40 protein-coding genes (1 of these 40 running past the window's edge) are annotated in these 57,671 nt (G+C 62.1%); 30 read left to right on the top strand and 10 right to left on the bottom strand.

Annotation, left to right across the window (positions count from 1 at the left end; all coding sequences use genetic code 11):
• Nucleotides 1-1,077: the 3' portion of a S9 family peptidase gene (locus tag VJ464_17875; protein HKQ07004.1), read on the top strand. The gene continues 921 nt to the left of window position 1, outside the view; only the last 1,077 of its 1,998 coding nucleotides appear in the window; its start codon lies beyond the left edge, outside the window; the stop codon is at nucleotides 1,075-1,077.
• A 6-nt stretch (nucleotides 1,078-1,083) separates the two neighbouring features.
• Here VJ464_17875 and queC read toward each other — a convergent pair whose 3' ends face one another.
• The gene (gene queC / locus VJ464_17870) at nucleotides 1,084-1,779 is read right to left on the bottom strand and encodes a 7-cyano-7-deazaguanine synthase QueC (protein ID HKQ07003.1); all 696 of its coding nucleotides are present in this window, start codon (nucleotides 1,777-1,779) and stop codon (nucleotides 1,084-1,086) included.
• A 101-nt stretch (nucleotides 1,780-1,880) separates the two neighbouring features.
• Between queC and VJ464_17865 the strand changes: the two genes are divergently transcribed.
• Nucleotides 1,881-2,966 carry an aldose 1-epimerase gene (locus VJ464_17865; protein HKQ07002.1) on the top strand — a complete coding sequence of 362 codons (1,086 nt, stop codon included), beginning with the start codon at nucleotides 1,881-1,883 and terminating at the stop codon, nucleotides 2,964-2,966.
• 100 nt (nucleotides 2,967-3,066) lie between these two features.
• Here the strand turns inward: VJ464_17865 and VJ464_17860 are convergent, their stop codons facing one another.
• Entirely contained in the window at nucleotides 3,067-4,158 is a 1,092-nt protein-coding gene (locus VJ464_17860; GenBank protein ID HKQ07001.1) for a tetratricopeptide repeat protein, read from the bottom strand.
• Nucleotides 4,159-4,414: 256 nt separating this feature from the next.
• On the opposite strand from VJ464_17860, the gene VJ464_17855 reads away from it, so the two are divergent.
• The 3 genes from VJ464_17855 (at nucleotide 4,415) to VJ464_17845 (ending at nucleotide 7,753) form a co-directional block, all read left to right on the top strand.
• Nucleotides 4,415-5,422, top strand: coding sequence for a hypothetical protein (locus tag VJ464_17855; GenBank protein ID HKQ07000.1), 1,008 nt, complete (start codon nucleotides 4,415-4,417; stop codon nucleotides 5,420-5,422).
• A 94-nt stretch (nucleotides 5,423-5,516) separates the two neighbouring features.
• Nucleotides 5,517-5,990 carry a flavin reductase family protein gene (locus VJ464_17850; GenBank protein HKQ06999.1) on the top strand — a complete coding sequence of 158 codons (474 nt, stop codon included), beginning with the start codon at nucleotides 5,517-5,519 and terminating at the stop codon, nucleotides 5,988-5,990.
• 137 nt (nucleotides 5,991-6,127) lie between these two features.
• A complete protein-coding gene (locus VJ464_17845) occupies nucleotides 6,128-7,753 on the top strand; it encodes a D-aminoacylase (protein HKQ06998.1) in 1,626 nt (541 codons plus the stop codon).
• A gap of 11 nt (nucleotides 7,754-7,764) precedes the next feature.
• On the opposite strand, the gene VJ464_17840 is transcribed toward VJ464_17845, so the two are convergent.
• The 5 genes from VJ464_17840 to VJ464_17820 are packed head-to-tail and all read right to left on the bottom strand — an operon-like array spanning nucleotide 7,765 to nucleotide 17,092.
• Nucleotides 7,765-8,562 (bottom strand): alpha/beta fold hydrolase, encoded by a 798-nt coding sequence (locus VJ464_17840; GenBank protein HKQ06997.1) that lies wholly within the window; start codon nucleotides 8,560-8,562, stop codon nucleotides 7,765-7,767.
• A 39-nt stretch (nucleotides 8,563-8,601) separates the two neighbouring features.
• The gene (locus tag VJ464_17835) at nucleotides 8,602-11,292 is read right to left on the bottom strand and encodes an ABC transporter permease (protein HKQ06996.1); all 2,691 of its coding nucleotides are present in this window, start codon (nucleotides 11,290-11,292) and stop codon (nucleotides 8,602-8,604) included.
• Nucleotides 11,293-11,313: 21 nt separating this feature from the next.
• Nucleotides 11,314-14,031, bottom strand: coding sequence for an ABC transporter permease (locus VJ464_17830; protein HKQ06995.1), 2,718 nt, complete (start codon nucleotides 14,029-14,031; stop codon nucleotides 11,314-11,316).
• A 21-nt stretch (nucleotides 14,032-14,052) separates the two neighbouring features.
• Complete coding sequence (locus tag VJ464_17825) at nucleotides 14,053-16,767, bottom strand: ABC transporter permease (protein HKQ06994.1); 2,715 nt, start codon at nucleotides 16,765-16,767, stop codon at nucleotides 14,053-14,055.
• Nucleotides 16,760-17,092 (bottom strand): PadR family transcriptional regulator, encoded by a 333-nt coding sequence (locus VJ464_17820; protein ID HKQ06993.1) that lies wholly within the window; start codon nucleotides 17,090-17,092, stop codon nucleotides 16,760-16,762. The genes VJ464_17825 and VJ464_17820 overlap by 8 nt, the downstream gene beginning before the upstream one ends.
• A gap of 204 nt (nucleotides 17,093-17,296) precedes the next feature.
• Between VJ464_17820 and VJ464_17815 the strand changes: the two genes are divergently transcribed.
• The 5 genes from VJ464_17815 (at nucleotide 17,297) to VJ464_17795 (ending at nucleotide 23,899) form a co-directional block, all read left to right on the top strand.
• Nucleotides 17,297-18,067: an enoyl-CoA hydratase/isomerase family protein gene (locus VJ464_17815; GenBank protein ID HKQ06992.1), complete on the top strand. Its 771-nt coding sequence runs from the start codon at nucleotides 17,297-17,299 to the stop codon at nucleotides 18,065-18,067.
• A gap of 118 nt (nucleotides 18,068-18,185) precedes the next feature.
• The gene (locus VJ464_17810) at nucleotides 18,186-19,895 is read left to right on the top strand and encodes a sigma 54-interacting transcriptional regulator (protein ID HKQ06991.1); all 1,710 of its coding nucleotides are present in this window, start codon (nucleotides 18,186-18,188) and stop codon (nucleotides 19,893-19,895) included.
• Nucleotides 19,896-20,089: 194 nt separating this feature from the next.
• Nucleotides 20,090-20,371 (top strand): hypothetical protein, encoded by a 282-nt coding sequence (locus VJ464_17805; GenBank protein ID HKQ06990.1) that lies wholly within the window; start codon nucleotides 20,090-20,092, stop codon nucleotides 20,369-20,371.
• Between the two features lie 286 nt (nucleotides 20,372-20,657).
• A complete protein-coding gene (locus tag VJ464_17800; protein ID HKQ06989.1) occupies nucleotides 20,658-22,112 on the top strand; it encodes an HlyD family secretion protein in 1,455 nt (484 codons plus the stop codon).
• Nucleotides 22,113-22,294: 182 nt separating this feature from the next.
• Nucleotides 22,295-23,899, top strand: coding sequence for a DHA2 family efflux MFS transporter permease subunit (locus VJ464_17795; GenBank protein ID HKQ06988.1), 1,605 nt, complete (start codon nucleotides 22,295-22,297; stop codon nucleotides 23,897-23,899).
• Here VJ464_17795 and VJ464_17790 read toward each other — a convergent pair.
• The gene (locus tag VJ464_17790) at nucleotides 23,896-27,729 is read right to left on the bottom strand and encodes a BACON domain-containing carbohydrate-binding protein (protein ID HKQ06987.1); all 3,834 of its coding nucleotides are present in this window, start codon (nucleotides 27,727-27,729) and stop codon (nucleotides 23,896-23,898) included. The genes VJ464_17795 and VJ464_17790 overlap by 4 nt on opposite strands.
• A gap of 244 nt (nucleotides 27,730-27,973) precedes the next feature.
• Here VJ464_17790 and VJ464_17785 point away from each other — a divergent pair, with 244 nt between their 5' ends.
• Complete coding sequence (locus tag VJ464_17785; protein ID HKQ06986.1) at nucleotides 27,974-28,558, top strand: hypothetical protein; 585 nt, start codon at nucleotides 27,974-27,976, stop codon at nucleotides 28,556-28,558.
• A 110-nt stretch (nucleotides 28,559-28,668) separates the two neighbouring features.
• Here VJ464_17785 and VJ464_17780 read toward each other — a convergent pair whose 3' ends face one another.
• Nucleotides 28,669-32,142 carry a glycosyltransferase gene (locus VJ464_17780; GenBank protein HKQ06985.1) on the bottom strand — a complete coding sequence of 1,158 codons (3,474 nt, stop codon included), beginning with the start codon at nucleotides 32,140-32,142 and terminating at the stop codon, nucleotides 28,669-28,671.
• 102 nt (nucleotides 32,143-32,244) lie between these two features.
• Here VJ464_17780 and VJ464_17775 point away from each other — a divergent pair, with 102 nt between their 5' ends.
• The 8 genes from VJ464_17775 (at nucleotide 32,245) to VJ464_17740 (ending at nucleotide 41,511) form a co-directional block, all read left to right on the top strand.
• Nucleotides 32,245-33,948: a glycosyltransferase family 39 protein gene (locus tag VJ464_17775; GenBank protein ID HKQ06984.1), complete on the top strand. Its 1,704-nt coding sequence runs from the start codon at nucleotides 32,245-32,247 to the stop codon at nucleotides 33,946-33,948.
• A gap of 107 nt (nucleotides 33,949-34,055) precedes the next feature.
• A complete protein-coding gene (locus VJ464_17770; protein HKQ06983.1) occupies nucleotides 34,056-36,248 on the top strand; it encodes a serine/threonine-protein kinase in 2,193 nt (730 codons plus the stop codon).
• A gap of 11 nt (nucleotides 36,249-36,259) precedes the next feature.
• Nucleotides 36,260-36,880, top strand: a complete 621-nt coding sequence (locus VJ464_17765; protein HKQ06982.1) for a hypothetical protein — start codon at nucleotides 36,260-36,262, stop codon at nucleotides 36,878-36,880.
• A gap of 46 nt (nucleotides 36,881-36,926) precedes the next feature.
• Nucleotides 36,927-37,901, top strand: coding sequence for a formylglycine-generating enzyme family protein (locus VJ464_17760; protein HKQ06981.1), 975 nt, complete (start codon nucleotides 36,927-36,929; stop codon nucleotides 37,899-37,901).
• 206 nt (nucleotides 37,902-38,107) lie between these two features.
• Nucleotides 38,108-38,503 (top strand): hypothetical protein, encoded by a 396-nt coding sequence (locus VJ464_17755; GenBank protein HKQ06980.1) that lies wholly within the window; start codon nucleotides 38,108-38,110, stop codon nucleotides 38,501-38,503.
• Nucleotides 38,500-39,171 (top strand): CDP-alcohol phosphatidyltransferase family protein, encoded by a 672-nt coding sequence (locus VJ464_17750; protein ID HKQ06979.1) that lies wholly within the window; start codon nucleotides 38,500-38,502, stop codon nucleotides 39,169-39,171. Before VJ464_17755 ends, VJ464_17750 begins: the two co-directional genes overlap by 4 nt.
• Nucleotides 39,172-39,188: 17 nt before the next feature.
• On the top strand, nucleotides 39,189-39,584 hold the full coding sequence (locus VJ464_17745) for a GtrA family protein (GenBank protein ID HKQ06978.1): 396 nt from the start codon (nucleotides 39,189-39,191) through the stop codon (nucleotides 39,582-39,584).
• A gap of 70 nt (nucleotides 39,585-39,654) precedes the next feature.
• Complete coding sequence (locus VJ464_17740; protein ID HKQ06977.1) at nucleotides 39,655-41,511, top strand: glycosyltransferase family 39 protein; 1,857 nt, start codon at nucleotides 39,655-39,657, stop codon at nucleotides 41,509-41,511.
• Here the strand turns inward: VJ464_17740 and VJ464_17735 are convergent.
• On the bottom strand, nucleotides 41,486-42,802 hold the full coding sequence (locus VJ464_17735; protein HKQ06976.1) for an acetylxylan esterase: 1,317 nt from the start codon (nucleotides 42,800-42,802) through the stop codon (nucleotides 41,486-41,488). The genes VJ464_17740 and VJ464_17735 overlap by 26 nt on opposite strands.
• Before the next feature lie 265 nt (nucleotides 42,803-43,067).
• On the opposite strand from VJ464_17735, the gene VJ464_17730 reads away from it, so the two are divergent.
• The 11 genes from VJ464_17730 to VJ464_17680 form a co-directional block, all read left to right on the top strand.
• Nucleotides 43,068-43,970, top strand: a complete 903-nt coding sequence (locus VJ464_17730; protein ID HKQ06975.1) for a GDSL-type esterase/lipase family protein — start codon at nucleotides 43,068-43,070, stop codon at nucleotides 43,968-43,970.
• Nucleotides 43,971-43,988: 18 nt separating this feature from the next.
• A complete protein-coding gene (locus tag VJ464_17725; GenBank protein ID HKQ06974.1) occupies nucleotides 43,989-44,720 on the top strand; it encodes a TRAP transporter TatT component family protein in 732 nt (243 codons plus the stop codon).
• A 61-nt stretch (nucleotides 44,721-44,781) separates the two neighbouring features.
• Entirely contained in the window at nucleotides 44,782-45,042 is a 261-nt protein-coding gene (locus VJ464_17720; protein HKQ06973.1) for a hypothetical protein, read from the top strand.
• Nucleotides 45,023-45,442 (top strand): PIN domain-containing protein, encoded by a 420-nt coding sequence (locus VJ464_17715; protein ID HKQ06972.1) that lies wholly within the window; start codon nucleotides 45,023-45,025, stop codon nucleotides 45,440-45,442. The genes VJ464_17720 and VJ464_17715 overlap by 20 nt, the downstream gene beginning before the upstream one ends.
• Before the next feature lie 122 nt (nucleotides 45,443-45,564).
• The gene (hpnJ, locus tag VJ464_17710) at nucleotides 45,565-47,001 is read left to right on the top strand and encodes a hopanoid biosynthesis associated radical SAM protein HpnJ (protein HKQ06971.1); all 1,437 of its coding nucleotides are present in this window, start codon (nucleotides 45,565-45,567) and stop codon (nucleotides 46,999-47,001) included.
• Between the two features lie 128 nt (nucleotides 47,002-47,129).
• Nucleotides 47,130-47,981 (top strand): hopanoid biosynthesis-associated protein HpnK, encoded by an 852-nt coding sequence (hpnK, locus tag VJ464_17705; protein ID HKQ06970.1) that lies wholly within the window; start codon nucleotides 47,130-47,132, stop codon nucleotides 47,979-47,981.
• Nucleotides 47,978-48,421, top strand: a complete 444-nt coding sequence (locus VJ464_17700; protein ID HKQ06969.1) for an EamA family transporter — start codon at nucleotides 47,978-47,980, stop codon at nucleotides 48,419-48,421. Before hpnK ends, VJ464_17700 begins: the two co-directional genes overlap by 4 nt.
• Nucleotides 48,418-48,786, top strand: coding sequence for an EamA family transporter (locus VJ464_17695; protein ID HKQ06968.1), 369 nt, complete (start codon nucleotides 48,418-48,420; stop codon nucleotides 48,784-48,786). The genes VJ464_17700 and VJ464_17695 overlap by 4 nt, the downstream gene beginning before the upstream one ends.
• Entirely contained in the window at nucleotides 48,786-50,000 is a 1,215-nt protein-coding gene (hpnI, locus tag VJ464_17690) for a bacteriohopanetetrol glucosamine biosynthesis glycosyltransferase HpnI (GenBank protein ID HKQ06967.1), read from the top strand. The genes VJ464_17695 and hpnI overlap by 1 nt, the downstream gene beginning before the upstream one ends.
• Before the next feature lie 226 nt (nucleotides 50,001-50,226).
• On the top strand, nucleotides 50,227-54,264 hold the full coding sequence (locus VJ464_17685) for a C25 family cysteine peptidase (protein HKQ06966.1): 4,038 nt from the start codon (nucleotides 50,227-50,229) through the stop codon (nucleotides 54,262-54,264).
• A 290-nt stretch (nucleotides 54,265-54,554) separates the two neighbouring features.
• Nucleotides 54,555-57,671 (top strand): proprotein convertase P-domain-containing protein (locus VJ464_17680; protein HKQ06965.1); only part of this gene is annotated, 3,117 nt, incomplete at its 3' end.

Here is a 57,671-nt window from a genome sequence, read left to right as displayed (position 1 = left end):
GCATGGTCACCCGAAGGCATCTACTTCACCAGCCAGCAGAAAACTTCTTCGCACCTCTTCCGCCTGAACCCCGCGACCAAAGCCATCGAACAGATGAGCCGCCCGGCGAGCTTTGCCTCGTCACAGTATTCGTTCACGCGGGATTACAGCCAGGCGGCCTTTGCCGCCGCCGCGCCGAACGAAGCGGTCGAAGTGTATGTTTCGCCACTCTCCGCTTTTGCGCCGCGCAAGCTCACGGCGATGGGCGAGCAGTACAAAGATTTTCAACTGGCGAAGCGCGAAGTGATCGAGTGGAAGTCAACCGACGGCACGCCCATCGAAGGCGTGCTGATCAAGCCCGCCGACTTCGACCCGGCGAAGAAGTACCCGCTGCTGGTGGTCATTCACGGCGGGCCGACGGGCGTTGACAACCCGTTGCTGCGCGCCGACCGTTATTACCCGCTGGAGATGTTCGCCGCCAAGGGCGCGGTGATCCTGCGCCCGAATTATCGCGGCTCAGCCGGCTACGGCGAGAGGTTCCGCTCGCTGAACGTGCGCAACCTCGGCGTCGGCGATTACTGGGATGTGATTTCGGGAGTTGACCACCTGATCGCGCAGGGCTTTGTCGACAAGGATCGCGTCGGCGCGATGGGCTGGAGCCAGGGCGGCTACATCTCTGCGTTCATCACCGCGAGCAGCGACCGCTTCAAAGCGGTGTCGGTGGGCGCGGGCATCTCCGACTGGATGACCTATTACGCCAACACCGACATCACGCCGTTCACGCGGCAGTATTTGAAAGCGACGCCGTGGGACGACGCCGAAGTTTACCGCAAGACCTCGCCCATCGCTTACATCAAGAACGCGCGCACGCCGACCTTGATTCAGCACGGCGAGCTGGACAGGCGCGTGCCGATCCCGAACGCCTACGAGTTGCGGCAGGCGCTCGAAGACCGCGGCGTGCCGGTGAAGATGATCGTCTACAAAGGCTTCGGTCACGGCATCGATAAGCCTAAACAGCAGCGCGCCGTGATGGAGCATAACTTCGAGTGGTTCAGCCAGTGGATATGGGACGAGAAGCCTGCACAAGAAGGCCGCTAGGTCGCGCTAGTCGCCGGCATAAACCAGCGGGTCGCGCGCGCCGGCTTCGGCGAAGCCTTTTTGTCTGAGCAGACAGCTATCGCATCTGCCGCAGGCCAGCCCGCCCGCCGTCGGGTCATAGCAACTGTGCGTCAGCGCGTAATCGACGCCAAGCTCAAGGCCGCGGCGAATGATTTCGGCTTTGCTCATCGCAATCAGCGGCGTGTGAATCTTCAATCGCAGGCGGCCTTCAACGCCGGCTTTGGTTGCGAGATTCGCCATGCGCTCGAAGGCTTCAATGTATTCCGGGCGACAGTCGGGATAACCGGAATAGTCGAGAGCGTTGACGCCGATGAAGATTTCCGCCGCGCCCAGCACTTCGGCCCAGCCCAATGCAAAAGAGAGAAAGATCGTGTTGCGCGCCGGCACATAAGTCACCGGAATCCCCGCGGACATCTCTGCGCTAGAGCGCGCTTTCGGGACTTCGATTTCATCCGTGAGCGCCGAGCCGCCGATGGCGCGCAGGTCTATGTCAACGACGAGATGGCGCGCCACGCCCATCGCCGCGGCGACGCGCCGGGCGCTCTCAAGCTCTACCGCGTGGCGCTGCCCGTAGCGAAACGACATCGCGTAAGCGGCATACCCTTCAGCGATGGCCACAGCGAGCGCCGTCGCCGAATCGAGCCCGCCGCTCAACAGCACCACTGCTTTTCGCTTTTCCATGCACGTCCGCTCCTCAAGCTGTTATCGCACAGCGCCTGTGGGGATTCAACCTGACAATCATAAATCAACGTGCTAATCTCGCGGTTGATGAGGGAGGGCGAATGAGCTATCAAACTTTCCAGCACACGCGCAACTATGGCTGCCGCATCACTGAGCTCATTCTGGCGGGCCACCGCGCGGTGGCGCTCGAAAACGAAAAGTTGCGCGTCACCTTGCTTGCCGACAAAGGCACGGACGTTTACGAGTTTCTCTACAAGCCGCGCGACGTGGATTTCATGTGGCGGACGTGGGCCGGCTTGCGCGACCGCTCGCTCTACTGGCCGTCGAGCCCGCGCCCGGCGGGTCCGCACAATGATTTCTATGAGGGCGGCTGGCAGGAGATGTTCCCGAATTGCGGCGCGCCGTCCGAGCATCAGGGCGCAGAGGTCGGCCAGCATGGCGAAGTCTTGCTGCTGCCGTGGCGCTACGCTATCACCAAAGACGATGTGGAAGAGATCGAAGTGCGCTTCGACGTGCGCACCGTGCGGACGCCGTTTCATCTGGTCAAGACCGTCAGCTTGCGACGCAATGAGGCGGTGCTGCGCATCCACGAGCGCGTCACCAATGAAGGCGGGCAGCCGGTTGATTTCACCTGGGGACATCACCCGGCATTCGGCTGGCCGTTTATTGACGAGAGCTGCCGCGTAGACGTGCCGCCCTGCCGCATTCGCACCATCGAAGACTACACGCCGACCTCATCGCGCTTGAAACCCCGGCAGCTCAAGGATTGGCCGCAGGCCGACGCTGCCGGCGGTGGTCAGGTGGACCTGTCGCGCATTCCCGGCCCCACGGTCGCCGCCGCCGATATGGTTTTTCTCGAAGGCATCACCGACGGCTGGTACGCCATCACTAATACGGCAAAGCGCGTCGGCTTTGCGCTGCGTTACCCGGCAGAGGTCTTCAAGGTGCTGTGGTACTGGCAGGTCTATCGCGGCGGGCGCGATTACCCGTGGTGGAGCGCGACGTATAACATCGCCCTGGAGCCGTGCGCCAGCTACCCGATGTTGATGCACGCGGCGGCGCGCGGCGAAGCGCTCTCGTTGAAGCCGGGCGAGAGCCGCGAGATCGAATTGCTGGCCATCGCTTATGAAGGACTAGAGCGCGTCGGGCAGGTCAGCGCGGACGGGGAAGTCAGCAGTAGGCAGTAGGCAGGAAGCAGGAGGCAGTCAGAAAAAGGCAGCAAGCGTGAGTCATCGCTCAACGCTTGCTGCCTTTGAATGTTGGCAACCGGTTTTTACTGCATCCTGCCTACTGCTTCCGGCTTCCTGCTTCCTGCCCCTGCGGTTTGGTTTGCTTGACGCGGTCAATGCCGGTGCGCGCGGTCTCGTCTTTGCCGCCCGAAGCGTCATAGGCGCGCTGGTAAGCCGCGAGCGCCTTGTCGTATTGCTTGTCGCTTTCGTAAACGTAGGCCAGCTCAAGGTTCGCCGCCAGATTCGTCGGTTGCAGCTTGACCGCCTGCTCCAGCGCCTGGGCGGCGGGCTTCCATTGTTCCGAGCGCGAATAGGCGACGCCGAGGTTGTACCACGCCGGCACCGAATCCAGGTGCAGGCGGGCGTACTTGTCGAGCAGCGGCGCGGCCTTGGCGTACTGCTTATCGAATAGATAAGCCTGACCGAGCAGCGCCCACGAGCGCTCGTCGTTGCGCACCAGCATCAAACGCTCGCCGGTGGCAATCGCCTGGCGCACCGCCGTCGGGCTCTGCTTCATCTGCGCGAAGTAAATCTCAGTCAACAGGGCGAGCGCGTCCGGCTCTTTCGGGTCAATGGTGAGCGCTTGATTCAACGCCGTCGTCGCCGGCTCGATGTGGTTCAGCTTGTAATGCGCAAAGCCGAGCAGGTAATAGTTCGACGCATTAGTCTTCATCTCCGCGGCAGCGGCGGCAAGCGGCTCGACCGCTTCGGCATACTTTTGCGTGAAGATGTAAGCGCGGCCCAGCGCGCCGCGCGCGGTCACGTCTATCTTCTCATTGCCCTTCGTGGCCAGCGCGACGTACTGCGTGAATTCGGGGATCGCTTTGTCGTAGCGTTGCAGTTGATAGTCGGCCCAGCCGAGGAAGTAATGGCCGGTGATCTGCGCCTTGTCGTCTTTGGCGCTGGCCTTTACATAGTTGCCAAAGGCGTCGAGCGTGTCCTCGTACTCTTGCAGTTGATAATGGCCGAAGCCGATGTAATACCACGACTGCCAGGCGTCAGGGTTGGCTTTCAAGAGAGTGTGAAATTCGCGGATGGCGGCGCGCGTCTGCTTCTGATTGAACAGCGAAACGGCGTGGTCCCAGTCCTGCGCCAGCGCCGGCGCAGCGACGCACGCCAGGAAGGCGGCGATTGCGAGAAACTTCTTCATGATGGCCTCCATTCTTTCGGCGGGCTGATTGGCCCGGACTCCTGTCGATATTTTAGCGACCGGCGTGCCGGCGGCACAAGATAGCCGGATGTCCAGAAGCTGAGACTGCCGAGCCCGCCCCGGCGTTGCCTGCCGATTCCGAGAAACCCACAACCCTGTGCTTGCAATGGTGACGGCGATACCGCAGAATATCCTTTGCCGTTCGAGCCGCCGGCTCGCAACCGTGTGCTGAAATCCATACTCAACGAGGTTATTCATGAAACCGAAATCATTCGCCGTCGCACGCGCATTGGCGGTGTGCGCGCTGACCGCCGCGCTGGCTGCTTTCGCTTTGGCGCAGGACAAGAACAAAGCGCCGCAGGTTTCGAAAGGCGAGCAGGAAGCCATGATGAAAGTGCAGTCCACCGCCGATCCCGCGGCCAAGATCAAAGCTGCCGAAGAGTTCATCAAGAAATATCCCAAGAGCACCAACCGCGCCGGCGTCGTCACTCACGTCATCGGCGAAATCAACAACGTCCCCGACGCGGCGCAGAAGACCACCCTGCTCGAAAGCGCGATGACGGTCTTCAAAGAGCCGGCGGATGCCGACATCATCGCCCCGGCTTTGCTGAATGCTTACATCGCCGCTAACCGCTTTGACGATGTCTTCAGCTTTGCCGACAAGGCGCTGGCGAGAAACCCGAATGACGTGGCGACGCTCACCCAGGTGACGATCATCGGCGCCAACCAGGCGAAGCAGCGCAATGGCAAGTTTGTGCCGCAGAGCCAGCAGTACGGCGCGAAAGCGATTCAGATCATCGAGTCGGGCAACAAGCCCGCCGGCATGACCGACGAGAGCTGGAAAGAGTATCAAATGCGCTGGCTGCCGCAGCTTTATCAGGTGACCGGTCTGCTTTCGATGATGACCGGCAGCAACCCCGAGGCCAAGACAAGGCTTGAGAAAGCGGCGTCGCTGGATGCCAACGACCCTGTGACTTTTTATTTGCTCGGCTCGCTGCTCAACGACGACTACCAGAAGATGGCCGAAGGCTACCAGAAACAGGCGGCGGGGCCGATGAAAGATCAGATGTTGAAAGACGCGCAGGCGAAGATGGACGAGATCATCGAGATGTGGGCGCACGCCATCGCCCTGGCGCAGGGCAACGCGCAGTACCAATCATTCGCCGACCAGTTGCGCCCCGAGCTCGAAGGGTATTACAAGTACCGTCACGCCGGCTCGACCAAGGGCCTCGACGAACTGATCGCCAAATACAAAAAACCATAGAGATCAGAGGTCGGGAGTCAGAGATCAGAGATCAGAGCCGGAAGTTATGCTGACCTCTGACTCCTGACCTCTGACCTCTGGCCCGCGAGGATCAATGCCCGTCAGCAAGGACGAATTCCGCAGCGCCATGAGCCGCTTTGCCAGTGGCGTAACCGTGGTAACTATCCGAGACGACGCTAACCAGCCGGGCGGCATCACCGTCAGCGCCTTCGCGTCGCTGTCGCTTGAGCCGCCGCTCGTGCTGGTCTGTATAGACAAACGGGCGTCACTTCATGACCTGCTCGTCGAGGGGCGCCATTTTGCGGTCAACGTCCTTGCCGAAGAACAGGAGATTCTCTCGCGTCGCTTTGCTTCGCGCGACGCCGACCGCTTCAGTGGCACGGGCTACATGGACGGGATGACCGGCGTGCCGATCCTCAGCGACGTGCTGATGGCGATTGAATGTCGCGTCGTCCACACCTATCCGGGCGGCGATCACACCATCGTCGTCGGCGAAGTCGAACACTCCGTCGTTCGTGATGGCAAGCCGCTGGCCTACTTTCGCGGCGGCTACAGTGAACTGGCCTGATCTAAAAGTAAAAAGTAAAAAGTAAAAAGGCAAAAGGTCGGCAGGGGATTGAAAGGTAGCTTGAGGCTAATTATTATTCCGGCTCCGCACTTTTTACTTTTGCCTTTTTACTTTTTACTTCCCCGCAGAGGAACGCCATGCTGAAAAAAATCGCTGTCGCGTTGCTGCTGATTGCCCTCGTCCCGCTATTGCCGCTCCTGTCCGTGTCGCGCGCCGTCGAGCCTGAATTCGACATTGCCATCATCAATGGCCGCATCGTCGACGGCACGGGCAACCCATGGTTCTACGGCTCTGTGGCCATCAAAGGCGACCGCATCGTCAAGGTCGGCGCGGTAGACGCCCGGCGCGCCGCGCGCGTCATCGATGCGAAGGGCATGGTTGTCGCCCCAGGCTTCATTGACGTTCACACCCACGTCGAAGGCAACCTCGCGGAGGTGCCGACGGCGGATAATTTTATCTACATGGGGGTGACCTCGCTGGTCACCGGCAACTGTGGCGCGTCTTCGTTGCAGGTCGGCGATTTTCTGTCGAAGTTAGAAGCCAAAGGCATCTCGGTCAACATCGCCACGCTGATCGGGCATGGCTCGCTGCGCCGCGAGGTGATGAAGGAAGAGGCGCGCGACCCGAGCGCCGACGAATTAGACCGCATGCGCGCCATCGTTGATCGCGCCATGCGTGACGGCGCGGTCGGCATGTCGACCGGCCTGATCTACGTGCCGGGCACCTATGCAAAGACGGCTGAAGTGGCCGACCTGGCCAGGGTCGTGGCGCGTTACGGCGGCGTCTATGCCACGCACATGCGCGACGAAGGCAATCAGGTTACCGATTCAATCAAAGAGGCCCTGACCATCGGCGAGCAGGCCGGCTTGCCCGTCGAAATCTCGCATTTCAAAGTTTCATCTAAGAAGCGTTGGGGTGACAGCCGCGTGACCTGTCAGATGGTCGCCGACGCCCGCGCTCGCGGCCAGCAGGTGACGGTTGACCAGTACGTTTACACGGCGTCGTCGACGTCGCTGAACACATTGCTGCCGACCTGGGCGCTTGAGGGCGGACGCGACAAAGCGAAGGCGCGGCTCGACGACCCGGCGACGCGGGCGAAGATCAAGGCCGAGATGATTCAATCGCTCGGCAAGAACGGCTTCAAGGATTTCTCCTACGCGGTGGTTGCGGGCTATCAACCGGAGCCGGCTTATGAAGGCAAGAACATCAGCGAAATCACCAGGCTGGCGCGCGGCAAGAGCGGCGCCGAAGAAGAGGCCGAGCAGATCATCGCGATGTATCTGGCGGGCTCTGCCGGGATGATCTTTCACAAGATGAGCGAGCCGGATGTCGAGCGCATCGTCGCGCAGCCTTACACGATGATCGCCTCCGACAGCGGTGTGATTCGCATGAACAGCGGCGTGCCGCACCCGCGCGGCTACGGCAACAACGCCAGGGTGATTGCCACCTACGTTCGCGAAAAGAAGCTCATCGGCCTCGAAGACGCCGTGCGCAAGATGACCTCGCTGCCGGCGGCAACGTTCCGTTTGTGGGATCGCGGCTTGCTCCGCCCCGGCATGGCGGCAGACCTTGTCATCTTTGACGAGAGCAAGGTGACTGACCGCGCGAGCTTTGACAAGCCGCACCAGTATGCCGAAGGCTTCGCGGTGGTGCTGGTCAATGGCCGCGTGGTGATTGACGGCGGCAAGCACACAGGGGCGACGCCGGGCCGCGCCCTCTACGGGCCGGGCCGAGAGCCCGCCACGGACGCGGCGACGCGGTAATGCCGACCCGCTCACTCGGCGGCGAGCGAATCAATGAATTCAATCAGCGCCGCATTGAATTCCTGCGGGCGCTCAAGGTTCGACAGGTGACCCGCGCCGTCGATGATCTGCAAGCGCGCGCCGCGGATGCCGTCTCGCAATGCTTCGGCTTCGGCGACCGGCGTCAATCCATCCTCCGCGCCGACGACGATCAGCGTCGGGAAATCTATCGCCGCCAGAATGTAGGTCGAATCACGCCGCGCCGCCATGCCGCGCTGCGCCGCGGCGATGCCTTCGGGCGAGTTGCCTTCGATCATGGCGCGCACGCGAGCCGCAATGTCGGGCCGCGTCTGCTGCGACGTATGGCCGAGCAGTAGCGGCACCATGTCATCAGCGATGGCCGCCGCGCCCTGGCGCTCGGCTCTCTCGGCGGAATGCAGCCGGCGTTCGCGCGCCGCATGAGTGTCCGCGCTGGCGCGCGTGTCGGCCAACACCAGCGCCCGCAAGGCGTCGGGGTATTCGCGATAAAACGCCAGCGACACATAGCCGCCCATCGAAAGCCCGACGAGTGTTGCCCGCTCAATTTTAAGCGCTGACATCAAGCCGCGCACGTCTGCGGCCATCTGCTCCATCGTCGAAGGGCCATCCGCAACGTCCGAGCCGCCAAAGCCGCGCAGGTCGAGCGTGATGGCGCGGCAACGATGACTTAACGCCGCCACCTGCTCGTCCCACATCGTCTGGTTGAGCGGGAAGGCGTGGATGAAGATGACCGGCTCGCCGCTCCCCTGATCCCTGTACTCCAGGTTGAGGTGATTGATCGTCGCTCGCATTCGCTTTGCCTCGCCCGTCGGTGATGAATAATTGTCAGTTTATTCATACCGCAATGCGACCAGCGGATCAACGCGGGCGCTGCGACGGGCCGGGACGTAGCACGCCGCCAGTGCCACTGTCACCAGCAGCGCCGGCAGGCTAACGAAAATCAACGGGTCGGTGGCGCTCACCTCGAACAACAGGCTCTTGATCGTCTGGGTTAACGCCAGCGCGCCGGCAAGGCCAACGACGACGCCTGCGCCGGTGAGCATCAAGCCTTGCCGCAAGACTGAGCGTAGCAGAGCGCCGGGTTGCGCTCCGAGCGCCAGGCGAATGCCGAACTCCTTGGTGCGACTGCCGACATAGCCGGACATCGTGCCGTAGATGCCGACGGCGGCGAGCAACAGGGCCAGCACCGCAAACGCCGTGAGCAGCCCGTTGGTCAGCCGCTGTGTGCTCAGCGTTTGTCCAACGATCTCGGTCATCGAGCGGACCAGATAAATGGGCAGCTCGGGTTCGACCTCTTTCACTGCGGTCCTGACAGTCGAAGTCGCCGCTGCCATCGAGCCGTCGGTGCGGACGATCAGAAACGCCCGCGAGTCCGTGTTTTGCGACATCGCCGTATAAATGTGCGGCTGCCGCTCTTCGGCCAGGCTGAAGTGATTGACGCCGCCGACGATGCCGACGATGGTCATCCATTGCTTGTCGCCTGTGGTCTCGATGCGCTTGCCGAGGGCATCGCCGTTCGGCCAGTAATGTCGGGCTAACGGCTCATCAATGATGGCGACCATTGGTGAATTGGCGTTGTCGGTTTCTTGGAAGTCACGGCCACTGAGCAGCGGCAGGCCCAGCGCTTGAAAGACGCCGGGCGTGAAGGCTTGCAGGACGGCCTGCTCCGTGTGTGTGACATTGCCATCGGGCGGCTCCTGCCCTTCGATAATGAAGCCGTCCTCGTTCGAATTGCCGGCGAACGGCAGGTCCGTGGCGAAGCCGACGGACTGAATGCCCGGCGCATTGCGCAGCCGCTCAATCGCGTTGTCGTAAAACCGCATGGCCAGTTCCGGCTTATTGTACTTGGCGCGCGGCAAGGCGGCGGACATCGTCAGCGTCTGTTCGGGATTGAAGCCGGGGTTGACCGACTCCAGCCGCTGAAAGCTTTTCAGCAATAGCCCTGTGCCGATCAAGAGGATGAGTGAGAGGGCGAATTGCACGGCCACCAGCGCGCTGCCCATGCGCCGGTTTGCCGAGCCGCCGCGCCCGCCTTCGTTCATGCCTGCCGCCAGTCCCATGCCATAAGCGCGCAGCGCCGGCACCAGCCCGAATAGCAAGCCGGTCAGCAACGCCAGCCCCGCCGTAAAGGCCAGCACCGCGCCGCTCAAATTCACTTCTTCTATGCGCGCCACGCCGGTGATCGGCAGCTTGCCGAGCATGCGGATGCCTAACCCGGCCAGCGCCGTGCCGATGACCGCGCCGATGCATGACAGCAGCACGCTTTCGGTCAGCAGTTGACGGGCGATGCGCGATGGCGTCGCGCCGAGCGCCACGCGCACAGCGATTTCTCGCGTGCGCGCCGTCGCACGCGCCAACAAGAGGTTGGCGACGTTGGCGCAGGCGATCAACAGCACGAAAGCGACGGCGGAGAGTAAAACCAGCAGCGGCTTTTGGGTCTTGCCGACGAGGGTTTCCTTTAATGGCGTGACGATGGTTCGCGGGCCGTTGCCTTCGCTGAGTCCGGCAGCCTCACTTTTGTCGGGGTGCTGGCGGCCGAAGTTTTGCACGATGTTGGTGGTGTCGGCTTGCGCTTGCGCGACCTGCACGCCGGCTTGCAATCGGCCAATGCCCTGAAACGCGTAAGGCGCGGTGCGCGTCGGATTGAGCGCCAGCGGAATCCACAACTCGGTTTCCAGCCGGGGATGCTTGAACTCAGCCGGCATCACGCCGACGATTTCCGTGGCGGCGTTATTCAAGACGAGTGTTTTGCCGACGACCTGCGGGTCGCCGCCGAAGTGCCGCTGCCAGAATCCATGACTCAGCACACAAATGCCGTTCTTGCCGGGCGCGTCTTCGCCTTCCTGGAACGTGCGCCCAAGCACCGGGTTGACGCCGAAGACATTGAAATAATCGGCGCTCACATTGGCCACCGACAGATGCTCCGGCTCGCCGTCGCCGGTCAGGTTGACGCCGCCGTTGGTAAACAAGGCTAGCGTCTCAAACGTGTGGTTCTGATCCCTGTAGGCGACGAAGCCGGCTTGCGACAGCCCCCACGTCGGCAAGCCCAAAGCCGGGCTGGACTGAATCAGCCGCGCCAGGCGGTCCGGCTCGTGGTACGGCAGCGGGCGCAGGAGAATGCTGTTGACCAGGCTGAAGATCGCCGTATTTGCGCCAATGCCGAGCGCCAGCGTCATCACCGCAATCAGCGTGAAACCGGGATTCTGTCGCAGCACGCGCAGCCCATAACGTATGTCTTGCCCTAAATCATTCATCAGAGTCGCTCCTTTCGGTTCTCCGAATACGGGCACAATCGCCATTGTCCGCTCTAGCCGCCGCAGTTCTTCGGCCAGCAATTGACCATCTTGCAATTCGACCAGCACGGCGTGGCGCGCCTCTTCCGCCCCCAGGCTGTCGGCGCGCAACTCGGCGTAGCGGTCGTCGAGGTGCTGTGACAGCTCCTCGATGATTTCCGCCTCGCGCAGCGGCTCAAGCCGCAAGCCCGCCAGTCGCCTGCCGATTTCTACTTTCCACTCAGGCATAGAGACTCCGTCTTGGCGGCGCTATTCGTAGCGTAGCGCCGACAGCGGATCGATCTTCGTCGCGCGGCGTGCCGGCAGATAACAGGCCGCCAGCGCCACGAGCGTGATTAACAACGTGACCAGCGCAAACGTCGCCGCGTCGGTGACGCTGACTTGATAGAGGAAGCTTTCAAGCACGCGGGTCAGGGCGTATGCTCCGGCAAGGCCAAGGATCAAGCTTGCCAGCACCAGCTTCATTCCTTGAACGACGACCAGCCGCGCGACATCACGCATCTGCGCGCCCAGCGCCATGCGGACGCCGATTTCATGCGTGCGCTGGCTGACCGTGTAAGAGATGACGCCGTAGATTCCCGCCGCCGCCAGCAGCAGCGCCAGCGTCGAGAAGCTGCCGAGCAGCAGCGTGTAGAATCGCGGGTCAGCGACTTTCTGCGCGATCACCTGAGGCATCGCGGCAACGTCGTAGAGCGGCAGGTCAGCGTCAACCGCTTGCAGCTCGCTGCGTAGCGTCGCACTAAAGCTCGGCGCCTCGCCAACCGTGCGCGCCACGAATGTCATGTCGCCGAGCTGCCAGCGGCGCGAGTCGGCGACTTGTAGAAAGGGCTGATAGATTGCCTGCGCCGGCGGTGCGCCGACTTCGTCCTGGCGCACGTCACCGGCGACGCCGATCACTTCGCGCCAGGTCTCGCCGCGAAAGCCGATGTTGAGGCGCTTGCCAATCGCGTCGGCGTCGGGCCACAGGCTGCGCGCCAATGATTCGCTGACGATCAACACACCGGGCGAGTCTTCGGTGTCGCGCTCGTCGAACCATCGGCCTTTCAGCAACGGAATGCCCATCGCCTGAAAGTAATCGCCGCCCACGGCTAGCTTGCTGGCGCTGATGTCTGAGCGCTCGGCGGCTTCGCCTTCGACAGTCAAGTCGCCTTGAATGCGCACGCCGTGTTTGCCGAGCGGCAGCGCATTGACCATGCCGACGGCAAGCGCTTCCTTGCGGGTAGTGAGACGAGCGAGCGCCTGCCGGTAATAGGCTTTCACTTGCGTCATTGTCGGATAGGTCGCTTCGGGCAAGGTGATGCTGGCGGTCAGCACAGAATCGGGATTGAAGCCGAGGCTGGTGTCGCGCAGCCGCATGAAACTTTTCACCAGCAACCCCGCGCCGATCAACAGCACCAGCGCCATCGAAACTTCGGCAACCACCAGCATGTTGCGTAAGCGATGGCCGAGCGCGCCGCCCGTGGTTCGCCCGCCATCTTTGAGCGCCGTGCTCAGATCGGGCTTTGATGATTGCAGCGCCGGCGCAAGCCCAAAGACGATTCCAGTCAGCGTTGACACCAGCAGCGTAAAGCCGAGCACTTGAGCATCAATAGCAATCGCATTGAGACGCGGGATTTCTTGCGGTGCCGCCGCGACCAGCAGGTTTAATCCCCAGGTGGCGAGCAGCAAGCCGAGCCCGCCGCCCGCGAGCGCCAGCACCAGGCTCTCTGTAAGCAACTGCCGCACGATGCGCCAGCGGCGCGCGCCCAGCGCTGCGCGTATCGCCATCTCTTTTTGGCGCGTCGCGGCGCGAGCGAGCAACAAATTGGCGACGTTGGCGCAGGCGATCAACAAGACGAAGCCGACCGCGCCGAGAAAGACCAGCAGCGCCGCGCGCACGTCACCGACGATGTGGGTTTGCAAAGGCACGAGGTTGACGCCCATGCCGCGATTGGTCTGCGGAAAGGATTGCTCCAGGCGGCTGGCGATGGTCGCCATCTCTGTCTGGGCTTGCGCGGTCGTGACTCCCGGTTTGAGGCGCGCGACGACGCGCAGGAAGGCGTTGTCGCGTTTGGCGCTGAGCGCAGCCGGCAGCCACACTTCGGCTTCATCGGGGAAACTGAAACCGTTGGGCATCACGCCGACCACTGTGCAGCTGTCGCCTTCGATGCGGATGGCGCGATCAATCACCGCGGGGTCGCCGCCAAAGCGCCGCTGCCACACGCTATAGCTGAGGATCACCGCCGTGTTGCCGGCCCGCGGACTGTCGTTGCCGAACAGGGGCCGCCCGGCCTCTTGCGGCAAGAAGGTGCGCCCGAGAATCGGCTTGACGCCGAGCGTCGCAAACAACCCGTCCGTGACCCGCGCCACACGCACGCGCTCAGGCTCGATGCCGCCGGTCAGGTTGCCGGGCCAGGTGCCGACGTAAGCGGCCATCTGCTCGCAGCTTTGACATTGCTCGCGCCACTCAATGAAATCAGGGCCGAAGACCGGGCCATTGTTCGAGCTATGCCCATCACGCTCGGCGGTCGTGAAGATCATCATCAAACGATCAGGCTGCGGATAGGGCAGCGGGCGCAGCAGCACGGCGTTGACGACTGAGAAGATGGCCGTGGTCGCGCCGATGCCGAGCGCCAGCACCAGGATAACTGCGGCGCTAAAGCCTGGACGGCTGCGCAGCGTCCGCAGCGCGTAACGCAAGTCTTGTAACAGGTCTTCCATTACATTCCTCCTGCTTGCTCCCAACACCACCGGCTCGCGGCTCACCTGTTGCTCGACGCGCCGCAGTTCTTGTCGAAGGATTTCGCTGGCGCTCAATTCATCGAGCGCCGATTGATAAGCCTCATCGGCAGCCGCGCCACCGGCGCGCAACTCGGCGTAGCGGTCGTCGAGGTGCTGCGACAGCTCCTCGATAATCTCGGCCTCGCGCGTCGGCTCAAGCCTCAACCCTGCCAGGCGCTGTCTGATCTTGTCTCTCCACTCAGGCATAAGCGACTCCATGCGGCAGCGCTATTCGTAACGCAACGCCGTCAGCGGATCGATCTTCGTCGCGCGGCGCGCCGGCAGGTAGCAGGCCACGAGCGCCACGCCGCCAAGCAGCAAGGCGATGCCGGCGAACGTCAAAGGGTCGGTTGCCTTCACGTCGAACAGTAACGCCGCCATGACACGGGTAATCGCAAAGGACGTGGCGAGGCCAATCACCAGCCCAATCACGGTTAGCCGGATGCCCTGCCCGATGATCAGTTTCAGAACCGATACGGCTTGCGCGCCAAGCGCCATGCGAATACCGATCTCATTCGTGCGCTGATTTACCGAATAGGAGATGACGCCATAGATTCCTAAGGAAGCGAGAACCAGGGCCAGTCCGGAGAAGCCGCCCAGCAGGAGGGTGATGAAGCGTCTGGGCGCAACGGCGCGCTCGACAATCTGTTCAAGCGGTTGAAAGTCGCCGGTCGGTAGGTCCGCATCGACGCTCGCGAGGGCGGCTCGCACGCTCGGCGCAAGCGACGGCAGAGGCAGTGTCGCTCTTACCACCATGTCCATCGAGCCGGCGCCCGCCTGTGTGACCGGCAGGTACATCTCCATGCTGGCCTCCTGCTCCAGGTTGCTGTGCCGCACGTTGCCGACGACGCCGACCACCTGCCACTCCTGCCGCCCAAGCAGGGCAATCTGGCCGACCGCATTGCGACCCGGCCACAACTGTGCCGCCATGGTCTCGTTGATGATTAAGACCTTCTGGCTGTCGGCGGTGTCGCGCGCCGTAAACTCGCGACCGGCGCGCAGCGGGATTTTCATCGTCCGAATGTAGCCGGGATCGATGATGCGTGGATAAGCGTTCGGGTACGTCTCCGGCGTGTAGGTCTCGCCTTTTGCGCGCACGCCCCAACTGCGATTGCGACCAAGCGGCAGGGCGTCGGTCAAGCCGACCGATTCGATGCCGGGGATCGCTTCGACCTTGCGGACAACGGCTTCATAAAAAGCGTTCTGTTGCGCCGGCGTTTCGTATTGCGGCCCCATTTCAATTCGCCAGCTCGCCGCGTGCTCGGGGCGAAAGCCTGGATCGACGTCGAGCAGGCGCAAGAAGCTGCGAATCAACAGTCCCGCGCCGACCATCAGCATACATGCCAGGGCAACTTCAGTGACCACCAGCGTGTTGCGAATCCACCCGCCGCGCCCGCCTTCGCTCGATCCGCGGCTGGCGTCCTTGAGATTCTCATGCACGTCGAGACGAGAGATCTGTAGCGCCGGCACCAGCCCGAAGAGCAAGCCGGTGGCGATGGCCGCAAGCAGCGTAAAGGCGAGCGCCGTCGCATCGATCTGCACGGATCGCAGCAAGGGAATGTTGATGGCGCTAGTGGCCGCCAGCATTCGCGTCGCCAGGAAAGCCAGCGGCAGGCCGAGCGCCGCGCCGCAGCCTGCGAGCAAGAGGCTTTCGGTCAACATCTGGCGGACCAGACGCGAGCGGTCCGCGCCGAGCGCGATACGCACAGCCATCTCTTTGCGCCGCGATGAAGCGCGCGCCAGAAGCAGATTCGAAAGGTTGGTGCAGGTGACCAGCAGCACACAGCCGACGGCGCACAACAGCACCACGAAGGCGGAGCGAAACCGCCCGCTGATCTGTTCCTGAAGGCTGGTCAGCTTGGCGCCATTTTGGTTGCGTTCCGGGTGCGCCTTTATTAACCCTGCGGTGAGCGTGTCCATCTCCGCCTGGGCGCTTTCAATCGTCACGCCCGGCTTTAAGCGGGCGATCACCGCCAGGGTATTGCCCCACTGGTCCGTCTCTTCAGACAGCGGAAAAGGAACCAGAATATCGATTGGCGAAGCCGGGGTGAAGGCCGACGAGAAGTCGAATGACGGCGGCAGTACGCCGACCACGGTCGTCGGTTTGTTATTGAGCATGAGGGTGCTGCCGACAATGCGCGGGTCGGCGCCGAAGCGGCGTTCCCAGAACGCATGGGTCAGCATGGCCGCCCCCGCGCCGTTCCAGACGCACTCTTCGTCGGTGAAGCCGCGGCCCCGCGCCGGCGTGACGCCAAGCAGGTCGAGGAAGTTCTGCGACACGCCGACGCCGCGCAATCGTTCCGGCTCACCGCTGCCCGTCAGCGTGTAGCTGCCATAATCGAAGAAGGCGAAATAAGCGGCCATGTCTTCAAAGGACTGGTTCATGCTGCGCCAGTCGAGGAAGTGGCCGACCTGTGTGGTGACGCTCGACAAATTGCCATCCGACGCCCTTAAGCTCACCGTCTGCGAGCCGGCGTTGCGGTTGCTCGAAATCCAGACCAGGCGGTTGGGATCGCGAAACGGCAGCGGGCGCAAGAGCAACGTGTTGACGACCGAAAAGACGGCGGTGTTGGCGCCGATGCCGAGCGCCAATGTCAGCACCGCAATCAGCGTAAAGCCGGGCTGCTTGCGCAGCATGCGCGCGGCATAACGCAAGTCCTGCCATAGATCGCTCATCATATGCCTTCTCCTTCCTGTCGCCCACAGCGGCTCATCCGATGTTATGGGTTCAAGCCGCCGCAGTCCCCGCCTGAGCAAATCACCTTCGCTCAACTCGGCGAAGGCAGCGCGCCGCGCCTCAGGGGAGCTTGCGCCGCCCGCCAACAACTCGGCGTAGCGGTCGTCGAGATGCTGCGACAGCTCCTCGACAATCGCGTCTTCGCGCGCTGGCGCGAGCTGCAAGCCGGCCAGCCGCCGCCTGATCTCTGGTCGCCAATCAGGCATTCTCGGCCTCGGTGATGCGGTTGATGGCGGCGACAAAGGATTGCCATGTCGTGCGCTGCGAGGCCAGCACCTTGCGGCCCTCTCTGGTCAGCTTGTAATAGCGCCGCCGCCGCTGGCCGGCCTTCTCGACCCAGCGGCCCTCGATCCAGCCGCGCTTCTCCAGGCGGTAGAGCAGGGGGTAGAGCGACGCGACGTTGAAGCGCAGCACGCCGTCCGAGCGCGCCTCAATCAGCTTGCTGATCTCATAGCCGTGCCGGGGCCGCGCCTCGACCAGCGAGAGGATTAATAATTCGGCGCTGCCCTTCTTCAATTCACGATCAAACATCCGAGTGCTTGTATGTTGCATAGCCATATATTATTCAGAAACACAAATCTGTCAAGCGCCATCGGCGGAGAGTCGAGGCCATGCGGGTGAAGGGTTGCCGAAAAAGGCCGGGCATTTCAGGGAAACCATTTTACCTGTCCGCCGCGCTCGTCTATGATTTTCACTCGGCACCGAGCCGTGACGCCGTGACAAGGAGAGCTCACGATGACGACACCCGCCGCGCCGCCGGTCTTGCACGAGCGCCAGGGCGCGATCCTGCTGCTGACGCTCAACCGCCCTGAAAAAAGCAACTCGCTGCATCCTGATCTGGTGCGCCAGCTTGGTGACGGGCTCGCGGCTGCCGCCGTTGACGACTCGGTGAACGTCGTCGTCATCACCGGCGCGGGCCGCAGCTTCTGCGCCGGCCTCGACCTCGGCCTGCTGGTCGGTTGGACGATGGAAGAAAAACTCGAATACCTCGGCACCGTCACAAAGGTCTTTCGCGCCGTCTGGGAATTGCCGCAGCCGGTGATTGCTGCGGTCAACGGGCCGTGCATCGCCGGTGGATTTGACCTCGCGGCTTTCTGCGATCTGCGGCTCGCCGCCGAAGAAGCCATCTTCGGACAAGCGGAGATTAACATTGGTCTGACGCAGATCATTCACCCGCTCTACAAGACCATCGGCCTGGCGCAAGCGAAAGAGCTGGCGATGACCGGTCAGAATATCTCGGCGATGGAAGCCTATCGCATCGGCCTGGTGAACCACGTTTACGCGCGGGCCGAGCTGCTGCCGCAAGCCATGCAGCTCGCGGCTTTACTTGCCGCCAAGCCGCGCCTGGCGCTGATCGAAACCAAGCGGCTAACACGCGAGCTGATCGATCTGGACACGGCCAGCGCGCTGGCAGAGATCGGGCGCACCTTTCGCCGCTGCCTTGAAAGCGACGAGCATCAGCAAAGCGTCAACGCGGTGTATGCGAGAATCCATGGGAAGAAGTAGGCAGGAAGCAGGAAGCAGGAGGCAGACAGAAATTTGTTTGTAGCCTGATGCGTTGTAACGGACCGTTGGCAATTAAGATACTGCCTCCTGCTGCCTGCCTACTGCCTACTAAATCATTATGAAGCCTGAAGACCTGAAGCTCATCGAACTGTTGCAGATCAACGAAGCGGCGGGGACGATCTATTTCAAGAATCGTCGCATGCTGATCTTTGACGCGGATGCGATGGGGCTCTTGCGCCGCGAGCTGATCGAAGGGCTGGGGGTGCCGGGGGCGCGCAAGATTCTGGCGCGCTTCGGTTATGCGCGCGGCTACCGCGACGCTCTGACCTCGAAGGAGTTGTTCGACTGGGAGACTCTCGAAGACTGGTGGCGGGCCGGCACGCGCCTGCACGCGCTCGAAGGCATCACCGATTCTCACCCGCTGCTTCATGAATTCAACACCGACACCGGCGACTTCTACGCCGAAGGCACCTGGACAACCTCATATGAAGCGGAGCAGCACCTGAAGCACATCGGCAAGAGCGACACGCCGGTCTGCTGGACGCTCACAGGCTATGCCAGCGGTTATACGACCGCCGTGTTTGGCCGCGAGGTTTTCTATTTCGAGACCGAATGCGTCGGGCGCGGCGACGGGCAGTGTCACGTCGTCGGCAAATCGCTCGGCGGCGAAACCAACGAAGCCATTGACGCGGCGCGCGAGCATTACCAGATCGAAGACTTCGAGCAGCAACTGCCGCGCATCGTCAGCGAGCGCGCCGAGATTCAAGAGTTGATGGGCGAGCTCGACCGCCGTGCCAGCGATCTCGAAGCAGAGCGGGCGCGCGTCGCCGCCCTCGAATCGCAGGTCTTTTATCTGCAAGAGGCCATCAATCAGAACTACAACATCGAAGAGATGGTCGGCGTCAGCCCGACTTTCAAGCAGGTCATGAAAGATGTCGAGCGCGTTGCGCCGACCGCCGCGACGGTGCTGATTACGGGCGAGACCGGCACCGGCAAGGAACTGGTGGCCCGCGCCATTTACGCGCGCAGCCCGCGGCGGTCGCGCCCGCTGATTACTGTCAATTGCGCGGCGCTGCCCGCCGGGTTGGTCGAGTCGGAGCTGTTTGGCCACGAGCGCGGCGCGTTTACCGGCGCGGTGCAGCGCAAGCTCGGACGCTTTGAGCTGGCCAACCACGCGACCATCTTTCTCGACGAAGTCGGCGAGCTGCCGCTCGACACGCAGGCGAAGTTCTTGCGCGTCCTTCAGCAGGGCGAGTTCGAGCGCGTCGGCGGCACGCAAACCATCAAGGTGGATGTGCGTGTCATTGCCGCCACCAATCAACCGCTCGCCCGGCTGGTCGAAGAAGGCAAGTTCCGCTCGGACCTCTACTACCGGCTCAACGTCTTTCCGATCAACATCCCACCGTTGCGCGAGCGCGGCGACGACCTGGTGCTGCTGGTCAATTACTTCGCGCAGAAATTCCGCGCCCGCTTCAAGAAGAAGATCACCTCGATCAGCCAGGAAGCACTCGAACGCCTGCAACAGTATGCGTGGCCCGGCAACGTGCGCGAGCTGGAGCATATCATCGAGCGCGCCGTTTTGCTGGCCGAGGGCGAAGTTCTCCAGATCGATCTGCCGCTCGGCGATGAACGGCGCAGTGCTGCGCCGGCGACCGTGCGGCCCGTGGGGCTACGGCTAGTGACGCTCGATGAGATGGAGCGCGAATACATCGAGCAGGTCTTGAAACACACCGGCGGCATGATCGCAGGCCGTGGCGGCGCGGCGGAAATCCTCGGACTGCCGGCATCGACGCTGCGCAGCCGCATGAAGAAACTCGGCGTCAAGTAGGACATCGCGACGAAATGTCGCGCCCGACGCGAAATGTCGCGACTCCGCCCCGATTCATCAGCTCGCAAGCAATCGCTTGCACCATCTGCAAAGCTCGATTTTGCTGGGGTTTTTGCCGGTCTAGCGTCGTCGAAGGAAGGCTCCGTGGTGTGGCCGCTCGCTTGCCTTAATCAATGGCGAAGGAGCATCGCGCTATGGGCATTCGTATTTCGCAATCAGAAGAAAAAGATTCGGGCCGGGTTACTTTGTGTGTTGAAGGACGGCTGACTGGCGACGCGGCAGAGCTGCTCGAAAATGTCTGCACACGTCTTCTCGACCGTTCTCATGACAGCCTGCGCATCAACGTTGATGGCATCAGCTTTATCGGCGAAGACGGCGCGCGGGCGCTGAGCCGTTTGAAGCAGCGGCCACAGGTGCAGCTCGACGGTTGCCGCCTGTTCACCGAGTGCGTTGTCGAACAGGTCCGGGTGTTTTGAGCCGCTTCGGCTTCATAACTGACCGCAGAGGGCGCAGAGTGAGCGCAGAGGAAGATTGCCTCTGCGCTCACTCTGCGCCCTCTGCGGTTTATCTATCTCCCTTCAGTTAAAACCGCAGCGCGATATATCGCGCCGACACGAAATGTCGTGCCGAATTCCCGCCGTCGCCTCATCGCTATGAAACGCCCGATCAGTGATCCTCAATGTTCTCACAAGTTTTTCGCAAGCAATTCAGCCTCGCGCGTGGTCACAGGTTTGCACTAGTAAGGGGTGGAGGAATTGATTGATGGCAAGGGCTATTGACGAGATCAATGATACCAGGATAGCTGAAGCGGACGAGCGTTACGCCGCCGTGCCGGAGATCGGCGATGATGAGCTGGAGGCGCTGATGCGCGACGAGCCGGCGCCGGCGCGCACGAAACCCGCGGATGCAAAGCAGAAGACGCCAATCTACAAGCGGGCGCGCGTGATGATTCTTGCGGCCATCGTGTTGTTGATTGGACTCACTTTCGGCGTGCGCCATTTCGTTTATGCCAGCGCCCACGAAACCACGGACGACGCCTTTATCGAAGGCCACGTCGTGCAGATCAGTCCGAAAGTAACCGGCCACATCGCCAGGGTCTACGTCGCGGACAACCAGCACGTCAAGAAGGGCGACCTGCTGGCCGAGATTGATCCGCGCGATTACCAGTCGCGACTGGCGCAGGCGAAAGCGACCGAGCTTGCCGCGCAATCGAAAGCGCAGGCCGCCTCGATTAACGTCAGCGTGACCAGCACGACCACCGGCGCGGGCGTCGAGCAGGCTTCGTCGAGCGTGCAGACAGCAAAGTCGAACGTTGAAAATATGCGCGCCGCTGTCGAGGCGACGCGCGGCAGATTGGAACAGGCACAAGCGCAGGTGGGCACGGCTCAGGCGAATGCCGAATCGGCGCACGCTCAGGCCAGCGCCGCCGAAGCCGAGGCAACACGCGCCAACGCCGAAGCGCAACGCTACGCCACGCTCTATAAACAGGATGTGATTTCGCGCCAGCAGTACGACAACGCGGTGGCCGCGGCGCGCACCGCGACGGCTTCGCTTGAGTCGGCGCGCAAGCGGGCTGCCGCCGCCGCCGCGCAAGTCGGTGAAGCGCGCGCCGCCGCGCAGGCCGCGCAAGGTGCGATGCAGCAAGCGCAGGCGCAAGTCGGCGTCGCCCGGTCGCAGGTCGGCGAAGCCGCGGGCCGCTTGGCTGCCGCTAACGCCGCGCCGCAGCAGGTCGCCGCGAGCCGCGCACAGGTCGCAACCGCCAGCGCCGACATTGAGCAGGCGCGGGCGGCGGTCGAACAGGCCGAGCTGAATCTGTCCTATACAAAAATCTACGCGCCCGAAGACGGCACGGTAACCAAGAAGGCCGTCGAAGAAGGCACGTTTGTGCAAGTGGGTCAGGCGTTGATGGCCATCGTGCCCGATGAAGTGTGGGTGGTCGCCAACTTCAAAGAGACGCAGCTGAACGCCATCCGGCCCGGTCAGCCGGTAGAGATCAAAGTGGACGCTTATCCGAGCAAGACCTTCCGCGGTCATGTGGATAGCATTCAGACCGGCACCGGCGCGCGCTTCAGCATGCTGCCGCCTGAAAACGCGACCGGCAATTTCGTTAAGGTCGTACAGCGCGTTCCGGTGAAGATCGTCTTTGACGAGCAACCTGACCCGGAACATCCGATTGGCCCCGGCATGTCCGTCGAGCCGGAAGTCAAAGTGAAATGAACCGAGATCAACCCGCGAGGGTTGCGCGATGTTTCACGCAAAGGCGCACGCGCGAGGCTGTTCAGGAGACCTCTGAAGCGCAGCCTCGGCGCGCGGCCTTCGGGCCTGTGTCCCAGCGCCTTTGCGTGGAACGATTTTTTGGATGTGGCGCAAGCTAACAGCTTGCGCCACAGGCGGACTTTATGAGCAGCGAAGCGAACAAAATGCCCGCCACCACCCGCGCCGCGATTGGATCGGCCGAGCCGTGGCGACCGAGCTTCAATCCCTGGCTGATTGCGGTGTCGGTCATGCTGGCGACATTTATGGAAGTGCTGGACACTTCGGTTGCCAACGTCGCGTTGCCGCACATTGCCGGCAACCTGTCGGCCAGCACGGATCAAGCGACGTGGGTGTTGACCAGTTATCTGGTCTCAAACGCCATCGTGCTTCCGGCGACCGGCTGGCTTAGCACGACCTTCGGGCGCAAGCGGCTGCTGATCTTCTGTATCATCATCTTTACGGCGTCATCGCTATTGTGCGGCGCAGCCACCAGCCTGCCGATGTTGATTCTGGCGCGCGTCATTCAAGGCGCGGGCGGCGGCGCGTTGCAGCCGATTGCTCAGGCGGTGATGCTAGAAAGTTTTCCGCCCGAAAAGCGCGGCGCGGCGATGGCGGTCTACGGCATGGGCGTGGTGGTCGCGCCAATCATTGGGCCGACGCTCGGCGGCTGGATCACCGACAACTATTCGTGGCGCTGGGTCTTTTACATCAACATCCCCGTGGGCATTCTCGCCGTGCTGATGTCGCAGTGGTTCGTCGAAGACCCGCCGTACATCAAGAACGTCAAGCGCAGCAGCATTGATTACGTCGGCTTCGGCTTGATGGCGCTCTGGCTGGCGACGCTGCAAATCATGCTCGACAAGGGGCAGGATGAAGACTGGTTCTCGTCGTCGTTGATCGTCTGGCTGACGGTGATTTCGGTGGTGTCGCTGATCGCCTTCGTCGTATGGGAGCTGCGCGTCAAAGACCCCATCGTCAACCTGCGGGTCTTAAAGAATCGCAACTTCGCCGTCGGCACCGCGTTGATTGCCGTCGTTGGTCTGGTGCTTTATGGCACGACGGCTTTGCTGCCGCTGTTTCTGCAAAACCTGCTCGGCTATTCGGCGTTGCAGAGCGGCATGGCAGTCAGCCCGCGCGGTTTCGGCTCGATGCTGGCGATGATTCTGGTCGCGCGGCTGATCGGCTTGATCGATACGCGCTGGCTGATCGCCTTCGGCTTCGGCATTCTCGGGTTGTCGGTGATCTGGCTTGCGGGCATTAACCTGAACATTGCGCCCTCGACGATTCTATGGCCGATCATCATCAGCGGCCTGGCGATGGGCTTCATCTTTGTGCCGTTGTCAACGACGGCGGTGGGGACGTTGCGCAACGAAGAGATGGGCAACGCCACGGGCCTCTTCAACCTGATGCGCAACATCGGCGGCAGCATCGGCATCTCGGCGGTGACGACGATGCTGGCGCGCGGCGCGCAGACACATCAAGTGCCGCTCGCGGCGCACATGACGCCTTACGACCCGACATTTCAACAGCAGCTTCAGGCGCTTACGGCCAAGCTGACGCCGCTGGTCGGTGAAGCGGCGGCGCAGGCCAAGGCGCTGGCGATGATGTACGGCACGGTTGTCAAACAGGCGATGTTGTTGGCCTTTGTGGATGAATTTCAGCTACTCGGCTTGTTGTGCCTGCTCTGCATTCCGACGGTGTTGTTCTTGAAAAAGGCGAAGGCGCGCGGCCCGGTCGCCGCACACTAATTGCCGGGCCGCGTGAAGGTGAATGCGGCAGAGACCGCGTCGTTTGAATTGCGCACCTGGACATTGACCATCTGGCCGGGTGTGAGCTTCTTCGCCAGCTTCTTGCCGCTCAGCGTCGTCAGGTCGTCAAGGTCGTGGAGCGTCTTCTGGCGCTCGCCATTGATTAGAATCACCGCGCCGCTGTCAAAGCTTTCCCCGCGGACAATCAAGTTCTTGCCGGCAATAGAAACGTCGGTAATAACCGGGTCAGTCCCCGCCTGTACAACGGTCATGATCTGCTCGGCAATCCTTAATGTTCCGGTGCGCGGCGCGTGGCCGTTGTAGGCCGCGACCGAGTAATTCACGGTGCCATTGCCCTGGCTCGCGCTGCCTGCCGTGATCGTGATCCAATCTACAAGGCTTGCAGCCGTCCAGTTGCAATTGCTCTCCGCCGTTACATTGACGCTGCTGCTGCCGCCCGCGGCTTTGAACGACTGGCCGGTCAACGCCAGGGTGAAAATGCAATTCGACTTTTCCAGCCGGACGCAATCGGCAAACTCTGAGGTGTTGCCCGCGGCGTCGGTCGCCGTCGCCGTCACCCAGCCGCTTACAAGGCCGGCGGGCGCGGCGAGCGACAAGCTGAAGCTCGCGTTGCCGCTACTGTCGGTCGTCACCTGTTTTTCACCGAGCAGGAGCGGCGCGCTGCCAGTCAATTGATGGCCCTGGCGGTCGCTGCCGTAAAAGAACTGGAGTGTGCAGGTGGCATTGGCCGCCGTACTCAGCGAGCCGCTGATCGTAACGCTCGCCGCGGTCGCCGTCGCCGAGGCCAGCACAGGAAAGTTCTGCAAGTCGTTAGCTCCCGCGTCGGCGTCTGCCGCGTCGTTGTCGGTCACGCCGGCCATGCCGAGATCGATGCCAAGCAACTGGTTTGAGTAAATCGCATTCGCCGTAATCGTAATGCGTTTGCCGGGGCTGGCGGCAGGCGGCTCCGGCACATTGATGCCGTTGCCGCCGTTGAAAGCGATGAGATTGTTAGCGATCTTACATTGCGCCGATTGCGAGCCGATGAAGATACCGTCGGCATGATTGCCGAGCGGGCGCGCGCCGCCGGCGTCCGTGCCGATGTAGTTGCCTTCGATGCGCACGCCGATTCTGCCGGGCGCTTGCGAGACGGCGCCAGTAATCACGACGCCATGCGTCAGGCTGGCGGCGATGACGTTGCGCGCTTCGGCAATCGCGCCGCCGACCATAAAGTCTTCGCCTGTGCGAGTGATCTCGAAGTGCGCCGACTCAACATTAATGCAGACGCCGCCGCGGCCCGGGCGATAAGGGTCAAACTCGTTCGGCGACGCGCCCGCGAGGTTGTTTCCCACGGGCAGCGCGCCGCTCGGGTCCGTGCCGATGTAGTTGCCCTGAATCAGCGTGCCGCCCGCCGTGTCTTCGCTCGACAGCACCAGAATGCCTGCGCGCTGGCTGCCGGAGATGAGATTGCGGGCCGCAGGCGTCGTGCCGCCAATCGTATTGTTCGGGCAATCCTGTATGCGGACGCCGCCGTCCAGAGCTACCGTGCCGGTGGCGTCCGTGCCGATGTAGTTGCCTTGAATCAGATTGCCGAAGGTGTAGTGCGGAAAGGCCGGCGTGCCGGGGCCTGCCAGACCATCGGCCATGCCTGCGGTGCCGGCGATGATGTTGCGCGCTCCGGCGGTGGTTCCGCCCACCAGGTTATTTGCTGAACCAAGCGTTACACCGGAACCGAATGGTGTGCCCGACAGCGGCTCTTTGCCGGTCAGCGCGGCGCTGCCATCGCGATTGGTGCCGAGGTAGTTGCCTTGAACCGTGTTGCCGCCATCATAGAGCAGGTGGACGTAGCCGAGAATGACGTTTCTGGCGCTCGCGGTCGTGCCGCCGATCAGATTGTCGGGCGAGCCGGGGTAGGTGATTATGCTGATGGGCGTGCTCAACCATGTCGTGGCGCTCGCGTCGGTGCCGATCAGATTGCCTTCGATGATGTTGTGCCCCTGCTCGGCAAGGTAGATGCAGCCGCCCGCCGAGGTCACGGAATTATTTTGCACCTTGCGCCATTGAAAACGGTTGATGACCAGGCCGCGCACCAGGCTGTTGCCGCCTTTGATGCGCAGACCGATGGCCAGCCGCCCGTCGGGCGCCGGGTCGGGGAAGGGAATCTGCGCGCCGTTCAGCTCGACGCGGCCTGCCGGCTGAGTGGTGCCGTCAATCGTGATGGCCTCGGTGAGGTCGGGCAAGGGGCTGAGCGGCGCAATCGTCGGCACGCCGCTACCGGGTATCTGAAAGCGAATCGTGTCAGCGCCGGGGTTGGCGTTGGCGTCGAGTATCGCCTGTCTCAGCGAGCCTGCGCCAGCGTCCTCTGTGTTCGTCACGGTGAAGGTTGCCTGCGCCTGGGTTTGTACGATGGCCAGCGGGTTGGCGGCTGACTTGAAGATGACAAGATCGTTCAGCGCGTCGGCGTTCAACCGCATCGGCAACACGGCGGCGACGTCCGCATCAACGTCGAGCGAGGCAAGCATCGTCTGCCCTGTGGCGGCTGAAGCCGGGCGCGGGCCGCCCTGGAAAACGCGCAGTTGTCGCGCCTGCGGAGCGATCATCAACAGGCTGTCCGCGGCATCGCTCGACAGCCGCGCCCGCAGCAATTGAGTGACTTCAGCGCCCACCTCTGTAACCCTGCTCTGCCAGCGAGCCAGCGCCGGCGTGGGGCTTTGCGTGTCAGCGTTACCGTCGCGGCTGAAGAGGTGTAACAAGCCGTCGCCTGTGAGGGCGGCGAGGTCATCGATGTGATTGCCGGTGAAATCTCCCACGGTCAGGGCGCGGATCGTTGACGGCAAGGCGCGGCGCTGAAGCGTTGCGTCGGCGACGCGCGCTCGCGCTTCGGCGTCGAGCGAAAGGCGGCGGTCGCGCCCGTAGATGACCAGCAACGCGCGCCCCGCCGCGACGGCAATATCTGTCGCGGCATCATCATCGAAGCGTCCGAGCGCCAAAGCGGTCGCCTCATCGGGCAGAGCGAACATCTCAGGCACGGCTCGAAAAGCGCCCCGCGGGCTCTCGTAGATCAATGCCTGTGGCCCGTCCGCGCTGCTGACAGCGACGACCAGGTCGTCCAGGCCATCGCGCCGGTTAACGTCGCCGGCGATCATCGCCGTGATGCGCCCCGGCAGCGCAATCTGTCGCGCGGCGCGAAAGCCTCCCGCCCCATCACCCATGAGAAAATTGAGCGTCTGCCCGCCACGCATCGCCGTCACCGCGTCCCAGTGACCATCGGCATCGAAGTCGCCGACGCTGAGAAAGTCTGCCGCCTCGGACACCGTCGCCAGCCGCGCCGGCGAAACAAAAGGCGCAATGCCAAACGATGCGCCGGGCGTGCGCTCGGCGGCTTTGACCGAATCGGCATAAATCGAATCGGCATTGCCGCGATGCAGCACCAGGAGGCCGCCGTCGCCTTCGGCGTAACCGCAAACCAGATCGGCGACGCCGTCTTCGTCAAAGTCGGCGGTGGCCAGGGCGCGGGGCCGCGCCGTGCCCTGCTGAATTGCCTGCGCGTGCGTCGTGCCGCCGCTGTAAGTCGTCAGCAAGTCATGGCCCGCCGAAAGATTGATGGACGAACCGGTCATGCTTGATGGATGAACACTGGCCGACGAGGATAAGAAAGCGGTGCCGGTCGGCGCGGCGTAGGTGATCGCCCGCGTCTGCCAGGCCATATGCAAGAGGGCAACGAGAACCGCCGCGAGCAACCACGTCAACGTAACGGCGCCGGCAGGTCTAGTCAAAGAGAAGGGCGGGCGAGCCGCAAGCCGCTGGCGCTGCATAGTTGAAATTTTCATGATGAAGACTCCCTCGGCGACTGAATGATTAGGGCACTATCGCAAGCAGGTTCGATTGGCCGCCAGAAGCGTTCTCGACCGGACGCCTTTGACCGGGCCTGAGCGCCGACCATCATAACACAGCCGCCGCAAAATCTTCTCTGTCGCAACGATGGCCGCGCGGCGGTTCTGGTCGGCCAGCGCCAGGGGCGCTTTATTCCAAAAAGCGAATGCGCTATTCTTGAGCCCAACGATGAGCGCGGCAATGAAAAAGAGCAGGCCGGCGAGCAAGCTATTCAAGCGGCTGATCGCCGCGCCGTTTGTTTTTGTGGCCGCCATTCTGATTCTGCTCGAAGACTGGCTGTGGGACGACCTGGGGCGACTGGCCGCGGCCATCGGGCGCTTGCCGGTCTTTCATCAAGTCGAAACGCTGATCACCAAACTGCCGCCTTACGCGGCACTCCTTTGTTTCGCGGTGCCGTCGCTGTTGCTGATACCTGTGAAGCTGGTGGCCCTGTATTTCATCTCGCACGGGCATGCGCTGTCAGGAATGCTCACGGTGATTGGCGCGAAGATCGCGGGCACGGCATTGGTCGCGCGACTGTTCACGCTGACGCGGCCCCGGCTGATGCGGATCGGCTGGTTCGCATGGGTTTACGAGCGCTTCGTCGCGTTCAAGGCGCGCATCTATGCGGTCATCCATTCGACGGCCATCTATCAGGCCAGCCACCGGCAAATGATGCGCCTGCGCCTGGCATTAAAAGCGTGGAAGACAAAACGCAAAGGGGCATGGCGGCGGCGCTGGGACGCTGCGCGCAAACTCTCGCGGCAGCGCAACTCCGCCCCCTAGAGCCGTTTTCGATAGCGTTTGCCGTGTAGCGCAAGGCGGTTAGCTTGCGCGAGTCACTGCGCAAGCTAACCGCCTTGCGCTACACCCGGATGAAATCCGCTCTAGTCACCCTATGCCTTAACGGTCGCCTTGCGCTCCAGCTTGTTCCAACCCACGGCGATGCCGCGCAGCGAGGCGAAGGTTGATTTGATGGCGACGTAATACATCAACTGGCGATAGAAGAATCGCTGTAAGAAAAGCCACACCAGCAGGCGGCGGTTCTCTTTGGGCTCCAGGATGAAGGCGAGCGCCGCCGCCAGAAACTCCATCGTCATGAAAATGGCGTAGTAAAAGAGCGCCCGCTTCAACGAGTCCGCCGAAAATTCCGCCGGGTGCTGCCAGCGGTCTATGGCCGTCATCACCGCCGTCACCAGCATCAGCAGATCCATCGCCGGCGAGATCAGCGGGAAAAGCACCTGGAAGATGAAAACGTTCGGCAGCGCCACAAAGCCCATCGCCCCATAACGCGGGCGGAAGAGCGCGTCCTTGTGCTTCCACGCCGCCTGTAATGTTCCATACATCCAGCGATAGCGCTGCTTGACGAAGCCGCGCACCGTGTCGGGCGCTTCCGTCAACGCCATCGCCTCGTCTTCGTAAGCAATCGAGTAGCCGAGCTTGCGGATGGCCATCGTCAGGTCGGCGTCTTCGGCAAGCGTTTCGTGGGTAAAGCCGCCGGCCTCGTGGACCAGCTCGCGCCGCCACGCGCCGACCGCGCCCGGCACGACCGCGACGCAATTCAAGAGGTTGAAGGCGCGGCGGTCGAGGTTCTGGCTGGTGATGTATTCGAGCGCCTGCCAGCGCGTCAGCAGGTTGATGCGGTTGCCGACTTTGGCATTGCCGGCGACCGCGCCCGTCCGCGGGTCGGCGAAGTGGCGCACCAGCTTGCTGATGGTGTCGCGCGCAAAGATCGTATCGGCGTCCAAGGCGATAACGATCTCGGCTTCGGTATGGGCGACGCCGAAGTTCAGCGCCGCCGGCTTGCCGCCATTCGCCCTGGTGAACAGGCGCACGCGCGGCTCGTCGCCGAAGGCTTCCTTGACGCGGCTGTAGGTGGCGTCTATCGAGCCGTCGTCAACGACGACAATCTCAAAATTCGGCGGGTGATCCGAAGCCAGCAGGGAAGTGATCGTCTGCACGATGACCTTCTCTTCGTTGTAGGCCGGCACGATGACGGCGACCGTCGGGCTGTAACTCGGATCATAAACCGCGCGGCGCTCGCGCCAATGCTCGATGACCGCCAGCGTGCCGATCAGCAACAGCCGCGCGATGCCGAGCGTGATGCCGATCAGGAAGAGCCAGCGGATCAGCTTAATGGAATAATTGATGACATCGAAGGCGGCGCGGTCGGCCATCGCTCGCCACTGCGAGCGCGTGTCGATGAGCGGCATCACTTCGTCGCGTGATTTGCCGAGCAGATCGGAAACCGTGACGAACTCGAAGCCGCGCTTGCGAAGTTCAGCGACCACCCGCGGCAACGCCGCAACGGTCTCAGAGCGATCACCGCCGGCATCGTGCAACAGGATGATGTTGCCGCTCGGGCTACTGGGATCGCCCGCGGCGTCAATGACCGCCTTGACGATGTCGCCGACCTTGTCTTCGCCGGGCCGCGGCGCTACCCAGTCTTTCGGGTCAATCTGCATGCCGACCGTCAGGTAGCCGCGATCAGAGACCGATTCCAGCGGGCGCACTTCGTCGGGCGTCACCGGCTCGGCGTCTTCAGCGTAAGGCGGGCGGAAGAGGTAGGTGCGCCGGCCCACCAGGCTCTCCATCAACACACGCGTCGCCGACAGCTCAAAGCCAAACTGCGCGTTGCTGATGTTGGCGATGTTCGGGTGCGTGAAGGTGTGATTGCCTAGCTCGTGGCCTTCGGCAACTTCGCGGCGGATGAGGTCGGGGTACTGCTCGGCGTTCAGGCCGATGACGAAGAAAGTCGCCGGCGCGTTCGCCTGCTTGAGCGCATCCAGCACCCTCGGCGTCCATTCCGGATCGGGGCCATCGTCGAACGTCAGCGCCAGCTTGCGCGGCACATAGCCATAGCGTTGGATGACGTAAGGCGATGGCATCTGATCGCGGGCGATGTTTTCTGAAGTGATGAGACCGCGCGCCGCGTCGAATTGAATGGCGCGCGCCCCGGCTTGCGGGGCGGCTTCGACGCGCAGGATTTCGCCGCGGCCTTCGTAGTCGAGGTCGTAGCCATAAACCATGTTCGCAAGCTGCGCGGCGGCGTCGGCGTCGAGCGGCAGGTTGCGCCCGAAGAAGCTCCACAGCGAAGGGTCTTCGCTGCCCAGCCGCCAGAGCGCCACGCCGCGCGCCGCAAACGAGCGCGCCACCGCCGCCTGATTGAAAGCCGACACCGCATCCAGCATCCAGATGGTGTGCGACTCGGGCTTGCCCGGCTGATCGTAGCTCACATAACGAAAAGTCGGGTTGAGCGACGCCGGATCCATCTCGATCTGCTCGACTTCGTTTTCGCGGGCGCGGGTCAGCGCTTCCTGAAAGGTCTGGGTTGCCGGCAGCCCGCCTTCCGGCCAATCGTAAGCATAATTACCGATGGCGACGATCATCTTGGCCGCCGGCACATCGCGCTGCCGCATGGTCAGGATGTCTGTGAACCAGTCAATGGCGGCAACCGGCCCGGCATCTTTCGAGGCGTAGTGCTGGTCGTAGACCATGAGGATGACGTAATCGGTCAGCTCCGAAATCCTGGCATAGTTGAACGAGTCGTTATTCGCCGGCAGATTGATGGACAATTCCAGCCCGGCAGGCTGCATGGCGGCGCGCAGCTCTGTGAGGAATTGCAGCAGCGCCGGCTGGCTCTTATCAAGGACGTTTTCGAAATCGATGCTGACGCCTTGCAGCTTATTCGACTGCGCGGTGTCTAAAAGCTGCCCGATGCAGCGCGCCCGCGCCTGCGGGTTAGCGAGCATGGCGTCGAGCTTATCGGCCTCCCAGTCGTTGCCATTGAAGTTGTTGACCATCGCTAAGACGCGGGTGTCGGGCCGCGCCGTGCGGATGAGGCTCAGCGCTTCGCGGTCGGCGTTGAGATAATCCACGTCGCGAGCCATTTCCCTGGTCGTCAGCGCGCCGTCTGGACTTTCAAGGTGCAGCCAGTCGGCAATCACCACATCAAGGCTGATGTCGGGGTTGTTGACAGTGAACTTGAGCGAAGCCGGGCTGGCGTCGTCCCAGGGAACGAAGAAGGCGACGGTCAGCGGGTTGCTCTCAGGCTTCGTGGTCGCGCGGACGCGGACGGCCTGTGCGCGTTTCAAGCGCTCGGCTTCGAGCTTCTGTTTGTAGACGCGCAGGCGGCGCTGCACGGCGGTTTCGATCTTCGGAGCTTCGGGCGGCGGCGGCGCTACACGCCCGCTCAAGTCTTGTTCGGGAAATTTCAGCGGCAGGAGCGCCGGGCTGACCAGGATACTGAGGATCAACGCGCCGAACAGCACAGTCAGCGCCAGTCCGCTTAGATAGACGCCGCGACGCAATCGTGGCCAGCGCTTATTATCTGGGTCGAAAAATACCGGATGCTCACGATTCTTGCTCATACAAGGGGTCAGGCGGATGCTCTCTGAATATTCATGATACACTAATCTTGGATGAGCGGTCAGGCGAAATTTCTTGCCAAAAAACATCTAGCCATCGCGGTAATGTTGACCTTCGTTGCGCTCGGCTTTCGTCTGTTCATCGCGCTCAGGCTGCCGACGGACGAACCGGATGATGGCCGGTTGTATGCGCGCATTGCCAATAACCTGCTCGACCATCACGTCTACACCATCGCCACCGAAGAACCGTTCGAGCCGACCTACATCCGCCTGCCCGGTTACCCGCTATTTCTCGCCGCCGTCTACAAGCTGTTCGGGCACGACAACAACACGGCGGTGCGGGTCATACAGGCGGTCGTAGACACCGTGACCTGCTGGCTGATCGCCTGGCTGGCGCTCGCATGGACGCCGCTTGCCTGGGAGCTTGAAAAACGCCGCCGCGCGCTGCTGATCGCGCTGGCCCTGGCGGCGAGCTGTCCCTATCTGGCGATTTATGTCGCGACCATATTGACTGAGATATGGACGGCCTTCTTTGCGACGCTCTGCGTACTGGCGGCGTCGCTCGGATTGCGCAGCCGGATCACGAAAAAGCAGATTGGGTGGTGGGCGCTGGCGGGCCTGGCAGGCGGCGGCGCGACCAGCTTTCGCCCTGACAGTGGATTGTTTGTCGCCGCAGTCGGCGGCACGCTGGCGCTGGTCGGCCTTGCCCGCGCCTTAAGTCAATGGCGGGCGGCGCGGAAAAGTAATCAACCAGACAAAACGCCGCAGGCTCACAGCGCCGCGCGGCAGGCGCTGGCGAAGACGGTCTTGCAAGGCGCAGTGCTGACGCTCGGCTTTGTCCTGGCGATTGCGCCCTGGACGATTCGCAATGCTCGCGTCTTCGGTGTCTTCATGCCGATTGCCCCGGCGCAGGCCAACATGCCCGACGAGTTCGTGCCGCGCGGCTTCATCCTCTGGCTGAAGACATGGGTGGACGATGTAAAGTACACAGAGACCGTCGAGTGGGCAATGGATGTGCGGGCGATTCACATCGAGCAGATACCTGAAACGGCTTTTGATTCGCCGGATGAACGTGACCGTGTCGCCGCGCTGCTGGCGAGTTATAACAAAGAAGTCGAGCCGCCCGCGCCATCGGCAAAGCCTGAGATCGAAGACGAAGCGGCTGCTCAGCCTGCGCCGCCCGCCGAGGCCGCGCCTGACAACGACGAGACCAATCCATCCGACAATGACGAATCTCCGAGTGATGACGCCGCCAGCAATGACGACGCATCGAACGACGAAGAGCCGCCGGAAGCCGCCGAGCCGCCGAAATTCGAGGGCGAGATGACGCCCGACATTGACGCAGGCTTTATGGAGATTGCCGCCGAGCGCATCCATCGCCACCCGTTGCGGTACTACGTCGTGATGCCTTTGCGCCGCGCCGCCTCGCTGTGGTTCGACACCCACTCGCAGTATTATCCGTTTCAGGGCGAGTTGTTGCCGCTCAAAGACCTCGATAGCGACCTGCACCAGCAATACTGGCTGCCGCTGTTTGCCGGGCTGACCTGGCTCTATACTTTGCTTGCCGCGCTGGGGGCGTGGGTGATGTGGCGCTGGTGCGATTCGCGCCGCTGGCTGCTGATGCTTGCCTTGCTCGTCCTGCCGCGCCTCGCCTTTCTTTCGACGCTCGAAAACCCCGAGCCGCGTTACGTGGTCGAGCTGTTCACCTTCGTCATGGCGGCGGCCAGCCTGCCGTTTGCCGGCCCGGTGTGGAGCGGCGCATTGAGGTGGTTGCGCCGACAATCAAGCGATTCGCCGGCCAGTGGCTGAGTCTCATTTCCTTACCTGAGGGCCGCCAAAACGAATTTGCGGCGCTTGTCTTGAAACGTATTCTCGGCTACTATCACGGCACTTCACAGAGGCTCTGAGGTTCCTCTATGCTCGAAGCCGACACCGTCATCCAGGGGCGCTATCGGATCATCAGCCAGATCGCCAAAGGCGGCATGGGAATCGTTTACCTGGCGCGCGACGAAAACCTCGGCGTCACGGTCGCCGTCAAACAGAACTTTTTCAACGACCAGCGATTAATCGAAGCCTTCAAACGCGAAGCGCGCCTGCTCGCAGGCTTGCGCCACGCTTCACTGCCGCAGGTCAAAGATTACTTCATCAACGAGGTCGGCCAGTTTCTCGTCATGGAGTACATTGCCGGTAACGACCTCGGCGCGATTCTCGAAAAGCGCCAACAAAAGATCGCGCCGGTCGGTAAGCCCAAGCCGTTCGAGGTCGGCGAAGTCGTCCAATGGGCCGAGCAGTTGCTCGACGCCCTGGATTACCTGCACACCTTGCCCGAACCGGTGATTCATCGCGACATCAAGCCGCAGAACCTGAAGCTCGCCGGACGCAATCAAATCATCCTGCTCGACTTCGGCCTGGCGAAAGGCAAGCCCCAGTGGGTGACGCGGGTGACTTCGTCGGGCAGTATTTATGGTTACACGCCGAACTACGCGCCGCTCGAACAGATTCGCGGCTTAGGGACGGACCCGCGCTCGGACCTTTACGGGCTCGGCGCGACACTTTATCACCTGCTGACGGGCGTGCCGCCGGTGGACGCGGCGACGCGGGCCGACGCCTTCATCGGCAACGAGCCGGACCCTTTGCTCGCCGCCAACGAAGTCGCCGCCAACGTGCCGCGCGAGGTCGCGGCGGTGTTGGCGAAAGCCTTGGAACAGCACCGCAACCAGCGGCCCGCGTCGGCGGCGGAAATGTTAGAGCTGCTGCGCACCGCTAAGCTCTCGACCGTGATTGATCGCCCCGCCGGTGAGAATACCGAGATCACGCCGGTGGTCGAGTTTGCGGCCCGCGAAGAAGACGCCTGGCTGCCGACAGAGATCGGGCTCAGTAAACAGGCCGAACAGGAGGAGCGCGAAGCGCAGCAGGAAGCCGAAAGCCGCCGACGCGCCGAGCAGGAACACCGCGCCACAGAAGCCGCCACCTTAGCCTTTGACCAGGAGCGGCAAACGCGAGATGCGGCGGCCATGCAGCCGTCTGAAGAGCGGTTGCAGGAGCCGCAGGCCAAAGCGCGCATTGCGACAGAAAGCAAAGCCGCGCGCCATTGGAAAGCGGCGCTCGCCGTCATCGCCGGGGTGGCGCTGCTGGCGGTGTTGGCCTGGGCAATCGTCAACGGGCTGGGCAAATCGAATAAGCCAAAAGCGGGCGACGAGGCTGACGACGGGTCGGGCGGCACGACACCGGCGCGATTGAAAGCCGGCGTCCGGGCCATTCCCAACAAAGTCTACGAAGTGTCGTTCAGCGATGATGGCCGGCTGCTCGCCTCTGCGGGCGAAGAGGCGGTTGTCCGCTTATGGCAGACGGACGGCGAGAAGCAGTTGGCCGGTCGCGGCGGCGTCGGCAAGTGCGTGGCAGTGAGTCCCGATGGCGCCACACTGGCTTCAGGCAGCAGCGACAACGTGATTCTTTTGTGGCGCGCCAGTGACGGGCAGGCGCTGAAAACGCTGACCGGCCATTCGGATCGTATCTTCAGCATTGGCTTCAGCCCCGATGGGCAGACGCTCTTTTCCGCGAGCGACGACAGGACGGTCCGGCTCTGGCGCGTCAGCGATGGCGGCTTAATCAAGACCGTGAGCACGCCGGAGAAAGGCTACCTGATCGTCACGGTCAGCCCGGATTTGCGGCTGGTCGCTTACTACCGCCCGGGCAGCCCCTTCAAGCTGTGGTCGCTCGAAGCGAATAGCCAGGTGCGACTGCTCAAAGGCAAGGTGCCGGAGGTGTACTGCGGCGCGTTCAGCCGCGACGGGCAAGTGCTGGCGCTCGGCAGCACGAGTGGCGAGGTGCAGTTGTGGCGCGTCAGCGATGGCCGTCTGCTACAATCACTAGGCGAGTTTAAAGCGCGTGTGAATAGCATCGCTTTCAGTGCCAACGGCAAGCTGCTGGCCGCCGGCTTCGACAACGGCACGATTCGGCTCTGGCGCGTCAGCGGCGGCGAATTTCTCGTCCGGCTCCCGGGCCACACGGAATCGGTCAACAGCGTGTCGTTCAGCGCCGATGGCCGCACGCTGGCCTCGGGCAGCGACGACAACACGGTGAGGATATGGGAAATCGCCGAGAATTAATGAGGCAGCACATGATTCGACAGAGAGACGTTATCGTTATGTTTACCGCGACAGCGACCGTGCTCAGCTTCCTGCTGATGCTTGCGCCGCCGGCGGCGATGAGTCGGCAAGTCGGCGTCAAAGCGCCGCCGTCCAGGCCGAAGACGGTGGAAGCCTCAGAGTCCGCGCCGAGAATAACGAAGGTACCCGCCAGAAAGACGCCTGCGCCAAAGACGACGAAATCAACGATTGATGAGCGGTTCATCGCGACCTACCCGGTGCTATCTCGGATAGGCACCTACAAGGCTCCGCCTTACCCCAAGAATGCATACACGGACCGGGAAACTTATGACTACCGCATTCACTACAAAGCTCCCGTTCCGGCAACACTGCCCGATGTTCTCGTTTGTGACATCTGGCAAAGGATCACACAGGACCTCAAGCTGAACGTGAGCCCCAAAGACGTTTCAGAAGCAACGATCAGCGAGGCGATGAATATTTATTTGAAGCGCGACTGGCGCCCCATTGCCGGTTATCGGCCCTGGACGCACTGGAACTTCATTCGCGGGCTCGACGCGGCTGAGCGCGAGGCGCTGGCGAAAGAGATTACAGAATACATCGAAAAAAATGGCGTCAGAGACGTAAAAAAATAAGGGACGTGCAAACGATCAAGTGGTTGCTGGTAGAAGAACGAATCGGATGAAGCCACCGGGGGAAAAAGAAAGACTCGACGAACATCCCGAATACGGCGAAACGCTGGCGCGGCGACAGGCCATGCTGCAAGAGGCCGAGCGCATCCACCGAAGCTGGGAATCTGGGCAGCGCAAGACGACGCGAATCAGGATCGGCATCGCTCTGGCCTGGTTCATCGTGATTATTCTGGCCGTCGCCTTCTTCGCAAGACGAATCAACATGCCTTCGGCCATTCCGCCGCCCACCGGCACGCCGATTACAACAGGCAGTCCGCAAGCCGTCAGCCCCGCGCCGCTCAACGCCGATAACGGTGCGCTCGACGCGCTGCGCGCCAGCTTCGTGCAGATACCCGCCGGCGAGTTTCTGATGGGCGCGGAAACCGCCAGCCCCGCCGAAAAGCCTGTGCATCGTGTGCGGCTCAGCCAATCATTCGAGATGAGCAAATACGAAATCACTCAGGCGCAGTGGGAAGCGGTGATGGGAAACAATCCCAGCTATTTCAAAGGCGGCAACCGCCCGGTCGAGCAGGTGTCATGGTATGACGCGCAGGAGTTCATCGAAAGATTGAACGCGCTCGATGACGGCTACACCTACCGATTGCCGACCGAAGCTGAGTGGGAATACGCCTGTCGCGCCGATAGTAAGGGAGATTACGCCGGCAACCTCGACGCCATGGCATGGGTTGATAGCAACTCGGAGAACATGACCCACCCGGTCGGCGCGAAGCAAGCGAACGCCTGGGGCCTGTACGACATGCATGGCAACGTCTTCGAGTGGTGCCACGATTGGTATGACCAGGATTACTACGCGCAGAGTTCTGACGTTGATCCGCTGGGTCCGGCGTCGGGCTCGTTCCGTGTGAAGCGCGGCGGCGGCTGGATGTTTCCCGGCAGCTTTGCGCGCTCGGCGGCGCGCGACCTTTTCGCGCCGGCCTACCGCTTCAACTACGTCGGCTTCCGCCTGGTAAGAACGCGCCGCTGATGTGGCGCAAGGCGGTTAGCTTGCGCTCGGATTTGCGCAAGCTAACCGCCTTGCGCCACATTGCAAGTGATGGCTTTTTACTGCGCCTGCCTTTAGCCACCCATCAAATTATCGTCATTTTTCGCGCTTTTTCAGGTCTTTTCCGCGTTTGGTGTCATGGCACTGGCCTTGCACTTAGCCATAGCGGTGTTTGTTGCGGAGACTGTATGGCAGTTGCCGAAAGCATGATTAATGTTCAAGACGCCCGCACCGTGGCGGTCAAAGCCTGCGCGGCATGCAGCGGTCAGTTGCTCGAAAGCGATTGCTTCTGCCGCTGGTGCGGCAGCCTCCAAGCCGAGGCGGCGAGCGACCGGTCTGCCGCGGCGCGTTACACCACGTCGTTGCTCGTTGGAGCGAAAAGTAATCTCTACCACCGTGTTTCGGGGCCGCTGGTCAGTACGATGGTCGCGGGCGTGGCCAGTGGCGGGCCGGGCGAGCCGGGGCGCTGGATGCGCCGCTGCCTGATGGCGGTGATCTCGCTGCCGATCTGGCTGATGATCGTCTTGCTGTCGCCGCTCGACGCTTACGCAGCGGCAAAGAATTTGTTGAGGGACAATCAATGACTACCAGTGCTGAGTTCAAGAGTGCGCCGCGCTTACAGACAAGCTTGACCGCGGGTGTAGAGCGTCGGGCGCTCAATTACCTTGCGGCGCGCTTGCCGCGGCGGGTCAATTCTGATCACCTGACGTTGCTCGGCCTCCTGGCGATGATCGCCGCCGGCGTTTGTTACGCGGCAGCGCGGTGGTGGCCGCCGGCCATGCTGCTGGTCAATTTGTTGCTGGTCGTCAACTGGTTCGGCGACAGCCTCGACGGCACGCTGGCGCGGCTGCGCAACCGGCAGCGCCCGCGCTACGGCTTCTACGTTGACCACATCGTTGACGCGCTCGGCATTCTGGCAATTATCTGTGGCCTCGGCCTGTCGGGCTATATGAGCTGGCTTGTGGCGCTGGCCTTTCTGGTCACCTACTTCCTGCTGGCCATAGACGTTTATCTGGCGACTTATACCATCGGCGCGTTCCGCATGGCTTACTGCAAGCTCGGCCCCACAGAGCTGCGCATCCTGCTGGCCATCGGCAACGTCGCGGCCTTTCTGCACCCGCGCACGCGACTGTTCGGCGATCAATTGCTGTTCGACGTTTCGACGCTGGTCGCCACCGCTGTGCTTGCCGTCATTACGATCACTTCAATCGCGCGCAACACGGCGACGCTCTATCGCGCCGAACGCGTTTGACCGGCGGGAGCCGCACTTTGTCCGAAGCGAAAACCGTCTTGCAACGTTGGGCCAGATTCAGCGCCGTCGGCGCGACCGGCATACTTGTGCAAGCCATGGCGCTCGCCGCCTTCCTGCACCTCTTCAATCTGCATTATCTGGCGGCGACGGCGCTGGCGGTCGAAGCGAGCGTGCTGCACAACTTCGTCTGGCATCGCCGCTGGACGTGGCGCGACCGGCGGCAGGCGCGCGGGCTGGCCATGCTGGTGCGCTTCAACCTGACGAGCGGCGCGCTATCGCTTGTCGGCAACCTGCTGCTGATGGCCGTCTTCGTCGGCGGCATGAAATTAAACGCGCTTGTCGCCAACATGATTACCATCGCCATCTGCTCGCTCATCAACTTCGTGCTTGCCGACCGCTTCGTCTTCGTTTGAGTCGCCCGCCACAGCTTGCCTTGGCGAAACCGTTGGAGCGAGGCGGCGCTAATTTGCTATAAACCTGTGGATGCGACAGCGGACTCAACTCTTCGTGCTCATCGGTCTGTGGGCCGCCATCTATTTCATCAACGCGCCCGCGCCACCGGCTCTGCTCGACGACGCCGACACCGTTCACGCGGAAGCGGCGCGCGAGATGGCCGAATCCAACAACTTTGTCACGCTTTACGCCAACCGGGTTCGTTATCTCGAAAAAGCGCCGCTGATGTACTGGCTGGTCGCGCTGGCTTACAAGCTGTTGGGCGTCGGCGAATTCGCCACACGCCTGCCGGTGGCGCTCGGCGCGCTCGCCCTGACGCTGGCGGTCTATTTTTTCGGCAAGCATTTCTTTAATCGTCAGGCGGGATTTTATGCGGGCCTCGCCATCGCTTCATGCGTCGGCATCTTTTTATTCACGCGTGTGCTGTGGCCCGACGTGCTGCTGACCTGCTTCATCACGATGGCCTTTTATTGCTTCCTGCGCGCCGGCGAAAGCGACGTGGTGAATGGGCGGTGGGCTTATGGCATTTATGCCTTCGGGGCGCTCGGCGTGCTGACGAAAGGGCTGGTCGGCGCGGCTTTCCCGGCCATCATCATCGCCGCCTATATGCTGGTGACCGGCGAGATTCGCCGCCTGTTTCAATATCGCTTGCTCAGCGGCACGCTGCTCTTTCTGTTGATTGCCGCGCCGTGGCACATTGCCGCCGGCTTGCGGAACCCCGGCAGCTTGATGATCGGGACGCCGAGCCCGACACAGGGGCGCGGCTTCTTCTGGTTCTACTTCATGAACGAGCATTTTCTGCGCTACGTCGGCAAGCGCTACCCCGTAGATTATGATACCGTGCCGTTGGCGCTGTTTCTCGCCTTGCATCTCGTCTGGCTCTTTCCGTGGAGTTTCTTTTTGCCGCTCGCGGTGAAGAATGTCGCTGGCATCTTCCAGCAAGGGCGCATCGCGTCGCTGTGGCGAACCGCGTTTGATCGCGAGCGGCGCACGCTGTTGTTTCTCGCCCTGTGGGCGGTGCTGATTATTCTCTTCTTCTGCTTTTCGACGACGCAGGAGTATTACACCATGCCTTCGTATGCGGCGTTCGCGCTGCTGATCGGCCATGCGCTTGCGAAAGCTGAAGGCGGATGGCAAGCGGCGCGCGGCAAGCGTTGGTTGACGGTCACGCAGATGATGCTGACGCTTCTCGGCCTGACTATTTTCATCATCGGCGTTGTTGTCTATGTGAAGACGCGCAGCCTGGCGGTCAATGGCGACCTGGCTTCGACGCTGACGCGCAACCCTGAGGCGTATGCGCTGTCGCTCGGTCACGTGCTCGACCTGACGCCGCAATCGCTCGCCGCTTTGCGATTGCCGGTCATCGGCACGACCTTAGCCTTTGGCGTCGGCACCCTGGCGGCGCTGCTGTTCAGGCGCAAAGCGTGGCACGCGGCGGCCAACCTTGCGCTCGCCGTGATGATGGCCGTCTTCTTCTTCTGTGCGCGGCTGGCGCTCGTGCAGTTCGAGCCGTACCTGTCATCGCGTCCGCTTGCCGAGGCGATCAACGGCGCGATTAAAGACGGCGACATGATCGTCATCAACGGCGAGTATGAAAGCGGCTCGTCTGTCAATTTCTACACCCGCCGGCAGGTCTTCATTCTCAACGGGCGCGCGGCAAATCTTGAATATGGCTCATACTTCAATGACGCGCCGCAAATCTTTCTGGATGACGACGCCATTCGCAGCCGCTGGCGCGAAGGCGGGCGCATCTTCCTGGTCACCGACGCGGCCCAGCTCGACGAGTTGAAGCGCACGCTTGCGGCTCCGGTCTTCACGTTCGCCGAAGCAGGCGGCAAGCTGGTGCTGACCAATCAAGAAGCTAGCGGCGCGCCACCGGCCCTTTGATGTAGCGGCTGGCAAACGCCAGAAAGGTCGGCCAGTTCGGGCCGGTCGTATGCCCGCCGCTGTGCTGGCGAAAAGCCACGTCGCCATCAATGAGCGCGGTTTCCATCGGCGGCAATTCGCTTGTCGCCAGCCCTCTCTTGCCCAGCAGCCTGTAGACCGGCCCGGCCTCGACCGCCGCCATAAACATGCCTTTCGCGTCCACCCAGCCGCCTTCGACCGCGGGTGAGCCGACGCTGATGAAGACCGGGCGCGGGGCGCAGAGCCCGATCAGCTCATGCGAATCAACGGGCAGGTCGTTAGCGGTCAGCGGCCCTGCGTACTTGATGAAGTTGCCGGCCATCCAGTGATATTCACCCGACCCGGCGACGTTCTCGACCAGCTCGCCAAAGTTGCGGCGGTGCAGCTTGGCGCCGCCCTCGCCGGATGAGCCGATAAAGCCGATGGCGAAACGCGGATCATAAGCCATTGTCACCAGCGCCGCTTTGCCGTAGCGCGACAAGCCTTCGATGCCGACCTGTTTGGCGTCTACAGACTTGTCGGTTTCGAAATAATCGAGGGCGCGGCTCGCCCCCCAGGCCCAGGCGCGCAATGCGCCCCAATCATCCGGCTTGCGCGGCTGCCCTTTGTTGCACAGCCCGATGATGCCACGCGTCAATCCAGCGCCGTTGTCGGCTTGATAGCTAGTGGGAATGATGATGGCATAGCCCCAGCCTTTGGCGAGAAGCTGTTGTTGCCAGCTGGGCGCATTGCTGCCGGGCGGCGGGCCGCCGGCAAATCGGCCTGTGAAGCCGAATTCCATCATCAACGGCACCGGGCCGGTCGCGTTTGCCGGCGTGGTCAAGGTCAACTGAATGTCTACGGTAATCAGCGGGTAGGCGGAATTGTCTACGTGGCCGACGAGTTGTTTGGTGATGACCGGCACGTCGTATTTGACTTCGCGGTTTGTGGTGAGTACTTCCCACCGGACTTTGGGCGCATTGGTAGGAACGCGGCCATAGATTTCTCTGTCGAAATCCTCGACGATTTCAGCGCGCCGTTGATTCCACCAGAGCTTTGCCGTCGTCACCCGCTTGCCGTTCTTCATCGCCAGCGGGTCGGGTAGCTTCGGGTAAGGATTGGCTTTCGATTCATCATAGTTGACGGCGTTCGGCGCGTTCGGTTTATTGGGGTCCGCGCCCGGCCTGAGCGAGGTGATATGCAGCAGCTCCATCATTCGCTGATGATCCTGTTGCGCCGTCATCTCGACTGGCGCAGGCAGGCTGCGTGCGTCCTGCGACGAGCCGGCAATCATCTTATGAGCGTGAACCGCGCCGGCGCATAGACAAAAGAATCCCAACAAAACAACGGCCTGCGTTTTCATCAGCCCTCCCTGGCTCTTTTTGTATTCAGGCAGATTGTAACTATTGACTGTCCGACGCGGTAGCGGTTTCCGCGCTTCACGATGAAGCATCGGCGCACGCGTCGGTATGAGCCGGCTTGCGGTCATCACCTGCCGAGAAATAATATTTCTCTGTCACGCGATGACAACGATTCAGTCCCGCAAGTCAGGAAGACGTATGCGTACACACAAACACTTCATCACCCCCTTTGCCGCGGCGGCCATCGCGTCGCTTGCGGCAGCAGTGGTTTGCCTGGCGCAGCCGTCGGCGCCGGGGAAGACCGGCGTCATTCAACCGGGTCAGCAACCCGCCGGTAACCGAGGCGCAACGAGGGCCGCCGATAAGCCCGCTCCGCGCAGTGACCAGAATTCGCAGATTGCCCACACGCAATTGTTGGAGAAGGCGCGCAAAGGCGGCATTGATGTTTATTTCTTAGGCGACTCGATCACGCGGCGCTGGGGCACCAGTGACGAGCAGTATAAAGACTTTTTGGCGAACTGGCGGCAGAACTTCTTCGGTTGGAATGCCGCCAACTTTGGCTGGGGCGGCGACATGACGCAGAATATTCTCTGGCGGCTCGACAACGGCGAGCTGGATGACGTCCATCCCAAGATCATCGTCGTTATGGCCGGGACCAACAATGTCAGCAAGCTGTCGCCGCAGGGCAAGGATGACCCGCATGTTGCGGAGCTCACTCGCGGCATCAAGGCCATCCTCGACGTCTGCCGGCAGAAGGCTCCCGAAGCGACCATCGTGCTGATGGGCATCACGCCGCGCAACGACAACATGGAGCTGATGCTGATCATCCGTCAGATCAATGCCAACATCGCGAGATTCGCCGACGGCAAAAAGGTCAGGTATCTCAACATCAACGACAAACTCGCCGACGCCGAGGACCATTTGCTTGAAGGGATGGCCAATGCCGACGGGCTGCACCTGGATGTCAAAGGCTATCAGGTGTGGGCCGATGCGTTGAAACCGATCTTCACGGAGCTGCTGGGACCGCCGGCAAAAACCGATCACGCGCCGCCGCCGACCGGCGACCCGAAGGCTCAGTCGAACCCAACCTCACGCCATTAAAGAGAGCGTTCAATGCTTATGAAACGACTTGCGGTTATTCTCACGCTGCTATTGACGCCGTGCAGCGCCGCCATTGCGCAGGAGTCACCGTTCGCGAAATCCGACAGCCTGTTTGCCGCGCGCGATAACCTCGACAGCTTGAAGCAAGCCATCGCGATGATCGAAGCGCGGCGCGTCAAAGAGCCGGCGAATTTTGAAGTCGTCTATCGCGTCGCCCAGTACAAGTACTATCTGGCCGACCGCGAGCCGGACAAAGCCAAACGCCTGAAGCTCTACGAAGCCGCCATTGAAGCCGCCAAGAAAGCCGTTGCTCTGGATGCGAATCGCGTCGAAGGCCATTTCTGGCTGGCGGCCAACGAGGGCGAATACGCCGATTTGAAAGGCGCACTGAGCGCCCTCGGCCTGGTCAAAGCGGTGCGCAAAGCGTTCGAGGCGGCGCTGGCCATTGACCCGACTTACAAGAACGGCGCGATCTACCTGGCGCTCGGCAGGCTCGACCTGGAGCTGCCGCGCCTGTTCGGCGGCAACGACGGGCGCGGCCTGGCGCGGCTCGAAGCCGGTTATCAAGCCGCCCCCACCAACGCCGAGCTGAAGATGGCGCTCGCCGAGACCTACGAGAAGAAGGGCCGCAAGGACGATGCGCGCAAGCTCTATGAGAGCGTCATCAGCTCAAGCGACCCGGTGCGCACGCCGAACGAGCTGGCCGAGCTGCGCGCCAAAGCCCAACAGCAACTTGCGAAGCTGAAATAGCGATCTGCCTGGCGGGCGGCTATGTTATGATTGCCGGGCGAGGAAAGTCATGAGCCGTACTTTGACCTTAGAGATTCCCGACGAGGTTTATGAGCCGCTGGCGAAGTCTGCCGAGCAGACGGGAAAAACGCCTGAGGAGATGGCTGTGCTATTGATGACCGAGAGCGTCAAACATCTTGCGGATGACCCGGTCGAAAAGTTTATTGGCGCATTCGATAGCCGGATTCCCGATTGGGCAGATCGTCACGACAAGTATGTCGGGGATGAATTGCTGAAGCATACCCTTGGCGGAGCGGACACAGATGCCGGGAATGCTCGTTGACACGTCGGGGTGGGGCAATCTGGTAGATTCATCCCAACCTTACCATTCGCTCGCATCCAGCCTGTACCGTGACGCCCGGTTGCGAGAGGATCGGATCATCACGACCAGTTATATCCTTGTTGAATTGGTTGCCTTGCTTACCAGCCCGTTACATATCCCTCGGCCAGACATCATCGCTTTCATTGAGGGTGTGAAACAGTCACCATTCATCGACATCGTTTATATAGACCAGACGATTGACGAAGCCGCCTGGCGACTGCTCAGAAACCGGCAGGACAAGGACTGGAGTCTCGTAGACTGCGTGAGCTTTGTCATTATGCAGCAACGAAACCTGGTCGAAGCGTTGGCGTCCGATCATCACTTTGAGCAAGCCGGATTCATACGCTTATTGAAGCCCTAGCAGGGGGCGATCAAATCAGATTCGCTTTACATCGATGCCATCGAGGAAAACTTGAAAACCGCTTGCTTGACGCCCGCGTAACCGTCAAGCTATAACAGTTTGACGGTCTCTCAGATGAAAGGATGCACATGAAGACACTGCTGTTGAATCCGCCCTCGTTCCCTAACTTTGACGGTGGCGCAAGCTCGCGCTGGCCGGCGTCGCGCGAGATTGCTTCGTTCTGGTACCCGGTGTGGCTGTCTTACCCCGCGGGTTTGATTAAAGACAGCCGTTTGCTCGATGCGCCGCCGCATGAGGTGACGCCCGAGCAGACGATTGAAATCGCCAAAGATTATGACTTCGTCGCGCTCTACACCAGCACGCCCGGCTGGAATAACGACATACGATTGGCCGAGATGATGAAGGCGGCCAAGCCCGCTCTCAAGATCGCTTTCGTCGGCCCGCCTGTCACCACGCAGCCCGACGCCGCGCTCCAGGCGAGCCCGGCCATTGATTTCGTCGTCCGCAAAGAGATCGATTACCCGCTGGCCGAATACGCCGAGGGCCGCCCGCTTGCCGAGATTCTCAACGTCAGCTATCGCCGCGACGGGCAGATCGTTCACAACGCCGAACGCCCGCCGCTGCACGATCTCGACGCGCTGCCGTTCGCCGTTGACATCTATAAGCGCGACCTCGACATCACCAAATACAATGTGCCGTTTCTGTTGAATCCTTTCATCTCGTTCTATTCGTCGCGCGGCTGTCCGGCGCTCTGCACCTTCTGCCTGTGGCCGCAGACGATCAGCGGCCATGCGTGGCGCACGCGCAGCGCCGCAAACGTCGCCCAGGAATTCAAGCGCGCCTGGGAGCTGTTTCCCAATCTCGAAGAGGTCTTCTTTGATGACGACACCTTCTCGTGGGGCAAGCGCCGCACCATCGAAGTGAGCGAGGCATTGAAGCCGATCAAGAAGACATGGTCTTGCACGTCGCGCGTCCATGCCGATTACGACATGCTCAAGGCGATGCGCGACGCCGGCTGCCGGCTGCTGATCGTCGGCTTTGAATCCGCCGACAACCAGATTCTCAAGAACATCAAGAAAGGCGCGACCGCCGAGCAGGGGCGCGAGTTCGTCAAGAACTGCAAGAAGCTCGGCATTCACGTTCACGGCGATTTCATCATCGGCCTGCCCGGCGAAACTCACCAGTCCATCGAAGCGACGGTCAAGTACGCGCAGGAGCTGGATTGCGAGACGATTCAGGTGTCGATTGCGCACTCGTACCCCGGCACTGAATTTGATGATTACCTGCGCCAGAACAACTATCTGCTCGACGAAGACATGACCGACGACATGGGCCATCAGTTGCCGGTCATCCAGTATCCCGGGTTGTCGCGCGAAGAGATCGTTCAGTCGGTCGAGCATTTCTACGACCGTTACTACTTCCGTCCGCGGGTGGTCTTCCGCATCGTTCGCAAGGCGATCTTCAATGGGCGCGAGCGCCGGCGGCTCTACAAGGAGGCGCGTGAATTCCTCGCGCTGCGCGCCAAGCGCAAGGAGTTTGTCGCTCAGGCCGCCAAATGACCCGCCGCGTCATTCCCATAAACAGTTCAACTCGCGCTGCCTCTGCCACAAGCCGGGGCAGCGCGAGCGCCTTTGAGGCAAGGCCTGATGCCGCGCGTCCCGCGACGAGTGCGACTGCGGCGCGCCGGTTGATCGTCAATGCCGACGACTTCGGCATGTCGGAAGCGGTCAACGAAGCCATCATTCGCGCTCACCGCGAAGGCGTGCTGACCAGCGCCAGCCTGATGGTCACGGGCGAAGCGGCAGCCCAGGCGGTGAAACTCGCGAAAGAAAATCCGCGGCTTGCGGTCGGCATTCATCTGGTCGCGGTGATGGGCCGCAGCGCGTTGCCGCCGTCAGAGATCCCTTCGCTGGTTGACGCGGCGCGGAACTTTTCAAACAACCCGGTGGCCGCCGGGCTGAAGTATTTCTTCTCGCCGCAGGCGCGCCGCGAACTGCGCCGCGAGATCGCCGCGCAGTTCGCACGGTTTCATGAAACCGGCCTGAAACTATCGCACGTTGACGGCCACCTGCACCTGCACGTCCATCCGGTGATCTTCAACGAAGCGCTCAGGCAGGCGATGAAGTACGGCGCGCGGCGCATGCGCGTGCCTCAAGAAGAACGCCGCCTGGCGCTCGGCTTTGACGGCTCGCACCGCGCGCAGAAGACGCTGTTTACGATTCAGTTCGGCGGGCTGGCGCGCTACATGAAGCGCAAGCTCCGCGCCGCGGGCTTTACTGTGCCGGAGCGCGTCTATGGCAACTTGCAGAGCGGGCGCATGGACGAAAGTTATTTTCTTTACACGCTCGACAACCTGCGAGCGGCGACCACGGAAATCTATTTTCACCCGGCGACCTATCCGGCAGACCGCGCCCTCGACGCCCACGAGCAGCAATGCCAGATCGAGTTTGAAACCCTGTTGAGCGGGCGCGTCCGCGAGCGCCTGGCGCAGTCGAACATCAAGCTGACGAATTATCCCGAAATGGAAGCGCAGGCATGAAGACCGCCGCCATACTGATTATCGCCATCTTCGCCCAAGCCGCCGGCAATGTCTTTTTGACGCGCGGCATGAAGTCTGTGGCGACGACGGCGCCCGCTGACGGCGGCTTGATGAGCGTGGTCTCACAATCCCTGCACGTTGCTTTGCAAGCCATGCAGAGTCCCGAAATCTGGGCCGGCACCTTGTTATTGATCGTTTTTTTCGCGCTCTATTCGGCGGCGCTGTCGTGGGCCGACTTGAGCTTTGTGCTGCCGGCGACGGCTTTCGGGTACGTGCTGAATGTCGCGGCGGGACATTACTTCTTGAATGAAGAAGTGACCAGGGCGCGCTGGATCGGTTCGATCATCATCACGCTCGGCGTCGTCTGCGTGTCGCGTTCGGGCGAGCGCACCGCCACCATTGAACCGGCGCAGGCGAGCGCCGCGGGGGAAGGGCAATGATGACCGCATTGATGATTGCGCTGGTGGTGCTGGGCGGGTCTATCGGCGACGTGCTCATCACCAAGGGCATGAAGCAGGTCGGCGAGATTGCGACGCTCAACGGGCGCGAGCTGTTGCGCATCGCCGGGCGGGCGCTCACCAATAAATGGTTTCTGTTCGGCCTGTTCTTCATGACCGTGAGCTTCTTTTCATTCCTCGCCGTGCTGTCGTGGGCGGCTCTGAGCCTGGTGCTGCCGGCGACTTCGGTGAGCTTTGTCATCACCACCATCGGCGCGAAGCTGATTTTGAAAGAAAAGATCAGCTCGGTGCGCTGGGCCGGCATCGTGCTGGTCTGCGTGGGTGTCGCGCTCATCTCGCTGCCCTGATGCTCAGCCTGACGACGATCATCGGACTCTTGCTAGCCGCCTGCACGCTGGCGGCGACGGCGTTTTATCTGCTGTCGATGATCGCCGCGTATCGCTTCTTCTCGCTCACGCCGGATAGGAAAAACACAGAGGCACAGAGGCACAGAGACGCGGAGGCCGCCGCGTGGTCGCCGGTGTCGGTGATGATCCCGCTGCACGGCGCGGACTTTGACGCTTACCAAAACTACGAGCGGTTTTGTAAGCAGGACTACCCGCGGTTTCAGCTCGTCTTTGGCGTCCGCGAAGCCGGCGATTCATCGATCCCCATCATCGAAAAGCTCAAGCGCGACTTTCCCGGCCACGACATCGAACTGGTGGTTTGTCCCGATGTGATGGGCACAAACCTCAAAGTCAGCAACCTCGAAAACATGCTGGCGCGGGTGCGCTATGAACAGATCATCATCGTTGACAGCGACATTCGCGTCGAGCGCGATTATCTGCGGCGCATCGTCGCCGAGCTTCAACCGCAAGGCGTCGGCCTGGTGACCTGCCTGTACCGCGCCGCCGAAGCGCGCGACTTCGCCTCAAGGCTCGAAGCCGTCGGCATCACCGGCGAATTCGCTGCCGGCGTGCTGATGGCGCGCATGCTCGAAGGCGTGCGCTTCGCCCTCGGCTCGACGATGGCGACGACGCGCGAGCGGCTTGCCGGCATCGGCGGCTTTCGCGCCCTCAAAGATTATCTCGCGGACGATTTCATGCTCGGCAACCTGATTGCCGAGCGCGGCGATGAAGTGCGCCTGTCGCATGTCGTGGTCGAGACGGCGATGCCGGCGACAGGCTTTGCCGGCATGATGCGCCACCAGATGCGCTGGGCGCGGTCAACGCGCATCTCGCGGCCCGCGGGCTATCTTGGCCTGCTGCTGACGTATGGGACGGCGCTGGCACTCATCAACGTGGCGGTGATGCGGGCGTCGTCGGCGAGCCTCGTGCTGCTGGCGTTGACGCTTGCGGTTCGATTGTTGATGGGCTGGCTGGTCGGCGTGCATTACCTCAAAGATCGCATCCTGAAGCGGCACTTTTATCTCGTCCCCTTGCGCGACGTGTTGAGCTTCGTCATCTGGGCGGTGAGCTGGTTCGGGCGCACGGTTGAGTGGCGCGGGCGGCGCTTTGAAGTTAGGCGCGACGGGCGCATGGAGCAGGTCGCCGGCCCGGCCATTATCACGCAAGCCGAATGACCCTGACGTTCGCTACCTTGTCGCAGGTTTCAGCCCCGACTCGCTCACCCGTCCACACTTGACTTGCACCGCAAACCCCAATACTATAGCGGCCCATCCAGGGGCCTTTTACGATCATACGACCGTCTTTGCATTAGGAAGCAGCGCTTCAGATTAAGTAGCGAGTGAGCCTTCAATATTGCTAAAGATTCCGCCTGTCCTGGAGCTTGCCCGAAGGGAGAACGTTGTGAAAATAATTAGCCGCCTGAGGACATGGACACTCGGTTTATCAACGGTGTTCTGCATTGCCATCATCAGCGCGACGGCATCAGCGCAAACCACTTACACATGGAATCAGACCGGCACGGCGTCGTGGGCGACTTCGACGAACTGGACGCCGACGCGCACGACTCCCGCGACCAATGACGTTCTGGTTTTCAACAACGGCGCGACGACGACTGTGACTGGTGTGCCGACGCAGACCATCGGCCAGTTGTCTGTATCCGGCAACACAACGGTCAACCTACAGCCTGCATCTGGCATCGTGACGCTCACCGTCAGCGGCGGCTCGGGGACAGACCTCTCCGTCGCCAGTGGGTCTGCTCTGAATGTTAGCGGCGGCACAACAACCACAAACACGCTGAAGATACTCGTGGCGACGTCGGCCACCGGAAGCATCAGCGGCTCCATGACCTTTTCCAACGCCCAGCATCAACTCGACGCCGCGGATGCGAGCGGCATCACCTTCAACTCAGGGGCGACCTTTACCTATAATCCGGGCGGATCGAGTGGTAATGCCTTTACAAACGCCGGCACCGCCAACGCAATCGTCTTCGCCTCCGGTGCGAGCTATATCTCCCAGGGCGGCGCTAATCCCTTCGGTCTGGGCCAGCCAAGCTCAAAGGTAGTCTTTCAAACAGGCAGTCTTTATAGCCATCAAAGCAGCGGTACACCCGCTTTCACGGGGCGCACCTATGCCGATTTTGAGTTGAAGATCGCGACCCCTGCTATCAGCATATCCGGCGCTAGTGCTGCATCAGTCAACAACCTGACGATTACACAAGGAACGCTGAACTGGGGCATGACCGGAACGCCCGGTCACGCCATCAAAGGAAACATCAGCGTTGCCGCTGGTGCAACACTGAACTTCGCTCCGGCGAGCGCGGGCACGGTTAACCTTAACGGGTCTAGCGCTCAGACGATCACCAACTCCGGGACGCTCACCTTCAACAGTTTTCAAACTGTCAACGTCAATAACGCGAATGGCATCACCTTGGGCAGCAACATCTCAATGACCGCGGGCGCGCTGACGCTAACTAGCGGCACCATTTCGACCGGCGCGAACACGCTCTCCATCGGCAGCGCCGTGACCGTGAGCCGGACCAGCGGCTACATCATCGGCAACCTGCTAAAGACCTATGCCGCCGCCGGGTCGAAGACTTTCGAGGTCGGCACCGCGAACGGTTACTCGCCGGTCGCGGTCAACATCACCGCCGGAACCTTCCCCGCGGACTTCACGGTCAAAGCCGTACAGGCAGCGCAGCCAAATATCAACGACCCAACAAAGGCGCTGCAACGCTACTGGACGCTGACGGCTACGGGCGTCACCGCCGACCTGACATTCAACTATCTCGATGCGGATGTGCCGATGACGGCCAACGAGAACAACTTTATCGTCGTCAAGTACAACGGCACCTTCTCGATCCCTTCGCCCCAGACCGTCACCCCGGCTTCAAATCAGGCGACCGTCACTGGCGTCAGCTCTTTCTCTGACTGGACACTGGCCGAGCCTTCAGCGCCGAACGCCGTCGCTTTGAACGGCTTCACGGCTGACGGTCTGGCCATCTCGCCCAGCTTGCAGAAAGGCGGCGTCTTGCTGCGCTGGCAGACCGGCATGGAAGTCGCCAACCTCGGCTTCAATGTCTATCGCGACGAGGCAGGCAAACGCACACGGCTGACGCCCAACCTGATTGCCGGCTCGGCGCTCTTCGTCGGCGCGAGAACGACGCTTGGCGCGGGGCGCTCTTACGTGTGGCGCGACAGCGGCGGCGCGAGCGCCAATGCGCAGTACTGGCTCGAAGAGATTGACCTCAACGGCAACAGCTACTGGCACGGGCCTTTGGGTGTGTCTGCGGGCAAGCTGGCGGCGGATGTCTATGAGCCGAGCTCCCGGCTATTGAATGACCTCGGCGGCGAGCAAAGCAGCGACGCGGCAACGCCGCCGGTCGAGCGCCGGGCGGCGACGAAGCGGGCGACCGCAGCGGCGCTGATTAGCCAACAAGCCCTCACCGGCATCCCGGCGGTCAAGATCACCGTCAACCGCGAAAGCTGGTATCAGGTCAAAGCCGCGGAGCTTGTCGCCGCCGGACTCGACGCCCGCGTCAATCCGCAGATGCTGCAACTTTTCGTTGACGGGCGCGAGCAGCCGATCAACGTCCTGACCGACGGAAACGGCCTGCTCGCCGGCATTGAATTCTATGGCATGGGCAGCGATAGCCTTTACACAGCCGAGCGCGCCTACCTGCTGACGGCTGGCACCGCGCCCGGCAAACGCATTCGGCAGGTAAAGAGCGCCGGGGATGCGGCGGCCGGCGGCAGCTTTCTGATGACCGTCGAACGACGCGACCACACGCTCTACTTCCCCGCCTTGCGCAATGGCGACAAAGAGAATTTCTTTGGCGCGGTCGTCGCCCGCGACCCGCTTGATCAAACCTTGACGCTCCAGCGTGTCAACAGCGCCGCGCCGACTATGGCCGCGCTCGAAGTCGCCCTGCAAGGCGTCACCTCGCAGGCGCACAGCGTCATGGTCGAGCTGAACGGCCGCCCGGTCGGCACCGTGTCGTTCGCCAATCAAGCCGCGGCGGTCGCCGTCTTCAACGTTGCCCATGCGCTGTTGCGCGAAGGCGCAAACACCGTGCGCCTGGTGCCATCGGGCGGCGCAAGCGACATCAGCCTGGTCGATTACTTGCGCGTCAGTTATCAACATTACAACACGGCGGACAGCGACACGCTGCGGCTGACGGCGGCGGGTAAGCAGCCGTTGCTGATTGATGGCTTCAGCCAGCCGGCGGTGCGTGTGCTGGATGTGACCGATGCCGGCGCGGCGCAAGAGCTGACCGGCACGCCGCAGGCGCAGCAGAACGGCTATGGCGTTTCGCTGCTGGTGCCGGGCGCGGGTGAGCGGCGATTGCTGGCGGTCGCAGGCGAGTTGAACCAACCACTTCGAGTGTCGGCGAGTCCCACTTCGTCCTGGCATCAGCGGGGCAATGCCGCGGACCTGCTGATTGTCACACGCGGCGACTTTGCCGGCGCGCTCGACCCGCTGGTGGCGCAGCGGCGGCGGCAGGGCTTGAGCGTCGCTGTCGTTGACATCGAAGCCGTCTACAACGAATTCAGCTTCGGGCAGAAGACGCCGCAAGCGCTGAAAGACTTTCTCGCCTACGCGGCGACGAGCTGGAAGAAGAAGCCGCGTTATGTCTTGCTGGTCGGCGACGCCAGTTTCGATACGAAGAACTATCTCGGAGTCGGCGACTTTGATCTGGTGCCGACGAAACTGTTCGACAGCGATTATCTGGAGACGGCTTCCGACGACTGGCTGGTTGACTTCAACGACGATGGCATGCCGGAGCTGGCCATCGGGCGGTTGCCGGCGCGGACGGCAGGCGAGGCGCTGACGATGGCGGCGAAGATCGTTCGCTATGACAGTCAGTCGTCCGCCGATACGCTGTTGCTGGTGAGCGACCAGAATGACACCTACGACTTCGCGGGCGGCAGCGCCGCCTTGCGCGTAGTGATTCCGCCTGAGGCGCGCGTCCAGTCGCTACATCGCGGCGACGCCGACGACGCAACGACGCAGGCGCAACTGATCTCGGCGATCAATCGCGGTCAGCGAGTAGTGAACTACTTTGGCCATAGCTCGGTTGACATCTGGCGCGGCAACCTGCTGACCGGGGGGAATATCAGTGACCTGGTAAACAGCAACCGGCTGACGGTCTTCATGATGATGAGCTGTCTGAACGGTTACTTCCACGACCCGGCGCTCGACAGCCTGGGCGCGGCATTGCTGAAGTCCGAGCGCGGCGGCGCGGTCGCCGTGTGGGCATCGAGCGGCATGACTTTGCCCGGCGCGCAGACGGCGATGAATCAGGAAGCCACCCGGCTGTTGCTCAGCAAGCCAGGGCAGCGGCTGGGCGATGCCATGCTGCAAGCGAAAGCGGCGGCGACCGCCGGTGATGTGCGGCGGACATGGATTTTGTTCGGCGACCCGACGACGAAATTGCATTAAGCGCAACCACCGTTTGCTTTGATGTGAGCGGGCCGGAGGCGGTCGCAAAGACTGTCTCCGGCTCTTTTTTGTGCGCGCCGCTCGATTCATTCTCAGGCGTATCGGCAGCATCTCGCTTGACTGGTGATTTTCGGGGCGGTTAGGATTATCGGCAGTCGCAAACGGACTGCACGGCGCGACCACTGCATAGGCGCTCAGCCGATGCGGATCATTGCAGCAACAATCAAAGCGCAACACACCCTGTCCCCTTCACTCGTTGAATGTTGCGCAATTTGCACTCAGGAGGCGATATGAAAAGGCAGCCCTTGCGCCCGAGGCGCAGGACAACGCGGTCTATCCGCGCCGTTGCGGCGCTGATGCTGGCGCTCGCATTGCTCGGACTCGGTTATTACCGCATCGTCGCAGCGCAGAAGGACGCGGGCACAGAGTGGCGCGTCGAAGTCGAAATCTTACCCGGCGAATCCGCGAAGATGATCGATGTAACCAGCCGCCCGCTGGTGCCTGTGGTCATCTATGGCAACGCCGGCGTTGCCGCGGCCAGCCTGCAAGCCGCCAGCGTTGCGGTTGCCGGGGCACCGCCGACCAAACGCGCCAAGGGCCAGTTGCGCGCCGAACTCAAAGACGTGAACGGCGATGGCTACGACGATCTGCTGGTCAGCGTCGCCGCGCAGTCTTTACGGCTCGGCGATGGCGATCAGTTCATCACCGTCACCGCCACGACCGTAGACGGTCAGCGCGTCAGCGGCACGACAAAAGCAGCGATCCAGCACGCGCGCTCGCTGCCCGCGGCGGCGCCTCCCGACGGCATGGCCTTTACAAACAGCGGGCCGGTCATGATCAACGACGGCGGCCCGTCGCCGGCGACCGCGACGCCTTATTCGTCAACCATCGATGTCTCGGGGCTGACCGGCAATGTGGCCGGCATTACAGTGACGTTGACGAACCTGTCGCACAGTTTCCCTGACGACATTGACATCCTGCTGGTGGGGCCGACCGGCGCTAACGCCTTGATCCTTTCGGATGTCGGCGGCGGCACGGCGGCGTCGAACATCACGCTCACCCTGAGCGACAACGGCGGCGCTTCGCTGCCCGACGATGGGCCGCTCGTGTCCGGCACCTTCAAGCCGACCAACATCGGCGCGGGCGACAGCTTCCCGTCGTCGGCGCCCGTGCCGACCGGCAATACGCTGCTGTCCGTCTTTAACGGCACCAACCCGAACGGCGCCTGGAATCTCTACGTCGTTGATGACAACGCGGGCAATACCGGCTCCATCGCCGGCGGCTGGGGCTTGAATATTCAGACCTCTTCACAGAACTGCAACTCGGCCAACATCGATATCAACGACAGCAACTCTCCGCCGACCACCGCGACGCCCTACCCTTCACAGATCAATATCTCCGGGCTGACCGGCGCGGTGTCGAAAGTAACCGTTGACCTCAAGGACCTGACGCACACATTCAGCGACGATATTGACATTCTGCTGGTCGGGCCGACGGGCGCCACCGCCGTCATCATGTCGGACGCCGGCGGCAGTTGGATGGATACGGACCTCGACCTCACGTTTGACGACAGCGCCGCGAACCCGCTGCCCGACGAGCCGCTTTCAAGCCCGCTCACGTCGGGCACCTACAGGCCGGCGAATTACGAGACGACGCCCGATACGTGGCCGACCGTGCCGACGCCTTCGGGAAACTCGGCGCTGTCGGTCTTCAATGGCACCAACCCGAACGGCACCTGGAAGCTCTACGTCGTCGATGACGAAGGCGGTGATAGCGGCAACATTGCCGGGGGCTGGTGTTTGAACATCACCACCGGTGACCCGACGCTGGCGCGCATGTCGTCGCAGTCGGCTACCGTCAACCAGGACGGGCGAGTGGCGATTGAATGGAATGCGAGCTACGAAAGCGACAACCTCGGCTTCAACGTTTATCGCGAAGTGGGCGGCCAGCGCCAGCGCGTCAACCGCGAGATGATTGCCGGTTCGGCCTTGTTCGCGGGACAGGGCATCGGGCTGGCGACGGGGCGCAGCTATCGCTGGTTCGACCAGTTGACCACCGGCGCGCGCGAGGCCCGCTACTGGATTGAAGCCGTCGGGCTTGACGGCAGCAGCGACTGGCACGGGCCGTTCACGGCGGCCTACGTTCCCGGCGCAAATCTCGATGCGCCTTCACCGTCGCTTGAAGGACTGGGCGGGCAGCGCGGCGGCCACGAAAGCAATGGCGGCAACTTTAACATCTCTGCCGCGACCGCTGTTGCGCAGGGGACGGCGACGGCGCTCAAGCTCTACGTCCAGCAGACAGGGATGTATCACGTGACGCAAGCCGAGCTGCTGGCCGCAGGGCTGAACCCGGACGTTGACCCGCGCCGGCTGCAACTTTATGAAGACGGGCGCGAGCGACCTATCATGGTGCCGGGCGAAGCCGATGGCCGATTCGATGTCGGCGACGCCGTCGAGTTCTACGCCACTGCGCCCGACAGCGCTTACACCACGGCGCGCGTTTACTGGCTGGTTGCGGGTCCGCAACTGGGACAACGTATCAAGCGCGTCAAGTCGAAAGGCTTTGCCGAGGGGGCGGCGAGTTATCAGGCGACGGCTGAACTGCGCGAGCGCAGCGTCTACTTTGCGGTGCTGCGCAATGGCGAGCGCGAGAACTTCTTTGGCGCGGCGGTCGGCGGCAATGGCGTGACGCGCAGCTTGCGCCTGTCAAACGTCGTGGCGACGGCTCCGGCGACGCTTGAAATTACGATGCAAGGGATGACGCTGATGCCGCACCGCGTCAACGTGATGCTCAACGGCGAAGCGGTCGGTGACCTGGCTTTCGAGGGCCAGGCGGCTGCCGCGTTGCGCGTCAACCTGCCGCCGGCGAAGCTGCGCGAAGGCGACAACGACATCCAGTTGATCGCCGGCGGTGGCAGCACCGACGTTAGCTTGATTGACACGATCCGCCTGAGCTACGAGCGCGGCTACCGCGCCGACGGCGATGCGCTCGCCTGCACGGCGCAGGCGAAAGCGGCGGTCACGCTCAACGGCTTCAGCAGCTCTGAGCTTCGTGTAATGGATGTTACCGAAGCCGAGAAGGGCGGCGAGCGCGAAGTCGCCGCCACGGTGGGCCATGGCAAGAGCGGCTATAAGGTGACGGTGAGCGCGCCGGGCGAAGGCACGCGGCAACTGCTCGCCTTCACGGCGGCGCAGATGCGGCGGCCCGCGGCGATTGTCGCGGACAGCCCATCCCACTGGCGACAGCCGGCGAACGCCGCTGATCTGGTCATCATCACGCGGGGCGATATGATGAGCGCGTTCGCGCCGCTGAAGGCGTGGCGCGAGCGCCAGGGCTACAAAGTCGCGCTGGTTGATGTCGAAGACCTCTACGACGAGTTCAGCTACGGGCAGAAGACGCCGCAGGCG

This window comes from Blastocatellia bacterium (assembly GCA_035275065.1).
Classification (GTDB): domain Bacteria; phylum Acidobacteriota; class Blastocatellia; order UBA7656; family UBA7656; genus DATENM01.
This window is presented reverse-complemented; position numbering and strand designations above follow the sequence as displayed.

Excerpts from the sequence above, each read along its gene's own strand:
- VJ464_17780 (HKQ06985.1), bottom strand. The coding sequence starts at position 32,142 with ATGAGCAAGAATCGTGAGCATCCGGTATTTTTCGACCCAGATAATAAG.
- VJ464_17820 (HKQ06993.1), bottom strand. The coding sequence starts at position 17,092 with ATGTTTGATCGTGAATTGAAGAAGGGCAGCGCCGAATTATTAATCCTC.
- VJ464_17700 (HKQ06969.1), top strand. The coding sequence starts at position 47,978 with ATGAAGACCGCCGCCATACTGATTATCGCCATCTTCGCCCAAGCCGCC.
- VJ464_17730 (HKQ06975.1), top strand. The coding sequence starts at position 43,068 with ATGCGTACACACAAACACTTCATCACCCCCTTTGCCGCGGCGGCCATC.
- VJ464_17800 (HKQ06989.1), top strand. The coding sequence starts at position 20,658 with ATGGCAAGGGCTATTGACGAGATCAATGATACCAGGATAGCTGAAGCG.
- VJ464_17790 (HKQ06987.1), bottom strand. The coding sequence starts at position 27,729 with ATGAAAATTTCAACTATGCAGCGCCAGCGGCTTGCGGCTCGCCCGCCC.
- hpnJ (HKQ06971.1), top strand. The coding sequence starts at position 45,565 with ATGCACATGAAGACACTGCTGTTGAATCCGCCCTCGTTCCCTAACTTT.
- VJ464_17835 (HKQ06996.1), bottom strand. The coding sequence starts at position 11,292 with ATGCCTGAGTGGAAAGTAGAAATCGGCAGGCGACTGGCGGGCTTGCGG.
- VJ464_17725 (HKQ06974.1), top strand. The coding sequence starts at position 43,989 with ATGAAACGACTTGCGGTTATTCTCACGCTGCTATTGACGCCGTGCAGC.
- VJ464_17855 (HKQ07000.1), top strand. The coding sequence starts at position 4,415 with ATGAAACCGAAATCATTCGCCGTCGCACGCGCATTGGCGGTGTGCGCG.
- VJ464_17765 (HKQ06982.1), top strand. The coding sequence starts at position 36,260 with ATGATTCGACAGAGAGACGTTATCGTTATGTTTACCGCGACAGCGACC.
- VJ464_17740 (HKQ06977.1), top strand. The coding sequence starts at position 39,655 with ATGCGACAGCGGACTCAACTCTTCGTGCTCATCGGTCTGTGGGCCGCC.
- VJ464_17770 (HKQ06983.1), top strand. The coding sequence starts at position 34,056 with ATGCTCGAAGCCGACACCGTCATCCAGGGGCGCTATCGGATCATCAGC.
- VJ464_17795 (HKQ06988.1), top strand. The coding sequence starts at position 22,295 with ATGAGCAGCGAAGCGAACAAAATGCCCGCCACCACCCGCGCCGCGATT.
- VJ464_17735 (HKQ06976.1), bottom strand. The coding sequence starts at position 42,802 with ATGATTGCCGGCTCGTCGCAGGACGCACGCAGCCTGCCTGCGCCAGTC.
- VJ464_17850 (HKQ06999.1), top strand. The coding sequence starts at position 5,517 with ATGCCCGTCAGCAAGGACGAATTCCGCAGCGCCATGAGCCGCTTTGCC.
- VJ464_17845 (HKQ06998.1), top strand. The coding sequence starts at position 6,128 with ATGCTGAAAAAAATCGCTGTCGCGTTGCTGCTGATTGCCCTCGTCCCG.
- queC (HKQ07003.1), bottom strand. The coding sequence starts at position 1,779 with ATGGAAAAGCGAAAAGCAGTGGTGCTGTTGAGCGGCGGGCTCGATTCG.
- VJ464_17830 (HKQ06995.1), bottom strand. The coding sequence starts at position 14,031 with ATGCCTGAGTGGAGAGACAAGATCAGACAGCGCCTGGCAGGGTTGAGG.
- VJ464_17715 (HKQ06972.1), top strand. The coding sequence starts at position 45,023 with ATGCCGGGAATGCTCGTTGACACGTCGGGGTGGGGCAATCTGGTAGAT.
- VJ464_17695 (HKQ06968.1), top strand. The coding sequence starts at position 48,418 with ATGATGACCGCATTGATGATTGCGCTGGTGGTGCTGGGCGGGTCTATC.
- VJ464_17750 (HKQ06979.1), top strand. The coding sequence starts at position 38,500 with ATGACTACCAGTGCTGAGTTCAAGAGTGCGCCGCGCTTACAGACAAGC.
- VJ464_17760 (HKQ06981.1), top strand. The coding sequence starts at position 36,927 with ATGAAGCCACCGGGGGAAAAAGAAAGACTCGACGAACATCCCGAATAC.
- VJ464_17825 (HKQ06994.1), bottom strand. The coding sequence starts at position 16,767 with ATGCCTGATTGGCGACCAGAGATCAGGCGGCGGCTGGCCGGCTTGCAG.
- VJ464_17815 (HKQ06992.1), top strand. The coding sequence starts at position 17,297 with ATGACGACACCCGCCGCGCCGCCGGTCTTGCACGAGCGCCAGGGCGCG.
- VJ464_17805 (HKQ06990.1), top strand. The coding sequence starts at position 20,090 with ATGGGCATTCGTATTTCGCAATCAGAAGAAAAAGATTCGGGCCGGGTT.
- VJ464_17785 (HKQ06986.1), top strand. The coding sequence starts at position 27,974 with ATGAAAAAGAGCAGGCCGGCGAGCAAGCTATTCAAGCGGCTGATCGCC.
- VJ464_17840 (HKQ06997.1), bottom strand. The coding sequence starts at position 8,562 with ATGCGAGCGACGATCAATCACCTCAACCTGGAGTACAGGGATCAGGGG.
- VJ464_17775 (HKQ06984.1), top strand. The coding sequence starts at position 32,245 with ATGTTGACCTTCGTTGCGCTCGGCTTTCGTCTGTTCATCGCGCTCAGG.
- VJ464_17810 (HKQ06991.1), top strand. The coding sequence starts at position 18,186 with ATGAAGCCTGAAGACCTGAAGCTCATCGAACTGTTGCAGATCAACGAA.
- VJ464_17755 (HKQ06980.1), top strand. The coding sequence starts at position 38,108 with ATGGCAGTTGCCGAAAGCATGATTAATGTTCAAGACGCCCGCACCGTG.
- hpnI (HKQ06967.1), top strand. The coding sequence starts at position 48,786 with ATGCTCAGCCTGACGACGATCATCGGACTCTTGCTAGCCGCCTGCACG.
- VJ464_17865 (HKQ07002.1), top strand. The coding sequence starts at position 1,881 with ATGAGCTATCAAACTTTCCAGCACACGCGCAACTATGGCTGCCGCATC.
- VJ464_17860 (HKQ07001.1), bottom strand. The coding sequence starts at position 4,158 with ATGAAGAAGTTTCTCGCAATCGCCGCCTTCCTGGCGTGCGTCGCTGCG.